The sequence below is a fragment of the Hamadaea sp. NPDC051192 genome (assembly GCF_040682475.1).
Classification (GTDB): Bacteria; Actinomycetota; Actinomycetes; order Mycobacteriales; family Micromonosporaceae; genus Hamadaea; species Hamadaea flava.
In genome coordinates, this window is record NZ_JBFBAZ010000026.1 from 1 (window position 1) to 56,763 (window position 56,763).

A 56,763-nucleotide genomic window follows, 5' to 3' on the forward strand; every position below is an offset into this window, starting at 1 on the left:
GGGTTCTCGGTCGAATCTTGACCCAAGATTCGACCCGGAACCCTGATCCAGCGCCCAACGCGGCGGGAAGTCGCGGAACGCAGCGGGAAGCGGCGGAGTCGGGTCAGTCGGGGACGCGGCGGTACGCCCCGTCGCTGGCGCTGGTCGTCATCGACGCGTATGCCCGCAGCGCCGCGCTGATCGGCCGGACCCGGTCGGCCGGCGTGTAGGGCCGATCGCGCTTGTCCTGGGCGACCCGCCGGGCGTCGAGGACGTCCTGCGGCACCTCCAGGACGAGGCTGCGCGCCGGGATGTCGATGCTGATGATGTCGCCAGGCTCGACGAGCGCGATGAGACCGCCGCCGGCCGCCTCGGGCGAGATGTGCCCGATGGACAGCCCGCTGGTGCCGCCGGAGAACCGGCCGTCGGTGATCAGCGCGCAGCTCTTGCCGAGGCCCCGCCCCTTGAGGAAGGAGGTCGGGTAGAGCATCTCCTGCATGCCCGGCCCGCCCTTGGGTCCCTCGTAGCGGATGACCACGACGTCGCCGGGGACGATCTGGCCGGCGAGGATGCCGGTGACCGCGTCGTCCTGCGACTCGAACACCTTCGCCGGTCCGCTGAAGCGCCAGACCTCCTCCGGCACGCCCGCCGTCTTGACCACGCAGCCGTCCTCGGCGAGGTTGCCGTGGAGCACGGCGAGCCCGCCGTCGGCGGTGTACGCGTGCTCGACCGAGCGGATGCAGCCGCCCGCCGCGTCGGTGTCCAGCGTCGCCCACCGGTTCTGCGTCGAGAACGGCTCCGTCGTACGCACACCGCCCGGAGCGGCGTGGAACAGCTCTACCGCCACGTCGCTGGTGGACCCGCTGCGGATGTCCCACTCGGCCAGCCACGACGTCAGGTCCGGGGAGTGCACGGAGTGGACGTCGCGGTGCAGCATCCCGCCGCGGTCGAGTTCACCGAGGATCGCGGGGATGCCGCCGGCCCGGTGGACGTCTTCCATGTGGTACTTCGGCGAGTTCGGCGCGACCTTGGCCAGGCAGGGCACCCGGCGGGAGACGGCGTCGATGTCGGCGACGCCGAAGTCCAGCTCGGCCTCGCGGGCGGCGGCCAGCAGGTGCAGCACGGTGTTGGTCGAGCCGCCCATCGCGACGTCGAGCGCGACCGCGTTCTCGAACGCCTCGCGGGTGGCGATCGCCCGGGGCAGCACCGAGGCGTCGTCGCCGTCGTAGTAGCGCTTGCACAGGTCGACGATCAGGCTGCCGGCCCGCTCGAACAGCTCCTTGCGGGCGGCATGGGTGGCCAGCGTGGACCCGTTGCCCGGCAGGGCCAGACCGATCGCCTCGGTGAGGCAGTTCATCGAGTTCGCGGTGAACATGCCGGAGCAGGAACCGCAGGTCGGGCAGGCCGACCGCTCGATGCGGTCCAGGTCCGCCTGGCTGACGGAGTCGTTGGAGGCCGCGACCATCGCGTCGATCAGGTCGAGCTTCTCGTGGACGACGCCCTCGATCGCGACCGTCTTGCCGGCCTCCATCGGGCCGCCGGAGACGAAGACCGTCGGGATGTTGAGCCGCAGCGCGGCCAGCAGCATGCCCGGCGTGATCTTGTCGCAGTTGGAGATGCAGACCAGGGCGTCGGCGCAGTGCGCCTGCACCATGTACTCCACGGCGTCGGCGATCAGCTCGCGGCTCGGCAGCGAGTAGAGCATGCCCGCGTGGCCCATCGCGATGCCGTCGTCGACCGCGATCGTGTTGAATTCGCGCCCCACTCCGCCGGCCGCCGCCACCGCGTCGGCGACGAGGCCGCCGAGGTCCTTGAGGTGGACGTGACCCGGTACGAACTGGGTGTAGCTGTTGGCGATGGCGACGATCGGCTTGCCGAAATCGTCGTCGGTCATGCCGGTGGCGCGCCACAGCGCCCGTGCGCCCGCCATAGTCCGGCCGTGCGTGGAGGTCCTCGACCGCAGCTCAACCATGCTGAAAAGTCTGCCACCGAGATCCCGGAACGGCTCGCCGGGCACCCGGACCGGTCCATCTGTCGGGAACCCGTCGGGTGAACTCCGAATTGTTAACTCCGAATCGCACAGCGGGTGCGGAAAGGATCTTTTCGGTACGGCAGAGTGGAATCGTGCTCCTCCCCTCGGGACTGCCGGCAGCCGCTCCGCTGGAGCGGCCACTGGTTCTCGCAGCCTCGGTGAGCGCGATCGTCGCGCTGCCGGGCGCCTGGTCCCTGTGGCGGGCGGCCCGTGCCAGCGGCCGGTCCTCCCGCGGCCCCCGGCTGCTTGCCGGCGGGGTCGTGGTGGTCCTGGCCGGGCCGCTCCTCGCAACCTTCGCCGCGGTGGCCTTCCTGGCCGACGGCTGGCAGGACGATCGGCACGAACGCATGATGCTGGGCGCGCTGATCGCGCTCGGGGCCATCGTCGGCGCCCCGATCCTGGGCTGGGGGCTGCTCCGGCTGCCCGGCATCGGCGACACCCCGGGCGTACGCACGAGGCACCTGCTCGACGGGTTGACCATCGGAGCCGCGCTGTTCATCTGCGGCTGGGTGTTCGTCGTGAACCCGAACTCGGCCCTGTTCCCGCTGCCGAGCCGGGGCGGCTGCGTAGCGATCGCCGTGGCCGCCGTGTTCACTCCGCTGACCGCCGGGCTGGCCCTGACCCTGTCCAGCCGGGTGCAGCCGCCACGGCGGCCGATCGCGCGGGCGGCCATCGGGGGTGCGCTCGCCGTCGTCGCCGAGACCGCGCTCGGCACCGGCATCTGCTACGGATTGAGCTGGATGATCCTCGTCGGCGGCGGGCTGCTGCCGCTCGGCGTCGGGCTGATGGCCTTCCGTCCCCGCTGGCGGGACGTCCGCGCCGAACTGGAGCTGCCCGCCCCGACGTCCGGCCTGCTCACCGCGTTGACCCCGGTCTTCGCCATCCTGGTGGCGACCACCTACCAGGCGTCGCGCAACGAGGGCACCCTCGACCTGCCGACCATCATCGCCGGTATGGTCGTCGGCCTGCTCCTGGTCGCCCGGCAGCAGCTGGGCTACCTCGACGTGAAGCGGTACGCCACCCGCCTGGCCGACAGCGAGCGCCACTTCCGGGAGCTGGCCCACACCGATCCGCTGACCGGGCTGAGCAACCGCCGGGGCCTGCTGCGGACCCTGTTCGAGGACGCGGTCGGCGGCCCGCCCTGCACGCTGCTCGCGATCGACCTGGACGGCTTCAAGAACGTCAACGACATGCGGGGCCACGACGTCGGCGACGACGTCCTGGTGGAAGTCGGCCAGCGACTGCGGCTCAACCTGCGCCCCGGCGACGTGGCGGCCCGGCTCGGCGGCGACGAGTTCGCGGTGCTCATGTGGGCCCGCCCGACCGAGGCGATGCTCGTCGCCGAACGGCTGCTCGGCGTCCTCTGCCGCCCCTATCAGGCCCGCCAGGGCATGGTCTACCTCTCGGCCAGCATCGGCCTCGCCGGCTGCAAGGAGGCCGACAACGTGCCGATGCTCATGCGCAACGCCGATCTCGCGCTGCGGTTCGCCAAGCAGCGCGGCAAGAACCGGGTCGAGGAGTACTCGCAGGAGTACGACGAATGGCTGCGGCGGCGTACGACGGTCGAGCACGAGCTGCGCGGCGCGATCGAGCGCGACGAACTGCGCGTGGTGTTCCAGCCGGTGGTGTCCCTGCCGTCGATGCGCCCGATCGGGGCCGAGGCGCTCACGCGGTGGCACCATCCCGAACTCGGCACGATCAACCCCGACGAGTTCATCCCGATCGCCGAGGACTCCGGCCTCATCGTCCAGCTCGGCACCTGGGTGCTCAACGAGGCCTGCCGCCAGCTCGCCCGATGGCTCGCCGACGGCCACGACGTCTGGGTGTCGGTCAACGTCTCGCCGCGCGAGCTGCACCCCGCGGAGTATGTGACCCGCGTCGCCGACGTCCTGCGGTCGCATCGCGTACCGGCGTCGCGGCTCGTGTTCGAGGTCACCGAACAGGCCGTCGCCACCGACCTGGAGGAGCTGAAGGCCCGGCTCGCGGCCCTGCGCGACATGGGCGCGCGGATCGCCCTCGACGACTTCGGCTCCGGCTACTCGTCGCTCGGGCAACTGCGCCACCTGCCCGTCGACATCCTCAAGATCGACCACAGCCTGGTCTGGGACACCGGGGTCCGCGAGTCGCAGCCCGCCCCGATGGTGGACGTGGTGGTACGCATGGGGCACCGGCTCGGGCTGGAAGTCATCGCCGAGGGGATCACCGACAAGGCGCAGCGGGCGACGGTGGAGCGGGCCGGCTGCCGATTCGGCCAGGGCAGCCTCTTCGGCTGGGGAGTGCCGGCGGAGCACATGGAAGCGCTGCTCGCCTCTTCCCAGCCGGCCCACCTGCCGCCCGTGATCCCGCCCGCGCTGCCGGCGCAGACGACACCGCTGTCCCAGAAGCTGGGAGAAGTTGACTCAGCGGCTGAGATGCGTAAGAGTTGACGCCATGTCGACCCGGCACGTCGCCCGAGTACTTACCTGAGCGCACTCTCAGCAAGATCGAGAGTGCGCTAGCCCCGTGCATACAGCACGAGGGCTTTTTTGTTGCTTGAGTTACGGCCGTTGGGGTTACCGAGAGGCAGAAGAATGACCAGACCCACACCGGAGGCGCTCGCTCAGCGGGCTGCCGCCCATCGCACGGCGGCCACCCCGCCGCCGCCCGCACCCGTTCAGGTGACCGGCGCGCAGAGCCTGGTCAAGTCGCTCGAGGCGCTCGGAGTAGAGGTGATGTTCGGGATTCCGGGCGGCGCCATCCTCCCGGCGTACGACCCGATCTTCGACTCCTCCGTCCGGCACATCCTCGTCCGCCACGAGCAGGGCGCGGGACACGCGGCGACCGGCTACGCGCAGGCCACCGGCAAGGTGGGCGTCTGCATCGCGACGTCCGGCCCCGGCGCGACCAACCTCGTCACGCCGATCGCCGACGCGTACATGGACTCGGTGCCGATCGTGGCGATCACCGGGCAGGTGGCGCGGCCCTCGATCGGGTCGGACGCCTTCCAGGAGGCCGACATCCAGGGCATCACCCTGCCGATCACCAAGCACAACTTCCTCGTGCAGGAAGGCGAGGACATCCCCCGGATCCTGGCCGAGGCCTTCCACCTGGCCGCGACCGGCCGGCCGGGCCCGGTGCTGGTCGACATCCCCAAGGACGTGCTCACCAACCAGACCACCTTCAGCTGGCCGCCGACCCTGGACCTGCCGGGCTACCGGCCCACGCTGCACCCGCACGGCAAGCAGATCCGGGAGGCCGCGCGGCTGATCTCGCAGGCCAAGCGCCCGGTTCTCTACGTCGGCGGCGGCGTGCTGAAGGCGCAGGCGACCGAGGCGCTGAAGGAGCTGGCCGAGCTGACCGGGGCGCCGGTGGTGACCACCTTGATGGCGCGCGGCGCGTTCCCCGACTCGCACCCGCAGCACCTGGGCATGCCCGGCATGCACGGCACCGTCGCCGCGGTGTACGCCCTCCAGCGCTCGGACCTGCTGATCGCCCTGGGCGCGCGGTTCGACGACCGGGTGACCGGCAAGCTGGAGACGTTCGCGCCGGACGCGCACATCATCCACGCCGACATCGACCCCGCCGAGATCGGCAAGAACCGCACGGTGGACGTGCCGATCGTCGGTGACGCCAAGCACGTCATCGAGGAGCTGCTGACCGCCCTCGCCGGGCAGGACGAGACGAGCCGCCGACGGCTGGCCGAATGGTGGAGCCAGCTCGACCAGATGCGGACCACCTACCCGCTGGGCTACGACGAGCCCTCCGACGGCACCCTCGCCCCGCAGTACGTCATCGAGCGCATCGGCGCGATCGCCGGACCCGACGCGATCTACGTCGCCGGCGTGGGCCAGCATCAGATGTGGGCCAGCCAGTTCATCAAGTACGAGAAGCCGGGGACCTGGCTGAACTCGGGCGGCCTCGGGACCATGGGGTACGCCGTCCCCGCCGCCATGGGCGCGAAGGTCGGCCGGCCCGGGACGGTGGTCTGGGCGATCGACGGCGACGGCTGCTTCCAGATGACCAACCAGGAGCTGGCGACCTGTGCCCTCGAAGGCATCCCGGTCAAGATCGCCGTGATCAACAACGGCAACCTGGGCATGGTCCGGCAGTGGCAGACGCTGTTCTACGGCGAGCGTTACTCCAACACCGACCTGGGTACGCACAAGCACCGCATCCCCGACTTCGTGAAGCTCGCCGAGGCGCTGGGCTGCATCGGGCTGCGCTGCGAGAGCGCGGCCGACGTCGACAAGACGATCGAGGCCGCGATGGCGATCGACGACGCCCCCGTCGTGGTGGAGTTCGTGGTCGGCAAGGATGCGATGGTGTGGCCGATGGTGGCCGCGGGCACCAGCAACGACGAGATCATGTTCGCCCGGGGCGTGCGCCCCATCTTCGACGAGGACGACCTGTGATGGCCACGAAGCACACGCTGTCGGTTCTGGTGGAGAACAAGCCGGGCGTGCTCGCCCGGGTCTCGGGGCTGTTCTCCCGGCGCGGGTTCAACATCGACTCGCTCGCGGTGGGGGAGACCGAGCACCCGGAGATCTCCCGGATCACCATCGTCGTGGACGCGGAGACCCAGCCGCTGGAGCAGGTCACCAAGCAGCTCAACAAGCTGATCAACGTCCTGAAGATCGTGGAGCTGGAGCCGGCCGCCTCGGTGCAGCGCGAGCTGCTGCTGGTGAAGGTCCGGGCCGATCGGCCGATCCGGTCGCAGGTGCTGGAGACGGTGCAGCTGTTCCGGGCACGCGTCGTGGACGTGGCCGCGGACGCCCTCACCATCGAGGCGACCGGGACCTCCGAGAAGCTCGACGCGCTGCTGCGCGACCTGGAGCCGTTCGGCATCAAGGAGATGGTGCAGTCGGGCCGGGTCGCCATCGGCCGCGGGTCGCGCTCCATCACCGCCGCGCCCGCGCTCCGATCCGCCGCCTGATCCGTTCTACATATTGAGACATCCCGTCCCACCGTACGGGCCAGTGACGGCCCGGCGGCAGGATGAGCAAGGTTTGCCCAGGAAGGAAGAGTTCAAGTGACCGAGGTTTTCTACGACGACGACGCCGACCTCTCGGTGATCGCCGGCCGCAAGGTCGCGGTGATCGGCTACGGCAGCCAGGGACACGCGCACGCGTTGTCGCTGCGTGACTCGGGCGTCGACGTCCGGGTGGGCCTGCCCGAGGGCTCGAAGAGCCGGGCCAAGGCCGAGGAGCAGGGTCTGCGGGTCGTCACCCCGTTCGAGGCGGCGGCCGAGGCCGACGTCATCATGATCCTCGCGCCGGACACCGCCCAGCGGAAGATCTACGCCGAGGCCATCGAGCCGAACCTGACCGCCGGCAAGGCGCTCTTCTTCGGGCACGGCCTCAACATCCGGTACGGCCTGATCAAGCCGCCCGCCGACGTCGACGTGGCGATGGTCGCGCCGAAGGGCCCGGGTCACCTGGTCCGGCGTCAGTACGTCGACGGCAAGGGCGTGCCGTGTCTGGTCGCCGTCGAGCAGGACCCCACCGGCGGCGCGCTCGCTCTGGCCCTGTCGTACGCCAAGGGCATCGGCGGCACCCGCGCCGGCGTCATCCAGACCACCTTCACCGAGGAGACGGAGACCGACCTCTTCGGCGAGCAGGCGGTCCTCTGCGGCGGCACGGCCGCGCTGGTGCAGACCGGCTTCGAGGTGCTGACCGAGGCGGGCTACTCGCCCGAGATCGCGTACTTCGAGTGCCTGCACGAGCTGAAGCTCATCGTGGACCTCATGTACGAGGGCGGCATCGCCCGGATGCGCTACAGCGTCTCGGACACCGCCGAGTACGGCGACGTGACCCGCGGCCCGCGCGTCATCAACTCCGCCGTCAAGGACGAGATGCGCAAGATCCTGGGTGAGATCCAGTCGGGCGAGTTCGCCCGCGAGTGGATCGCCGAGGACGACGCCGGCCGCCCGAACTTCACCAAGCTGCAGCAGCAGGGTGCGGACCACCCGATCGAGGAGGTCGGCAAGAAGCTGCGCGGAATGATGAGCTGGGTCGACCGGCCGATCACCGAGACTGCCTGAGTTTTTCCGCCAACAGCTGGAACCTTCAGGTAAGGACGGGCCACGCCGGGGCGATCCTCCGGAGCGTGGCCCGTTTTTTGTGCCCCGTTTTGACGTATTGCGTAACGCAGAGTTCATCCACTTGGCGCTCCCCGAAATCCCATGGGTGGGTGCTTTATCGTCCGTTCAGGTATCGTCCGGCCATGCGGTTGGAGTATTCGTACCGAACGGAGCGGTTCGGCGCCGTCCGAATCAGCCCGTTGCAGCGAGTCGTCGAGATCGATGGCTCCGCGGCCGACAACGAGGTCGAGCGGGTCCAAGGGGACGGCTCGACCCGGGTGGTCGGCCGGGACACGCTCCGGGGGATCGAGCGCGACATGGTCATCGTCGTCCCCTGCATGAACGAGCCGCGCCGGGTGATCGAGGGAGTTCTGGCGGGCATCCCGCACGACTGCCTCATCGTCCTCGTCTCGAACAGTGACCGGACCCCCGTGGACCGGTACGACATCGAGCTGCGCTCGCTGGAGGAGTACTGCCGGTTGGCCAACCGGCCGGCTCTGGCGGTGCATCAGCGCGATCCGGGGGTGGGCGCCGCGATGAAGGCGGCGGGCATGCCCGAGATCGTCGACGAGTCCGAAGGCGGCGTACGCCGAGGCAAGGGTGAGGCGATGATCCTCGCCATGGCGCTGGCCGCCATGAGCGGGCGTCGCTACATCGGTTACGTGGACGCCGACAACTACGTCCCCGGGTCGGTCCACGAGTACTGCAAGGTCTACGCGGCCGGTCTCGCGTTGGCCGACAGTCCTTACTCGATGGTCCGCATCGCGTGGGACTCCAAGCCGAAGGTCCGCGACGGGCGGCTGTTCTTCAGCAAGCGCGGGCGGACGTCGGAGGTCACCAACGACTTCCTCAATCGGCTGCTCGCCGAGTACTCCGGATTCGGCACCGACGCGATCGTCACCGGCAACGCCGGTGAGCACGCGCTCAGCCTGGAGCTCGGCCTGCGGATGCGGATGGCCGGCGGGTTCGCCGTCGAGCCGTTCCAATTCGTCGAACTGTTCGAACAGTTCGGCGGGGTGCTGCCGGACGCGTCACCGGTCCCGCCCGAGGTGGGCGTACCGATGTTGCAGATCGGCACGTGCAATCCGCATTTCCACGACAACAAGGGCGACGAGCACGTCCAGTCGATGCGCTTCCAGGCGCTCAACGTGCTCTACCACTCCCCGGTCTGCCCGCCCTCCCTGCGTACGGAGATCTTGGATTTCCTGATCCTGCAGGGGGCGCTGGAGCCCGGTCAGGAGCCGCCGCGGGAACGCGTCTACCCGCCGGTCGGCACCCTCGCCCTGGATCGCCTCTACGACGTGCTCGCCGGTGAGGCGACGTCGTTCCGTCAGTTCGGTCACAAGGTGACGGCTGTGACGCCGCGCACGGTCGTCCCGATCGAGCGGGGTGTCGTGCACGACACGGTTCGGGAGACATCGGTGCTCGCATAGGCCGTTGCCCGCCCGGGACGCGCCCGATAGCGTCCCGGACGGGGTGACGTGATGACCGTCACGCCGTGCCAGCCCAGCGCCGGATGCCCCATAAGCCGTACGATTCGCCTGGTAGAGCCCGAGCGCGGCGTTGCGTTCCGGCGGTCCTCCCCACCACGGAGCGACCGTCTGCGGCGTGCCACCAGCACACGTCATGTCGCGGGCCGGTTCTCTCTTTTCTGCCCTGGCCCGTCCGGCCTGGATCACAAGAATCCCGTGAGGCAACAGTGACTCCCGTCGTTCTCATCGCCGAAGAGCTCGCTCCTGCGGCCCTCGACGTCCTCGCCCACGACTTCGACGTCCGGCACGTCGACGGCACCGACCGCCCGGCCCTGCTCGCCGCGCTCGCCGAAGCCGACGCCGTGATCGTCCGAAGCGCCACCAAGATCGACGCCGAGGCGATCGCCGCCGGTTCCCGGCTCAAGGTCGTGGCCCGTGCCGGTGTCGGCCTGGACAATGTCGACTCCGCCGCCGCCACCGCCCGAGGCGTCATGGTGGTCAACGCGCCGACCTCCAACATCGTCTCCGCCGCCGAGCAGGCCGTCGCGCTGCTGCTCGCGGTCGCCCGGCACACCGCCGTCGCGAGCGCCTCGCTCAAGAAGGGCGAGTGGAAGCGCTCGAAGTTCACCGGCGTCGAGATCCAGGGCAAGACGGTCGGCGTCGTCGGCCTCGGCCGGATCGGCGTGCTCTTCGCGCAGCGGATGGCCGCGTTCGGCACCCGGCTCATCGCGTACGACCCCTACGTCCAGCCGGCCCGCGCCGCTCAGCTCGGCGTCCGCCTGGTCGGCCTGGAGGAGCTGCTTCGCGAGTCCGACTTCATCTCGGTCCACCTGCCGAAGACCCCGGAGACGCTCGGCCTCATCGGCGTCAACGAGCTCAAGATGGTCAAGCCCGGCGTACGCATCGTCAACGCCGCCCGCGGTGGGCTGATCGACGAGGCCGCCCTGGCCGACGCGGTCGCCGACGGCCGGGTCGCGGGCGTGGGCCTGGACGTCTTCGCCAAGGAGCCGTGCACCGACTCGCCGCTGTTCGCCTTCGACAACGTCGTGGCCGTCCCGCACCTGGGCGCGTCCACCGCCGAGGCGCAGGACAAGGCGGGCCTGGCCGTCGCCAAGAGCGTGAAGCTCGCGCTCCAGGGCGAGTTCGTGCCGGACGCCGTCAACGTCCAGGCCGGCGGGGTCGTGGCCGAGGCGGTCCGCCCGCTGCTGCCGCTCGCCGAGAAGCTCGGCAAGGTCTTCACCGCCGTCGCCGGCGGAGTCGCCGCCAGCGTGACGGTCGACGTCCGCGGCGAGATCATCGCCAACGACGTGTCGGTCCTCAAGCTCGCCGCGACCAAGGGCCTCTTCGGCGCCGTCGTGGAAGAGCAGGTCACCTACGTCAACGCGCCGCTGCTCGCGGCGGACCGCGGCGTCGAGGTCGAGCTGGTCACCTCGGCCGAGGTCGTGGGCCACAAGAATCTCGTGACGGTACGCGGAGCGAAGCCGAACGGTCGCGTCGTCACCGTCTCGGGCACGGTCGTCTCGAACGGCTTCCGCGACCAGGTGAAGCTGACCGCGGTCGACGACTTCGACCTGGAGCTGGACGCCGAGGGCGTGCTCCTCTTCTTCCGGTACGCCGACCGCCCCGGCATCGTCGGCACGATCGGCACCTTCCTCGGCCAGGCCGGGGTCAACATCGCCTCGATGCAGGTCTCCCGGCGGGCGGCCGGCGGTGAGGCGCTGATGACCCTGACGGTCGACAGTGGAATCGGTGCCGAGCTGCTCCAGCAGGCGGCCGCGTCGATCGGCGCGACTGCAGCGGCGGCGGTTGACCTCACCGAAGAGTGACCGGATGCTTGCTTTGCGTTGCGACGCCCGTTAACCTGCTGAAGTCCCCAGTGGACTTCGGGTCCGTCTTCGGGTGACGCGACCCGCATGTGCTCAAAACCGATGGCCGGGACGATTGCCGCGTCCCGGCCATCGGCGCACCCACCCCCAGCCGCCCACCCCCAGCCGCCCACCCACCCACCTACCCGCCTTCTCCTCGTTGATCATGGAGTTAACCGTGGTGTCGGCGGTGTGGCGAGGGTGTCAACCCCATGATCAACGGGTTGGCCGGAGTAGGCGGGGACGGTGCCAGCGCCACGAAGGGGGACATCCAGAACGCGTGGCGGCGCGCTCGGGCGCCCCAGGCGGCCGCCGCCTGCTGGACCGCCGGGTCCGGGTGTGGATACCCGCGGTGCGCGAGCCGGCGGACCTCCTCCCGCGTCGTACGCGGAACGTCCCGCCAGCGCGGCGTCATCTGCCCTCCACCGATGCTCTCTTGTACGCGTGCGCCGTCTGGAGCAGATCCACCAGGGGGGCCTGAAGCCAGCTGGCCCGGAGGAAGACGCAGCCCCCGTTACGGGCGGCGGCGCGCCGCATCCGGCGGCTGACCAGGCTGGTTTCCGGATCGGCGAGGTGCAGGGCCAGCCCCAGGTGATGGGTGTCCGAGTCGGGGATCGGCCAGATCGCGGCGATCTCCGGCCAACGGAGTGTGATCCGGGCCTTCGGCAGTTCGACGCCGTCCGGCGTCAGCCGGAGCGCCACCCCGGGCAGCCGGGGCATGAACGGGTTGGAGTACGCCTCCACCGCGACGAAGAAGGGCAGGGCGGCGACGACGAGCGCGTTGGCCAACACGACGAGGCCGCGGCCGTCGAGGTAGGTGTACACGACGCAATAGACCAGCACGATCAGCGGGAACGTGTTGTCCAGATGCCACCAGCGCGTACGCACGTCGCGGCGATCCGGAGGGGCGTGGCCGGCGGCGCTCAGCGCGTGCAACGCCTCGACTGCACGGGGTAGGGCGGATTGGCGTTTCACCGTGATGACGAGGCCGCCGAAGACCAGCGCGACCCCGGGCACCGCCAGATAGGCGGGGGCCTCCAACCACCACAGGAAGACGAGGCAGGCCATCGCGCCGGCCGCGACGATGGAACCGCGACGCTCCAACGTCCGGTACGCGCGTACAGCTTCGTCGGGGGTGAGCGACGACTGCATCTCGCAATTGTGAGGGCTGCTCGCCACCTGCGGGGGGCGTACCAGAAAGTGGGACGCGAGTACCGCTTCGTAGGACGGTGGCCGTACAGTCGAGCGTACCCAACGGAGTGGAGACGTCGTGCGCATCGCAGTCGTGGCTGGTGACGGCATCGGGACCGAGGTGGTCGCCGAGGGACTCAAGGTGCTGCGCACCTTGCTGCCTTCCGTCGAGACCACCGAATACGACCTCGGCGCGGCACGATACCACCGGACCGGCGAGGTGCTTCCCGCCAGCGTCCAGGAGGAACTGGCCCAGCACGACGCGATCCTGCTCGGCGCGGTCGGTGACCCCAGCGTACCGCCGGGCGTCCTGGAGCGCGGGCTGCTGCTGAAGCTCCGATTCGACTTCGACCAGTACGTCAACCTGCGCCCGAGCCGGCTGTGGCCGGGCACCGTCGGTCCGCTGGCCGGGGTGAAGCCGGGCGAGATCGACTTCGTCGTGGTCCGGGAGGGCACCGAGGGCCTCTACACCGGCGCGGGCGGCACCATGCACCGCGGGACGCCGGCCGAGGTGGCCACCGAGGAGAGCCTCAACACCCGCCACGGTGTCGAGCGCGTCATCCGCGACGCGTTCGAGCGGGCGACCCGGCGCGAGCGCCACAAGGTCACCATGGTGCACAAGACGAACGTGCTGAGCCACGCCGGCGGCCTCTGGGCGCGGACGTTCGACGCGGTCAAGGCGGAGTACCCGGACATCGCGACGGAGTACCAGCACGTCGACGCGGCTTCGATGTTCATGGTGACGAACCCGCAGCGCTATGACGTGATCGTGACGGACAACCTGTTCGGCGACATCCTGACCGACATCGCCGCTGCGGTGACGGGTGGCATCGGCTTGGCGGCCAGCGGCTGCATCAACCCGCTTTCGGCGTACCCGTCGATGTTCGAGCCGGTGCACGGATCCGCACCGGACATCGCGGGCAAGGGCGTCGCGGACCCGGTGGCCGCGATTCTGTCGGTGGGCCTGTGCCTGGACCACCTCGGCCACCCCGAGGCGGCCCAGAAGATCAATGACGCGGTGGCGGCGGAGCTCACGCAGCGTAACGGTGCCGCGGTCGTGACCGCCGAGGTCGGCGACCGGGTCGCCCAGCTCGTAGCCGGCGGCGCCGTAGTAGGCGCGCAGTAGCACCACGGCCCGGCCGTGGCCGGGCGCGAGCTTTCTCCCGTTGTCCGGCACAGCCCGGGTCTGCAGTTGAACGACCGTTAGAGGTAAGTTTCAGCCAGACCACGGTGACGCCCGCAGCGCGGCCTCGTCACCCCAGTGGCATCAGATGGAGGGCACGCCGCCATGGGAGACCAGTTCGAGATCCACCCCAACCCCCACCCGGTCGCGCGGGCGGAGCGCGAGGCGCTCCTGGCCAACCCCGGTTTCGGCCGGGTATTCACGGACCACATGGTGACCATCAAGTACGCGGAGGGCAAGGGCTGGTACGACGCGCGCGTCGAGGCGCGCGGACCCCTTCCGCTCGATCCCGCGACGGCGGTGCTCCATTACGCGCAGGAGATCTTCGAGGGGCTGAAGGCCTACCAGCTCGCCGACGGCGGGGTGAGCCTGTTCCGGGCGGACGCCAACGCCGCGCGCTTCGTCGACTCGGCCCAGCGGATGGCGATGGCGCCGTTGCCGCCGGAGCTGTTCCTCGGCGCGATCCGCGAACTCGTCACGATCGACCGCGACTGGATCCCGGGCGCCGAGGAGGCCAGCCTCTACCTGCGGCCGTTCCAGATCGCCAGCGAGGTGTTCCTCGGCGTGCGGCCGGCCAAGGAGTACATCTTCTGCGTGATCGCCTCGCCGGTCGGCGCGTACTTCACCGGTGGCGTCAAGCCGGTCTCGCTGTGGGTCTCCAGTGAGTACACGCGCGCCGCGCCCGGCGGCACCGGCGCGGCCAAGTGCGGCGGCAACTACGCCGCCTCGCTCGCGCCGATGCTGGAGGCTGCCGAGAAGGGCTGCGACCAGGTCGTCTTCCTGGACGCGGTGGAGCGCAAGTATGTCGACGAGCTGGGCGGCATGAACGTCTTCCTGGTCCTCGACGACGGCACGCTCGTGACGCCGCCGCTGACCGGCACCATCCTGCCGGGCATCACGCGTGACTCGCTCATGACGCTGGCGCGGGCCGACGGCCGCGCCATCGAGGAGCGGCCGATCAGCATGGACGAGTGGCGCGAGGGCGCGCTCAGCGGCCGGGTGGTCGAGTCGTTCGCCTGCGGCACGGCCGCGGTGGTCACGCCGATCGGGACCATCCGGTCCGAGGCGGGGGACTTCACCATCGCCGACGGCGGCACCGGCCCGGTCACCGACTCGCTGCGCAAGCGCATCCTGGACATCCAGTGGGGCCGGGCTGCGGACCCCTATGGCTGGACGTCTCGCCTCCTCTGAGTCTCACCCGCATTTCAGGGATACGCCGAAAGCACGCGTATCCCTGATCTGTTTTCGCCAGGCGCCCAGGACGCGCGGTGCGCGGTAGGTGCGCGCGGTTGGTGCGCTCGCTAGGTGCGCTCGGTGGGTGCGCTCGGTAGGTGCGCTCGGTGGGTGACAGGGAGTCGGCCGTCAGCGACGCGGTGGCCGCGACGAGGTCGGCCGCGCGCCCGCCGGGCGGGAGCCGACCGGGCGTGACCCGGCCGGACGGGTTCCGGCCCAGCTCATCGAACGGGTGACCCCGGTAAGGGTGTCGACGTCGGCGCCGTGGCGTCCTAGGTTTGCTGGAGTGCTGTGGTGTGCCATGTCAAACTCCTTCGATACCCCGACCAACGACAGCAGACGTGGCCGGACACTGGCACACCCCCAGCAATCGGACATTGTGCAGGGTATCGCGGACGTTCAGGCGGCACGACGTAGAACTTCCATGGATGCGTCCGTTGTAGACCGTGCGGATCTCCGCAACGTCATGGGATACACCGTCGCGGCGGGGGCGGGCGGCGCGGGCGTGATCGTCCGGCTGTGCCGGGAGTCCAGCAGCGACGCGTCCAGCGCCACCATCGCCGCGAGCAGCGCCTGCTGCGCCTGGTCGCTGGTCGGCAGGCGCCAGCCGACGTCGTCCGGCGACACCTCCCAGCGGACGGGACCGCTGCGCAACCGGGTCGGCGGCAGGGGGACCCAGGAGTCCGTGGCGTGGCACAGGACGTCCTCGCGGCTCGACAGCTCCGGGCACAGCCGTGCCGCCTCCCCCTCGGTACGCACGAAGAACATCCACCGGTCCTGCGGAGTGACCGCGACGGGTCCCCGCAGTGCGCCGGTGACCGACGGCCGGCCGGGCCCGGTGACCGGACCGCAGACCGCCCGCGCGCCCAGCAGCGCCGGAACCTCGATGACCTCGATCCCATGGCCGGTGGCCAGGAGCAGCGAGTACGGCGCGTCCTGCCACCATTCCTCGACCTGCGCCGGATCGGTGGTGGCGTCGGAGTCCCAATGGGCCAGCGCCGGGTGGCACGAACTGGTGACGCACCCCGGCCGTCCACATTCGAATCGAGACGGCGCCTCGTCGCCCGCGGGTTCGAGCCAAGCCCCCGGAGTGACGGTCCAGTCCTCCTCAGCGAAGCGCATCGCGGCTCGCCGAAGTCGGAAGTGGGACACCCATCTGTCGATGGCCCAGTGCATCTCGTCGTACCCCCAATCCGTTGACCTGCTGCGCTTCCACCTGGTGTTTCCGAAGTTGCCGCATTGCCGAACATCACTGTGCGGTACGGCGTCACCGGTACGGCGTACATCTCGTTGGACCAGGCAACAGCTTGTGCAACTTGCATCGAAAATTACGAGCGAGAGCGGTAACCTCAGCGCACATGGTGTGCGACTAGCCCCGGGGAGGTCGAGCACGTGGACGAGCTGCCGATAGGAAGACGGGTCGCCTACTGGCGCAACCGCCGGAAGATGTCCCAGCAGGTCTTCGCCGACCGCCTAGGCAAGTCCAAGAGCTGGGTCGACAAAGTCGAGCGCGGCGTACGCCGGCTGGACAAGTTCTCCGTGGTCTACGAGATCGCCGATGTGCTTCAAGTCGACGTGCAACTGTTGCTGGGCAAGGAACCTGAGCGCAAACCGGAGTCGGTCAACTGCGTCGACGCCGTCGAGGTCGCCGAGATCCGTGCCGCGTTGGAGCGTTACGACGCGTTCAGCGCGTTCTTCAGCCCGGCCGGCGAACCGCCACCCGTCCCGGAGATGCACAAGGCGGTCAACCACGCCTGGCTGACCTTCCAGCACGCGCGATACGGCGTACTGGCACGGAGTCTGCCGAAGTTGCTGCGGGACGCCCAGGCCGCCGACACGGCGTACGCGGCGACCGATCAAGCGACCGACGTCGCGAAACTGCTCGGGCAGGTCTACCAGATCTCCTCGTCGGTGCTGCGCAAGCTCGGCGAACTGGAGCTGGCCTGGCTGGCCGCCGACCGGTCGATCGCGGTGGCGCAGCGTGCCGGAGATCCGTTGCTGGCCGGCACCGCGACCTATCGCGTGGGCTCGGCGCTGCTCGCCCTCGGCCGGGCGCGCCCGGCGTTGGAGATCAACGTCAACGTGGCGAACCGGCTCGCCCCCGGGACCGGCGACTCGTCACCCGAACAGCTTTCCGTCTACGGCATGCTGCTCCTCCAGGGCGCCATGGCAGCGGCCCGGATCGGCGACAGCGCGACGATGCGCGACCTGCTCGACGGCGCGGCCGACGCGGGCGCAGCGGTCGGCGAGGACCAGAACCATTACTGGAGCTGCTTCGGGCCGACGAACGTGCTGCTGCACCGGGCCGCGGCCAGCGTCGAGATCGGCGAGGGCGGCCTCGCGGTCAACGTGCACGAGCAGAGCATCCCGGCGTCGTCGTTCACGACGCTGATGCCGGAACGCCGGGCGCATCACTTCCTCGACATGGCCCGCGGGTTCGCCCAGGTCGGCGACGTCGACCGGGCGGGGGAGATGCTGCTGGAAGGCGATCGGCTCGCGGCAGCCGAGATCCGCTGCCGCCCCATCGCGCACGAGGTACTCTCGGACGTCCTCCGGCGAACCAAGGGCACCCCGTCGGCGCCCATCGCGGAACTGGCCGAGCACATGGGAGTCGGCGTTTGACCGTCCTATATGTAGTGACGTGCGGCTCGCCCGCCGCGCGGGAGGTGGCGCGCCTCGTCACGAGCGCGCAGGAGATCGGCTGGCAGGTCTGCGTCGTCGCGACCCCCGACGGCCGCAAGTTCATCGACGTCCCGGCGCTCGCCGAGCAGACCGGGTACGCCGTCCGCAGCACCTTCAAGAACCCCGGCGAACCGGATCTGCTCCCGGCCGCCGACGCGATGATCGTCGCGCCCGCGACCGCCAACACGATCGCCAAGTGGGCCGCCGGCATCGCCGACACGCTCGCGCTCGGTCTGCTCTGCGAGGGACTCGGCCGTGGCCTGCCGATCGTCGCCGTCCCCTTCACGAACTCCGGGATGGCCGGCCACCCGGCGTTCGTCGAGTCACTCGAACGGCTACGGGGCTGGGGAGTGACCGTCCTCTGGGGGCAGGACATCCTGCCGACGTTCCGGCCCGGCGAGGGCGAGGCGCATTTCGAGGCGATGCCGTGGGACCTCGCGCTGAGCGAGATCCGCAAACGCCTCGATGTGGCCTAGTCTGCCTCGAACTCTCTCGGATACTGTGGGGTCGCTGAGCGTTAACGCTCCGTCGGCGACTCCAAGGGGGACGATCGGGTGGCGGTCAGGGTCGGGATCAACGGCATGGGCCGCATCGGGCGAACCTTCTGGCGGGTGAGCCTGTCCCGGCCCGAGCTGGACGTGGTCGCGATCAACGACATCGCCCCCGCCGCCAACCTGGCCTACCTCATGAAATACGACTCGGTGCGCGGCCGGCTCCCGGCCGACATCACGAGTACGCCCGACGCGATCACGGTCGACGGCATGCCCGTCGCGGCGTACCAGGAGGCGGAGCCCGGCCGGGTGCCGTGGGGTGATCTCGGCGTCGACGTCGTCCTGGAGGCGACCGGCCAGTTCTTCTCGGCCGACCTCGCGGCCGCCCATCTGCGCGCGGGCGCGAAGCGGGTGCTGATCTCGACGGCCACAGTGGACGCAGACGCGACCGTCCTGATGGGAGTGAACGAGGAGGCGCTCGACCGCGATCGCCACCGGATCGTGTCGCCCGCCTGCTGCACCAGCAGCGCCGTCGTCCCGATCCTCGCCGTCCTGCGCAGTCTCGGCGAGTTGAAGGAAGGCACGCTCACCACCGTCCACGCGTACGACGCGACGAAGAGCGCGCTGCTGGACTCGCCGCACTGGAACCCGCGGATGGGGCGGGCGGCGGCGGCCAACCTGATCCCGGTGCCGCTCAAGCCGGGCAGCCTGCACGCGATGGGCGTGGCCGTCCCGGAGATCGCCGGCCGCCTCGACGGGCTGCACGTGCGGGTGCCCGCGATCATCGGCTGCCTCGCCGACCTCGTCGTACGCATGCCGCACGCGCCCGCGGCGGAAGCCGTCAACGCCGCGCTCGCCGCGGCTGCGGCCGGGCACTTCAAGGGCGTGCTCGGCTACACCGAGGAGCCGGTGGTCTCCTCCGACATCGTCGGGGCGGCCGAGTCGAGCATCGTCGACGGGCAGTTCACCACCGTCGTCGGCGACACGGTGAAGGTCGTGGCCTGGTACGACAACGAGTGGGGTTTCGCCCACCGCCTGGCCGACGTCACCGGCCTGCTCGGGTAGCGTCTCCCGAATGAGCCCCGACAACGGGTCGCTGAGCGACGCCGCCGACCGCGAGATCGCGGTTCCGGGTCGAATCTTGGGCCAAGATTCGACCCAGAACCCTGATCCGCCCGGCAAGGCGACGGCCGGCAAGGCGACGGCCGGAGCGGCGACGGCCGGAGCGGTGAGGGCCGGCAAGGCGACGGCCGAGAAGCCGACGGCCGAGAAGCCGACGGTCGGCGAGGTGATCGCCACGCTGGACGAGTGGTACCCGCCGGCGACCGCCGCGAGCTGGGACCGGGTCGGTCTGGTGCTCGGTGAGCCGACGGCCCGCGTCGAGCGGGTGCTCTGCGTCGTCGACGTCGTGCCGGAGACCGCCCAGCAGGCGCTCGACCTGGGCGCACAGCTGATCGTGTCGCATCATCCGCTGCTGTTCCGGGGCGTCTCCTCGGTCGCGCCGACCACGTACGCCGGTCGCATCGTGCACGACTTGATCCGCGGCGGCGTCGCGTTGCACGTCGCGCACACCAACGCCGACGTCGCTCCCGACGGGGTGAACGAGGCACTGGCCGACCTGTTCGGGCTGACCGACCGGGAGCTGATGACGCCCGAGGGCATCGGCCGCGTGGGCACCCTGCCGACGCCGCTCCCGCTGCGGGAGCTGACGAAGAAGGCGGCCGAGGTGCTGCCGGTGACAGTTTGGGGCGTACGCGCCGCCGGCGACCCCGATCGGATGATCAGCCGCCTCGCCGTCAGCTCGGGATCAGGCGCGGAGCACCTCGCCGACGTGGCCGTCACGGGTGCGGACGCTGTCGTCACCTCCGACGTGAAGCATCACTACGCGAGCGAACACATCGCCGCAGGCGGCCCGGCGATCATCGAGGCGGCCCACTGGGCGACCGAATGGCCGTGGCTGCCGCGAGTGGCGGAGTTGCTGCGGAATCGCTTCGGTATTGAGACGATCGTCTCCCAGATCCGGACCGACCCGTGGAACCTGTACGCCCCCGGCGGAGAATTTGATCAGGGAGCGGGTTGATCATGGTGATTGCTGCGTCGACACGCCGTCGAGACCACAGTTAACTCCATGATCAACGGGGTAGAGCCCGGAGTATGAGCAGGTAGGGGAGAGGGAACGTATGAAGGCCGATCCGGAAGACCAGCGGCGCCTGCTCGACCTGCAGGCGATCGACACGACGCTGGCCCAGCTCGCGCACCGGCGCAAGACCCTGCCGGAGCTGGCCGAGCTGGATCGGCTGGCCCGGGAGATCTCGTCCCAGTCCGACGAGCGCGTCCGCGCCCAGGTGGATGTCGACGACCTTGATCGGGACATCGCCAAGCAGGAGCGCGAGGTCGACACCGTACGCCAGCGGCTGACCAAGGATCAGCAGCGCCTCGACGACGGCCGGCTGCCGGCGCGGGAGCTGACCGCGATCGAGCACGAGATCACCGCGTTGAAGCGTCGCCAGTCGGATCTCGAGGATGTCGAGATCGAGCTGATGGAGCGCCGGGATCAGGCGCAGGGCACGCTGGACGGGATCGAGCAGCGGCTCGCCCAGGCGCGGGTGGACCGGGAGGCGACCGAGACGAAGCGGGACGAGGCGCTGGCCGAGATCACCAAGGAGGCGGAGTGGAAGGCGGGCGCCCGCAAGCCGCTCGCCGCCGACCTCCCGGCTGAGCTGGTCACGCTGTACGACAAGATCCGCGAGGTGTCCGGCGGGCTCGGCGCGGCGCTCGTCCAGCACGGTCGCTGCGGCGGTTGCCGGATCGAGCTGGCCGGGGCGGACCGCGTACGGGTCAAGTCGGCCCCGGCGGATGAAGTGGTCCGGTGCGAGGAGTGCCGCCGGATCATGGTGCGGACCAGCGAGAGCGGGCTGTGAAGGTCGTCGTCGAGGCCGACGGCGGGTCGCGGGGCAATCCCGGCCCGGCGGGCTTCGGCGCGGTCGTCCGGGACGCCGGGACCGGAGCGGTGCTCGCGGAACGGTCCGAGTCGCTGGGGATCGCGACCAACAACGCGGCCGAGTACGCCGGCCTCATCGCCGGGTTGACGGCCGCGGCCGAGGTGGGCGCGACCGAGGTCGACGTCCGGATGGACAGCAAGCTCGTCATCGAGCAGATGGCCGGCCGCTGGCAGATCAAGCACCCGGGGCTGCGCCCGCTCGCGGCCAAGGCAGCCGATCTCGTCCGCGGCTTCGCCTCCGTGCGCTACCAGTGGATTCCGCGCGAACGCAACCAGCACGCCGACCGGCTCGCCAACGAGGCGATGGACGCGGCGACCCAGGCCGAGCTGACCGAGGCGGCCACCGAGCAGAGCTGGGAGCCCCGCGAGGACCCGCCCACCCGGCTCATCCTCGTCCGGCACGGCGAGACTCCGCTCACCGCCGAGAAGCGCTACAGCGGCCGCGGTGACGTCCCGCTCGCGCCGGTGGGCGAGGCCCAGGCCCGGGCGGCCGCCGAGCGACTCAAGTCCCTCGGCCCGCTCTCGGCCGTGGTCTCCTCTCCCCTCCAGAGGTGTACGCAGACCGCCGGATACATCGCGGAGATGGCTGACGCGGAGTTGGCGGTCGAGGTCGTGCCGGACCTGATCGAGGTCGACTTCGGACAGTGGGAGGCGCTGACGTTCGCCGAGGCCCGGGAACGGGATCCGGCGGCGATGCAGGCGTGGCTGAAGTCCACCGCGGTCGCACCGCCCGGCGGGGAGTCCTTCCAACGGGTCGCGCAGCGGGTGCGCCGGGCGATCGCCCAGATCCGCCAGCAGCACGCCGGGCATACGGTGGCCGTCGTCTCGCACGTGTCACCCATCAAGCTGATCCTCCGGGACGCCCTCGCCGCCGGGGACGCCTTCCTCTATCGGCTCTATCTGGACCCGGCCGGGATCAGCGTCGTGGACCTCTATCCCGATGGTGGCGTCGCGGTGCGTTCGGTGAACGAGACCGGTCACCTGCCGTCCAGGTAGGCGTGATTCACTTCCCTGCGTGACCGGGGAGACCACTGCGCCGCTTCGCCTTCGGGCCGTCCACGCCGCGCTGCTGATCGGGGCGTACGCCGTGGTCACGCTGGAGGCGCTGAGCGCCTTCGACGCGCTGAACCGCTGGTCGGCCGCCCTCGTGTGGGTGCTCTTCCTCGCCGGTTTCCTGGGCTGGTGGGCCCGCCGGGGCCGCCCCCTGCCGCGTCCGGCCCGGCGATGGGCGTCGGCCCGCGCCTGGTGGGCGGCCGCCTCGAAAGTGGAGCGTCTGCTCGTCGCGGTGATCGGGGCGCTGCTGCTGATCGAGTTGGTCATGGCGATCCTGGCCGAGCCGAACAACTTCGACTCCCAGACCTATCACCTGTCCCGGATCGAGCATTGGGTCGCCGACGGCAACCTGCAGGCGTACCCGACGGCGATCCAGCGGCAGATCAGCCTCGCTCCCGGCGGCGAATACCTGCTGGCCCACCTGCGTCTGCTGACCGGCGGGGACGCCCTCTACAACCTCGTGCAGTGGGCCGCCGGCGTGTTGTGCGTCTTCGCCGCCTCGCGGATCGTCGCCCAGTTCCGCGGGAGCCGGCGTGCCCAGCTGCTGACCGCTTTCGTGGTCGCGACTACGCCGATGGTGACCCTCCAGGCCAGCAGTACGCAGGTCGACCTGATCGTCGCGGGCTGGGTCGCCTCGGTCGCCACGCTCGTGCTCGACGACGCGAACCGGAAGGCCACGCTGCGTACGGCGCTGTGGATCGGGCTGGGCTTCGGGCTGGCCGCCGTCACGAAGGCGACCGGGCTCCTGGGCACCGCGCCGATGCTGGTCCTCTGGGGACTCGCGCAGCTCCGCCTCGGCCGCGTACGCGGAATCGGCCGCGTCGCCGGAACGTCGGTCGCGGTCCTCGCGGTCGCGGCCGTCCTCTGTGCGCCCTTCTACCACCGGAACTATCAGGAGTTCGGCAGCCCGCTCGGCTCGTCGCGGCTGACCGACTCGGTCCCGATGCAGCGGCACGACCCGGCGGCGATCCTGGTCAACGGGCTGCGCATCGGCCAGACCGCGCTCGACACCCCGCTCGCGCCGCTGAGCCACGCGGTCGCGGCCGGGGTCGAGGGGATCTCGCGGGCGGTCGGCGTGGACCCGCAGGACCGCGACATCACCTTCGGCGTCACGTACTTCCCGGTCGTCGCCTGGTATCCCGACGAGGACCGGGTCTCGCTACCCATCCAGGGCGTACTGGTTCTGCTCGGGGTGCTCTTCTGCGCGATCCGCCCGCGCCGTTTCACCGAATCCGCCGGGCTGCTCCGTGCGTACATTCTGATGGTCGCGATGGCCGGGCTGCTCTATGTCGCGACCGTCAAGTGGCAGCCGTGGGGCAATCGCCTGATCGTGTTCGTGCTGGTCCTGGCCGCACCGCTCGCGGGCCTGTGGCTCGACAAGGCGATGGCGCGACGCTGGCCGTTCCGGTTGATCGTGGTGACCATCGTGGCGGCCGCGTTGTCGGCCACCCTGGCCGTGGGGTACGGCTTCCCACGCCGCCTGGTGGGCGAGGGTTCGCTCTTCACGACCAGCTCGGTCGATACCCGATTCCTGCGCCGTCCGCAGTGGACAGGTGACTTCCTGTGGGCTCGCGACCAGATCGAGGCTTCCGGCGCCCAGCGCATCGGGCTCGTCCAGCAGAACGACAACTGGGAATACCCCTGGTGGGTCCTGCTGCCCGGCCGTGAGTTCGTCGCGATGCAATCGGTGATCCCGAAGCGACCGCCGGCTCGTGCCGACGAGGTCGACGCCATCGTCTGCACCGGTGACCTGAAGGTCTGCCGGAAGCTCGTCCCCAAGGACTGGACGCTGACCACACACGGTTACGTGGCGTACGCGCACAGGTGAGACCGCTCGGCGCAGCGGTGTGACCGTTCGGCGCTCAGCGATGCACTCGCGACTGTCGCGGCCTCCCAAGATCTGGTCTCCTTCGCGCGACCCGCGATTGTCAAAGGAGGCGCTCAATGGGAGAACCCGCCCCGCCCGCTCCCGATCCGGCCGGCGATCGCAGCCCGTGGAACTGGCTGCTGATCATCCCGATCGTGGTCCCGCTCATCCCCGCACTGTTCAACGCGATCGAGCCGAAGCTCTTCGGCTTCCCGCTGTTCTACTGGCTCCAACTCGCCTTCATCGTGCTCGGCGTGACCACCACGACCGTCGTCTACCAGATGACCAAGCGGCGTGGCGCCGCCTCAGGAGGTGACCGCTGATGTGGAAGAACGTCCACGTGGTGGAGCTGGTCGTCTTCGCCGTCCTGTTCGTCGCCGTGTCCGCGATGGGCTTCGTCGCCGCCCGCTGGCGCCGCCCGGCCACCATGGAGCACCTCGACGAATGGGGTCTCGGCGGCCGGAACTTCGGCTCCTGGATCACCTGGTTCCTCATCGGCGGTGACCTGTACACGGCGTACACCTTCGTCGCCGTCCCGGCGCTCGTCTTCGGGGCGGGCGCGCTCGGCTTCTACGCCGTCCCGTACACCATCATCCTGTACCCGATCTTCTTCCTGATCCTGATCCGGCTCTGGTCGGTGTCGCACAAGCACCGCCTGGTCACCCCGGCCGACTTCGTCCGGGTCCGGTTCGGCTCGCCGACGCTGGCGCTGCTCGTGGCGATCACCGGCATCGTCGCCACCATGCCGTACATCGCGCTCCAGCTCGTCGGCATCGAGGCGGTGCTCAAGACGATCGGCCTCACCGGCGACTCCACGGTCGCCCGCCACCTGCCGATCATCATCGCGTTCGCCATCCTGGCGGCGTACACCTATCAGTCGGGCCTGCGGGCGCCGGCGCTGATCGCCTTCGTCAAGGACTCGCTGATCTACGTCGTGATCCTCGCGGCGATCATCATCCTGCCGACCAAGCTGGGTGGCTGGGACGGCATCTTCTCGGCGGCCGACGCGAAGTTCCAGGCTTCGGCCAACCCAGCCGACGGCGTCCTGCTGAATGCCAACAACCAGTTGCAGTACATCAGCCTCGCGCTGGGCTCGGCACTGGCGCTGTTCCTCTACCCGCACTCCGTGACCGGGGTGCTGGCCTCGAAGAACCGCAACGTGATCAAGCGGAACATGTCGGCGCTGCCGGCGTACTCGCTGTTGCTCGGGCTGCTGGCGCTGCTCGGGTTCGCGGCCATCGCCGCCAAGGTGACGCCGCTGCCCGGCACGAAGGCGCCCGATACGAACACCGTGGTGCCGCTGCTGTTCCAGGGCCAGTTCCCGGCGTGGTTCGCGGGCGTCGCGTTCGCCGCGATCGGCATCGGCGCGCTGGTCCCGGCGGCCATCATGTCGATCGCCGCGGCGAACCTGTTCACCCGCAACATCTACCGGGAGTACCTGAACAAGGAGGCCACGCCGGCCCAGGAGGCGAAGGTCAGCAAGATCACCTCACTGGTGGTCAAGGTGGGCGCCCTGCTCTGCATCATCCTGCTGGACCCGCAGTTCTCCATCGACCTTCAGCTCATCGGCGGCGTGATCATCCTGCAGACGCTGCCGTCCGTCGCGATCGGACTGTTCACCCGCTGGTTCCACAAGGGAGCTTTGATCGCGGGATGGGTTGCCGGAATGGCGTTCGGCATGTGGATGTTGTACAACGTCAGCAACGCGACCCGCGACCACTTCGCCGGATCGAACTTCCCGTTGTCGAAGCTCGGCTTCGACACGAAGATGACGATCTACGCGGGGCTCGTCGCGGTGGTGGCGAACCTCGTCGTCGCGGCGCTCGGCACGCTGGTCCTGCGGGCGGCCAAGGTCGCCGATGGCACGGACGGCACGGCCCGGCCGGACTACTTCGTCGACGAGGACGAGCCCCAGGGCGCGGCCACGCCGACCGAGGCGGCCGTCGCCTGACCCGCTAGGGCCGAAGACTCGACCTGGGGAGGTCGATCAGGGGCCGGTGCTCTTCGGAGCCCGGCCCCTTCCGTACCCCCGCCGCTCTTCGCGCCCCTCTTCCCGCGCCCGCTCAGCGCTGGATCACGGATCCGGGTCGAATCATGACGCAAGATTCGACCCGGATCCCTGATCTGGGGGGATCGCCGCCGCGGCCGGGGGAGCGGAGACGGGCGTCAGGGCCCGGTCGAGCGCCAGCTCTGGGTGGTGCAGATCGAACGCCGGCCGCTCCGACCGGATACGCGGGATGCGGTCGAAGTTGCGCAGGGGCGGCGGGGTGGGCGTCGCCCACTCCAGCGAGTTGCCGTGGCCCCACGGATCCTCGGCGGTCACGACCGGCCCGAACCGGTACGACTTCCAGACGTTCCACAGGAACGGCAGCATCGAGAAGCCCAGGATGAAGGAGCCGATCGTCGAGATCGTGTTCAGCGTGGTGAACCCGTCGCTGGGCAGGTAGTCGGCGTACCGGCGGGGCATGCCCTCGTTGCCGAGCCAGTGCTGCACGAGGAAGGTGGTGTGGAAGCCGATGAAGGTGAGCCAGAAGTGGAACTTGCCGAGCCGCTCGTCGAGCATCCGGCCGAACATCTTGGGGAACCAGAAGTAGACGCCGGCGAAGACGGCGAAGACGATCGTGCCGAACAGCACGTAGTGGAAGTGCGCGACGACGAAGTACGAGTCGGACACCTGGAAGTCCAGCGGCGGGCTGGCCAGCAGCACCCCCGACAGGCCGCCGAGCAGGAAGGTCACCAGGAAGCCGATCGAGAACAGCATCGGCGTCTCGAAGGTGACCTTGCCGCGCCACATCGACCCGATCCAGTTGAAGAACTTCATGCCGGTCGGCACCGCGATCATGAAGCTGAGGACCGAGAAGAACGGCAGCAGAACCTGGCCGGTGACGAACATGTGGTGGGCCCACACGCTCATCGACAGCGCGGCGATGGACAGCGTCGCCAGCACCATTCCCTTGTAGCCGAACAGCGGCTTGCGGCTGAAGACCGGGATGACCTCGGTGATGATGCCGAAGAACGGCAGCGCGACGATGTAGACCTCGGGGTGGCCGAAGAACCAGAACAGGTGCTGCCACAGGAGCGCGCCGTTGGTCGACGGGTCGTAGACGTGCGCGCCGAGCACCCGGTCGGCCATCACCGCCAGCAGCGCCGCCGCCAGGATCGGGAAGACGAGCAGCACCATCAGCGACGTCACCAGGATGTTCCAGGTGAAGATCGGCATCCGGAACATCGTCATGCCGGGCGCGCGCAAGGTCAGGATCGTGGTCATCATGTTGACCGCGCCGAGGATCGTGCCGAGGCCGGAGATCACCAGGCCGACGAACCACGCGTTGGCGCCGGGCCCGGGGCTGTTGACCTCGCCGGCGAGCGGCTGGTACGCGAACCAGCCGAAGTCGGCCGCACCGCCGGGCATGGCGAACCCGGAGACCACCATCGTCCCGCCGAACAGATACAACCAGTACGCGAGCGCGTTGAGCCGTGGGAAGGCGACGTCCGGCGCGCCGATCTGCAACGGCACGACGTAGTTCGCGAAGGCGAACAGGATGGGCGTCGCGAACAGCAGCAGCATGATGGTGCCATGCTCGGTGAACAGCTGGTTGTACTGCTCGGCGGACAGGAATTGCAGGCCTGGCCGGGCCAGCTCGGTTCGCATGATCAGTGCCATCAGTCCGCCGGCCAGGAAGAAGCCGAACGACGTGACGAGATACATGATCCCGATCTGCTTGGCGTCGGTGGTCCGCAGGATGCGGCCGAACGCGGAACCCTTGGCCGGTAGGCGAACGGGTCCCGGATATGTGTCGATGATTGCCGGCTGTATGGAGGTGCCCGGCGTGTTCACGGGAGTCACGCGCGTCACGCTACTCTTTGATAAAGATCATTACAGGGAGTTTGTCCGGATCTGACGCGTGTACCTGATCGGGGTTCAGGGTATGCGGGCTGATGTGACCAGAGCCGATGACGAGGTGCTGATCGAGGCGCTGAAGGTGGCGGCGAGCGTCCTCAAGAGCGCGCAGATCCCGTTCGCGCTGGCCGGGGGGTACGCCGTCTACGCGCACGGCGGTGCGTCCAGCGACCATGACGTCGACTTCCTGATCAAGGCCGAGGACGTCGACCGGTCCCTGGAGGCGATGGCCGCCGCCGGCCTGAAGACGCACCGTCCCCCCGAAGACTGGCTGGTGAAGGCGTACCACGAGGGCACCTTGGTGGACCTCATCCATCGCCCGGTGGATCGAGAGGTCGACGACGACACCCTCGCCGACGCCGCTGTCATGAAGGTCGCCGCGCTCAGCATGCCGGTGTTGTCGCCGACCACGCTGATGGTGCACAAGCTGCTGACCTTCAACGAGCACCACTGCGACTACTCCAAGGGGCTGCCGCTGGCCCGGTCGCTGCGCGAGCGGATCGACTGGAGTCGCGTACGCCGTGAGACCAAAGAGTCTCCGTACGCGGCGGCCTTCATCCGCCTGGCGGAGCTGCTGGAGATCGCGCCGCCGCAGCTGGAGACGGGAGATGCCTGAGATGAAGGACGAATATCTACTGGCCCAGGTGCAGCGCCTGCTGGCCGAGGACGGCGGCGAGCTGGGCATCGACGCCGTCCGGCATGACGATCTGCTCGTGCTGCGGGGCGAGGTCGAAAGCGAGCTCCGCTGCCGCGAGGTCGAGCTGCGGATCGCCGAGGCCTTCCCGGAGTTGACCATCCGCAACGAGTTGTCCGTTCCGCGCGTACACAAGCCGCAGGAACCTGAGGAACTGACCGGCCGGCCGCCCGCCGGGGCGGGCGCGGCCAGTGAGGATCGGCACTGATGGGACGCGTACGAGTCGGAGCAGTCGGAGACGTGCACCTCGACCGGGACGTGGTGGGGCGGTTCCGGCCGGCCCTGGACGACGTCGCGGATCATGCCGACATCCTGCTGCTCGCGGGCGACCTGACCCGCCACGGTACGCCCGAGGAGGCCGAGTGCGTGGCGGAGGAGTTCGGCGGGCTGGACGTGCCGGTGGTGGCGGTCCTGGGCAACCACGACTACCACGGTGACCGGGTCATCGAGGTGACCGGCATTCTGCAGGCCGCCGGGCTGACGGTCCTGGAGGGGGAGGGGACCGTCGTCGACACTCAGAACGGTCAGCTGGGAGTCGCCGGGGCCAAGGGTTTCGGCGGCGGCTTCGCCGGCCGGTGCGCGACGGCCTTCGGGGAACCGGAGATGAAGGACTTCGTGCGGCATACGGAGTTCAGCGCGAGCCTGCTCACCAAGGCCCTGGAGTCGCTCGAATGCGACGTACGCGTCGCTCTCACGCATTATTCGCCGGTGCCGGACACCTTGCAGGGCGAGCCGCTGGAGATCTACCCGTTCCTCGGCTCCTACCTGCTGGCCGAGGCGATCGACGCAGTGCCGACCCAGCTGGCGATCCACGGCCACGCCCACGCAGGCGTCGAACGGGGCGTCACCCCGGGCGGCGTACGCGTGCGGAACGTCGCGCATCCGGTGATCCGGCAGGCGTACAGCGTGTTCGCGATCGACCAGACCTGCTAGGAACGCACGACATAGGAACGCACGACAGAACGCGGCCCGCGGTGTGCACCTCCGCGGGCCGCGTGCATCGATCGCCAGATCAGACGAGGGCGAGCCGACCGGCCGACTCCACCGCCTGCTGGTACACCTGCGCGTACCCGCGGGCCATCGCCTTGGCGCTGAACATCTCGGACACCCGGCGACGGCAGGCCGCCGGATCGATCCGGGTCACATCGTGCAACGCCTGCGGCAGCTCGTCGGGCTCCTCGCAGATGATTCCGGTGACACCGTGCTCCACCACTTCGGGAACCGACCCGGAGCGCAGGGCGACGACCGGTGTGCCGCAGACCATGGACTCGATCATCACCATGCCGAACGGCTCTTGCCAGGTGATGGGGAACAGCAGGCAACGGGCGTTGACCATCAGCTCCCGCTTCTGAGCGGCGTCGGCGACGCCCATGGCGACGTCGTCCGGGCCGAGCATCGGCTCGATGACCTCCTCGAAGTACTCCTTCTCGACGGCCTCCATCTTCTTGCCCGCCATGATGAGCGGCAGGCCGGCCCGGTGCGCGGCCTCGATCGCGAGGTGCGCGCCCTTGGTCGGGTGATAGCGGCCGAGGAAGAGCGCGTAGTCCTGTTTGCGCTCGGCGTACGGCCAGTCGTTCGGACGTAGTCCGTTGTAGACGGTGCCGACCCAGTTCAGCTCGGGCGCGAGCCGCCGTTGCTGACCGCTGATGGAGATCAGCCCCACGTCGGTGCCCAGGGCCCGGTAGAACCGGCGGTTCTGCTCGTGCGCCGGACCGTGCACCGTGGTCAGCGCCGGTACGCCGAGATCGGCGTAGATCGCCCCGTTGAGCGGGCCCGAGAAGGTGTGGTCGTGCACCACGTCGACCGCCCGTCGGGCGATCAGTTTCTGGACGGCCCGGCGGGTCATCAGAGCGATCTCCACCTCGACGGCCGAGTCCCCGAGCCGGTCGCCGAGCGTGCTCGGCCAGACGGGGACCAGTTCCCCGAGTGTGCCGTTCCGCCCCGCGCCGACCAGTGTCACCTTGTGTCCGGCGGCCATCAGGCCGTCCGTCAGATCGGCCACGACCGCCTCGATCCCGCCGTATCCGGCGGGCGGTAGATCGAAGTAAGGCGGCGCGACCATCACTATGCTGAGCGATTCCACGAACGCGTCCATACCCAGGTAAAACGCCGGTATGCAAATTGCCCCGTTTGCGAATTGGACCCACGTCTGTCACGGCGTGTCAGTCGGGACACGCCGGACCGCGGTCACCCGATTGGGGTGGTGCCGCGTCACCCTGGGGTCACCCGCTCGGGCGGTTTGCGTCAGCCGCCGGTGGGTATTGGCCGTTTTTCCCTAGAGCGGTGCTTTTCTGCAACGAGTTCGGTAACCGTCATAGACGCCGGCGCTGGATCAGATCCCTGGTCCAGCGCTCTGACAACTCACGGGGATGGGCAGGTTTGGCGATGGAAGTGGCTGGCATGCGATCGGGGATCGTCGTCGTGACGACCGAGTGGATCGCCGGATACGAGGTCGAGACGATCATGGGCGCCGTCGTCGGGGTCTCCCCGCACTCGATCAGCCCATACCTGGAAGGCATGCGATCACTCGCGGACGGGCAGGGTGTGTCCAACACCGAACGCATGGACCTCATGCGGCGCTGCCGGGAGGAGGCGATCGAGATGATGGCGTACAACGCGCGGAAGATCGGGGCGAACGCCGTCATCGCCATGCGGATGGACCACCGTCTGGTGACCGAGGTCTGGAACGAGATCTGCGCGTACGGGACTGCGGTTCGTGCGGTTCCGGCGGTTCCGGCTCCCGCTTCTCGGCGCAAGAGGGTAAGTTCGGTCGAGACTATGCGCCTCTAGAAGAAACGGATGTGCGCCGATTGCGGCGATGCGTATGGATGACCAGGATTTCGCGGTAGAACGAAAGTCTGAACCGGACGCCACCGCAGTGCTCGTCCGGGGAGACGTCGACCTGACCACCGTCGCCCAACTGACCGAAGAACTGCAGTCCGCGATCGCCGACCGGCGTGACGTCGTCATCGACCTCGCGGGCGTCACGTTCATCGACTCCACCGGCGTACGCGCGCTCGTCGAGGCGTACCGGTCGGCCCGGCAGGCGAGCTTGCAGCTGTCCGTCCGCGGCGCCCGGCACTGGGTGGCCCGAGTACTGGAGGTCACCGGGGTCGCGACGATGCTCTCCGCGCAGAGCAGCTGACCCGCTCGCCCCGACAGCTCGATGCGAGAGATCGTCACGGCAGGGCGACCGTCCACTCGGGAGGTAGCCCGGTGATGTGCGCGCCGCTGGTCGAAGCGCCGACTCGCAGGTCGTAATCACCGAGCCGCAACCTGCGCAGGCTGATCCGGCCCCACGACGGCGGCAACGCCGGGGCCAGCCGCAGGCGCCGGTTCGGCACGTCCGGCTCCAGGCCGAGGAACGAGCGCACCAGCAGCAGGGGAGCGGCGCTCGCCCAGGCCTGCGGCGAGCACGAGGTCGGGTACGGGATCGGCGGGCTGAACGCGTCGGCGGAGAACCCGCAGAACAGCTCCGGCAACCGGCCGCCGAACGCCTGCCCCGCCCGGATCAGGCCGTCGGCGAGCCGGTGGGCGAGCGGGACGGCACCCGGGATGTGGGCGTACCGCATCAGGCCCGCGACCGCGATCGCCGTGTCGTGCGGCCAGATCGATCCGTTGTGATAACTCATCGGGTTGTACGCCCCCATGCGATCCGACAGCGTCCGCAGCCCGAAGCCCGAGTCCAGCCCGGCGAGCCCGGCCACGATGCGTTCGGCGTGCTCGTCGGGGACGATGCCGCTCCACAGGCAGTGCGCCGGGTTGCTGGTGATCGAGTCGACCGGGCGCTTGAGCCCGTCCAGCGCGATCGCGTAGAAACCCTCCTCCGGTAGCCAGAACCGTTCGGCGAACAGTTGCTGCAACTTCTCCGCCTTGGCCCGGCAGGCCGACGCGGTGGCCCGTTCGCCGACCGCCTCGGCCAGCTCCGCCCGCGCCAGCCACGCCGCGTACGCGTACCCCTGCGCCTCCGCGAGCGCGATCGGCGGCTCGGCGAGCCGGCCGGTGGCGTCGTTGATGCCGTCCCAGCTGTCCTTCCAGCCCTGGTTGTCCAGGCCACGATCGGTGGCGCGCTGGTATTCCAGGAAGCCGTCGCCGTCCCGGTCGCCATGCCGCTCCATCCAGGACAGTGCGGCGTCGGCCGCCGGGAGCAGCGCGCGGACGGTGCTCTCCGCCGCACCCCACCGCCAGACCTCGCCGAGCAGCGCGACGAACAGCGGTGTCGCGTCGACCGTCCCGTAGTAGTTCATGCCGCCGAGCGTCTCGACGTTCTGCGGGCCGAGCCGCATCTCGTGCAGGATGCGCCCGGGTTGCTCCTCGGTGCGCAGGTCGTGCTGGGTGCCCTGCAACGCCGCGAGCGTCTGGAGCGTGCCGACCGCCAGGGTGGGGTCCAGCGGCAGCGTCATCCAGCTGGTCAGCAGGCTGTCGCGGCCGAAGAGCGTCATGAACCAGGGTGCGCCGGCGGCGACGTAGATCCGCTGCGGCTCGTCCTGGTCGATCATGCGCAGCGCCTCCAGGTCGTGCACGGTGCGCTGGAGGATGCGAGCGAGCCCCGGGTGCTCGACGCGCAGCTCGGTGACCCGATCCCGCCAGCCCGGCTCGCCCTTCTCGGCGGGCAGGTCGCGAAACCGCGGCTCGATCCGGCAGTTCGCCACCACCGGCTGCGCGATCAGCTCCACCGTCCAGCTCTCGCGCGGGGGGATGACCACCTGCCACACCAGGCCCGCGGCGCTCACCGTCGGCTCGCCGGCCGCGTGGACCAACAGACCGCGCGACCCGTCCTCCCGGCTGAAGAACAGCTCCATGCCAGATCTACTGGTACGCGGAGAGGGCGCGCCGGGGCGGCCCTCCTTGACGGCGAACAGATCGGCGAAATCCGTGTCCACCAGCAGTTCCACCGAGACGGCGGTGGCTTCCCGGGCGACGTTGCTGAGGGTGATCACCTCCCGCATGCCCCGGCCGAGCCAGCGGTGCCGATCCACCAGCATGGTGCTGTCGTGCTTACCCGGGACGGCGGGCCGCCGGCCGATGAAGCGGGCGGTGAAGGCGTCGCTGTCGACCACCGACAACGGCTGCGGAGCCTGCCCGTCGAGCCGCAACTGCCAGCGCGACAGGACGCGCGCGTCACGAAAGTAGAGCCCTTGCAGGCCGTTGCCGACGATGTCGCCGGTGGCCTCGCTGATGCAGAATGTCGTCCCCTCGACGAGAGTCACCACCCCGCGTACGCCGCTGAGCGCGGGTGGTTGGGATGCTTCGAACGGGTCAGGGGCAGCCAGGCCTTCGGTCACAGATCCGGGCGTACCCGGGCGTGTCGGGGTTTATGCCCCAGCGGCCGGGGTACGCCGCCGAGCATGCCGATCTCGACCCGATCGGGGCCGCGCGCACTGCGCGTCGCCTTGGTCTCGGAGCACGCGAGCCCGCTCGCCCAGCTCGGCGGGGTGGACGCCGGTGGGCAGAACGTCCATGTGGCCGCGCTGGCGACCGCCCTGGCCCGCCGGGGCCATGAGGTCGAGGTCTTCACCCGCCGGGATGATCCGGGGCCGCCAGAGACGGTGGAGTCCGGCGGCTTCCGGGTGGTGCACGTTCCGGCCGGCCCGCCGCAGGCCGTTCCCCGGGACAACCTGCTGCCCTTCATGTCCGATTTCGGCGCTTGGCTGGCGGCCCGTTGGACCGTCGCGCCGCCGGACGTCGTGCACTCGCACTACTGGATGAGCGGGGTGGCCGCGCTCCGGGCCGGGGCGGGAGTCCTGGACGGCGAGCGCCTGCCGCTGGTCACCACCTTCCACGCGCTCGGCACCGTGAAGCGGCGGGTGCAGGGGGTCGCCGACACCAGCCCGGCCGAACGGACGGAGCTGGAGCCGCTGGTCGCGCACAGCGCCGACCGGGTCATCGCCCAATCCGCCGACGAGGTCGGGGAGCTGCTGAAACTCGGCATCGCCCGAGGACAGATCGCCGTCGTCCCGTCCGGCGTCGATCTCGACCGCTTCCGGCCCGGCCCGGACGGACCCCGGTTGCGGTCGCCGGAGGAGACGCCCCGAATCCTGGCCGTCGGGCGGATGATCCCCCGGAAGGGCTTCCTCGACCTGATCAAGGCCATCCGCCGGGTTCCGGGGGCGCACCTGGTGATCGCGGGTGGGCCGGCGAAGGTTCGGCTGGCGGCGGACCCGGTCGCCCAACGGCTCGTCGAGGCGGCCGAGGAACTCGGTGTGGCCGATCGGGTGGAACTGCTCGGCGGGGTGCCGAACGAGCGGATGCCGGAGCTGTATCGCTCGGCCGACCTGCTCGCCTGCACGCCGGCGTACGAGACGTTCGGGATGACTCCGCTGGAGGCGATGGCCTGTGGCACACCGGTTGTGGCGTACGCCGTCGGCGGGCTGGCCGACTCGGTGGCGCACGGTGTGTCCGGCCTGCTTGTCACCCCCGGCGACGTGGACGGCCTGGCGAAGGCCATCCGCGAACTGCTGACCGTCGAACCCCGGCGGTACGCGTACGCGGTGGCCGGGATGAGTCAGGCCCAGGCCCGCTACCCGTGGCCGCGGGTAGCCGAACAGGTGGAGGCCGTATACCGATCGGTTATCGCCCGACAACTGGTCAGTTTGCGCTGACGGCTGGAGGGACTAGACTGAGGCCGCGTCAAAACGCCTGACGCGACAGCGGCCCGGTGAGCCGTGACGCTGTGCGGCACTCAAGCAGTCGGGTGCCACCGTTTCTGGACACCGAAGGCGCCAACGGAAGGCCAAGGGCTTTTCGCGTGGGGCCGGCGCAGGTGACAGCAGTCATGTCCATGACCCAGGAGAAGGTCAGGTTCCAGCACAGCACGCACAACTCCGAGTCGACGGCGGCATCAGGCGACTTCGAGGCGAAGACCTCGGACGCCCTCGCTCGGATGCAGAAGCTCGATGCTGACGACCCCGAGCGGGCGCGACTTCGCGAGTCGGTCATCGAGGCGTGCGTTCCCCTCGCGCGGCGCATCGCGCTGCGCTTCGGCAATCGCGGTGAAGAGATGGACGACCTGACTCAGGTCGCCCTGGTTGCTGCGATCAAGGCCGTCGATCGGTACGACACCGAGCGCGGCGAGTCGTTCCTGCACTACGTGGTGCCCACCATGGTGGGTGAGCTCAAGCGGCACTTCCGCGACCGGGGTTGGATGATTCGGGTCCGCCGCCAGCTCCAGGAGCTGCACATGGAGATCAGCCGCACGATTCCGACGCTGAGTCAGTCTCTGCGCCGGGTGCCGACCGTGGCCGATCTCGCCGAGCACCTGAAACTGAGCACCGATCAGGTGAGCGCCGGTCTCGAGTGCGCGCGGGCCTACCGGGCCTACTCGCTCAACGCGCCGGTGCGGGGAGCAGACGTCGACGTCGAACTCGGCGATCTCGTCGGAGGAGTCGACAACGAGCTGGAACTCGTCCCCGAGCGCCAGGCTCTCTGGCAGGCGGTGTCCGCACTGCCGGCCCGGGAGCAGAAGATCCTGGTGCTGCGGTACTTCGGAAACATGACCCAGGCGGAGATCGCCAAGATCGTCGGCGTCTCTCAGATGCATGTCTCGCGGTTGCTCACCCAGTCGCTCAACCGGCTGAAGAACGTCCTGCTCGAAGACGCCTGATCCGTCAGGTTCTACGAGTAGGACAGAGCAACGAGGCATGCCTCGTCGGTTCGAGCCGGAGTCGGCACAGTCAACGCCGACTCCGGCTCGCCGGCGCGTACGCCCCGGCCGAGCTTGTTGCTCAGGTTCTTCAGCGGATCACGGGCCCGCCGATCGAGGACGCCGTCGGTGTAGAACACCAGGGTGTCGCCCGGTTCCAGCTGGGCGGCGCCGCTGCTGAACATCGCGTCCGGCAGCAGACCCAGCGCCGGCCCCTCGGGCGACTTCAACGGCGTCGCCGTGGCGGTGCGGGCGCGTACCAGGATCGGGGGCAGGTGGCCGGCCTGAGCCCAGGTCGCGACCTTCGTCTCGTGGTCCACCCGGGCCAGCGCCAGGCTGGCCAGCGGCGGATCGGGCAGCCGATGCAGCTCGGTGTTGAGGACCGCCAGGATCGCCTCGGGTGCGAGTCCGGCGATGCCCAGCGCGACGACCGGCGGCATGAGCCGGGCCACCGCCGAGGCGGCGGTCAGGCCCGAACCGAACATGTCGCCGACCACCAGCAGCAGATCGCCGTTCGGCAGCAGCTGGGCGTCACAGAAGTCCCCGCGCAGGGGAGCCGTGCGATCGGTGGCGAAGTGCCGCCCGACCACGCGCAACGGGCCGCTGCTGTGGTCGAAGGAGCGGGCCGGATACAGCAGGTCCATCAGGGCTCTGGTGAGTTCGTGCTCGGCCGCCAGGCGTACCCGTTGAGCTGAAGCCTGCGCTTGCGATCGCCGCAGTTGCTCGTCGAGCTGGAGTTGCACGGAGATGTCCTGGACCAGGAGCCGCACGGTGCCGCGCGGGTCGGTCTCCTCGGGCCGCGGGCCCTCGCCCGCGGCGAACGCGCGGAGCCGGACCAGCTCCTCGCCGCCGCGGCGCAGATCGATGTCCACAGTGGCTTGACCACCGTGCGCCGCGCGGCGCAGGGCCTCGGTGAGGATCGGCCGCGACTCGGGCTCGGCCAGTTCGACCAGGGCGGTACGCGACAAGGGCCCCTTGCGCGGCGACACGCCGAGCAGCCGGTACATGCCCGGCGACCACCACATGCGTTTGCCGATCGGATCCCACTCGCACCAGCCGAAGTGGCCGAGCTGCTCCATCTGGGTGACCTGTTCCTCCAGCCGGACGAACTCGTCGACGCGCCGCCACGACGCGATGACCGCCCCGGCGATCGGCGCGGCCCGGCGGCCCTTCACGACTCGTTGCCAGGTCCCGGCGACCCGGGCGTCCTCCGGCTCGGGTTCCCGTTCCCAGGGCGTGCCGTCGGCCAGCGTCCGCACGTAGGCGTCGAAGATGCCGTTCGTCAGCAGATGCGGGTACGCGTCGAGCAGCCGCCGGCCGAGCGCGTCGGGCTCGTCGGCCTGGGCGAGCGGGCTCATCGCCGCGACGTGGAAGTCGATGACCACCCCGGCGGCGTCCCGGATCGGCGTGAGCAGCTGGGTCATGCCCGAGGCGGCCTCGATGACGCGCTGGATCCAGCCGAGGTCGCCGGTGAGCGAGGCGGCGGTGCCCGCGATCGCCTGCGCCCAGACCCGGCCGACCGCGCGGCCCGACTCCTGGGCGAGGCGGTCGAGATAGCTGCGGTCGAGCGCGGTGAACTCACGCGGCTGCGTCCACGAGATCAGCAGTACGCCGGTGACGCGCGATTCGATGGCGATCGGGTAGCCCACCATCGCCGGGCCCGGCCCGACCAGGGCGAGGTCGGTCTCCGCCTGACCGTCGAAGAGCACGGGATGCGCGTGCCGCACGACCTCGCTCATCGGCGTGGCGATCAACGAGGGAATCCGCCGGGCCTCGCTGATCTGCTGGGACGTCCAGCCTTCCGCACCGATCAGGCGCAGGGAGCCGTTCGGTTCGGCGGCGAAAACGGCCACGCCGCTGGGCGGTGGATCGCCCGCGTTCGCCATGACCGCCGAGGTCAACCCGGTGATGTCGTCGGCCGCGGTGAACGCGGAGACCGCCCGGCGCAGCCGCCGTTTCGCCTCGTCGGGCCAGGCCGGCGGCTTGGTCGGGGCCAGCCCGGCCATGACGGTGAGCGGGCGCGGCTCCGGTGTGATGGACAGTGCTTCGGTGCGCCGCGGGGCGGCCGGCGCGACCGGCGGGGTCTCCGGCTCGGCCGTCACCGCCACGGCGGCCGGTCGATCGGGCGGGGCGATGCCGTTGACGACGTCGGCGGCGACGTCGACCAGGGGGGTGTTGCTGCGCTGCGAGCGTTGCGAGAGCTGGGCGTACGCCGTCTCCGGGTCGACACCCTGACGTTCGGCGAGGATGCCCTTCGCCTGCTCGATCAAGGCTCGCGTACGCATGGCCCGGCGCAGCCCGGCGACCTCCTGTTCGAGGCGCTGGACGCGGACCGGCCAGTCTTCGGCCGTGCTCTCCACCACTGGGCGATCATATGGCGCGCTGCCGCGGATCGCCTGTCGTCGGGTCGCCGGGCGGCCAGGTGAGCAAATCGGGCGAAACCGCCTCTTATCATGGTGAAAGTGGTTAGCTAACCCCTATGATGCGAGGACAGTGGCGCCGGCTGGTGGCCGCGAGCGGATTGGCGCTCGTGCTGGCCGCGACGGCATGTGGCAATTCGAATGACAACAACAACGGCGGCAGCTCCACCACCGGCGGCGGCGAGAGCACCGAGAACGGCTTCAAGGTCGGCATTCTTCTGCCGGAGTCCAAGACGACCCGGTACGAGACGTTCGACAAGCCGTACATGGAGGCGAAGATCAAGGAACTCTGCCCCAAGTGCGAGATCCTTTATCAGAACGCCGACCAGGACAGCTCCAAGCAGCAGTCGCAGGCCGAGGCCATGCTGACGCAGGGAGCCAAGGTACTCATCCTCGACCCGGTCGACGCCTCCGCGGCGGCGACCATCGTCAACAGCGCCAAGGGTCAGAACGTGCCGGTGGTCTCGTACGACCGGCTCGCCAAGGGCCCGATCGCGTACTACGTCTCGTTCGACAACAAGAAGGTCGGGCAGTTCCAGGGGCAGGCCCTGCTGGACGCGCTGAAAGCGGGTGGTGACCCGAAGCGCGCCGACATCGTGATGATCAACGGCTCGCCGACCGACCCGAACGCCGCCGACTTCAAGGCCGGCGCGCACTCGGTCCTCGACGGCCAGGTCACCATCGGCAAGGAGTTCGACACCCCGGACTGGTCGCCGGACAAGGCCCAGCAGGAGATGGAACAGGCCATCACCGCCTTGGGCAAGGACAAGATCATCGGCGTGTACGCCGCCAACGACGGAACCGCCGGCGGTGCGATCGCGGCGATGAAGGGCGGCGGCTTCACCACGCCGTTCCCGCCCGTCACCGGACAGGACGCTGAGCTGGCCGCGATCCAGCGGATCGTCGCCGGTGAGCAGTACATGACCATCTACAAGGCGATCAAGCCGGAGGCCGAGATCGCGGCCTCGATGGCCATCGCCGCCGCCACCGGGCAGGCGTACTCCGGCGAGCCCACCACCACGGTCAACAACGGCACCGTCGACGTCACCTCGGTGCTGCTGACCCCGGTCGTCGTCAAGAAGGACACGATCATGGACACGGTGGTCAAGGACGGCTTCTACAAGGTCGACCAGATCTGCACCTCGCAGTTCGCCTCGGCCTGCCAGGCGGCTGGTATCAAGTGACCGCCACGGACTCTCCGGTGCTCGCGCTGACGGGCATCTCGAAGCGATTCGGCGCGGTGCAAGCTCTCACCGACGTCAGCCTGGAGGTGTACCCGGGCGAGGTCGTCGCGCTCGTGGGTGACAACGGCGCCGGGAAGTCCACACTCATCAAGGTGATCGCCGGTGTCGGCCCCGCTGACACCGGCGAGATCCGGTGGGGGGACAAGCCGGTCCACATCACCAAGCCGGCCGACGCGACCGGGCTCGGGATCGCGACCGTCTACCAGGACCTCGCGCTCTGCGACAACCTCGACGTCGTCGCGAACCTCTTCCTCGGCCGGGAACTGACCAGGACCAGGGTCCTCGACGAGATCGGCATGGAGAAACGCTCCCGCGAGCTGCTGGGCAGCCTCTCGGTGCGGTTGCCGAGCGTACGCGTGCCGGTGGCCGGCCTGTCCGGTGGTCAGCGGCAGTCCGTGGCGATCGCCCGGTCCCTGCTCGGCGAGCCGAAGGTCGTGCTGCTGGACGAGCCGACCGCGGCCCTCGGCGTCGCACAGACCGCCGAAGTCCTCGATCTCGTCGAACGCCTCCGGGAACGGGGCCTCGGCGTGATCCTGATCAGCCACAACCTGGCCGACGTCAAGGCGGTCGCCGACCGGGTGGTGGTGCTGCGGCTGGGCCGCAACGCCGGGGTCTTCGACCCCGACGAGACCAGTCAGGAGGAGATCGTGCAGGCGATCACGGGAGCCCTCGACAACGCGGTCACCCGCCGCCGGGCCCGCAGCGAAGGCGGCTCGCCGGACTCGGGGACCGGCGACGCCACCGGGCCGGTCGACGATCGCGACCTCGGGGATCTCGGGGGTGAGGGATGACCAACCCGACCATTCCGCCGCCCGCGGCCGGTCCGCTGGCCGACTCCGACACCCACTCCCCGTGGGAGCTGATCAAGCGCCGCATACGCGGTGGCGAGCTGGGCGCCTGGCCGGTGCTCATCGGGCTGATCATCATCTGGGTGGTCTTCCAGGCGCTCAACGATCGCTTCCTGACCGCGCAGAACCTGTCCAACTTGGCCTTGCAGATCACCGCCGTCGGCATGATCAGCGTCGGCATCGTGCTCGTGCTCCTGCTCGGCGAGATCGACCTGTCGGTCGGCTCGGTCGCCGGCGTCTGCGCCGCCGCGTTGGCCGTCCTGTCCGTACGCCGAGGCTGGTCCGACATCTCCGCCATCATCGTGGCGCTGCTGCTCGGTGCGCTGATCGGGTTCTTGCAGGGCACCATCTTCGCCAAGCTGGGCGTACCGGCGTTCGTGGTGACCCTGGCGGGCAACCTCGGCTGGCTCGGCCTCCAGCTCTACCTGCTGGGCTCCGAAGGCACCATCAACGTGCCGACCGGCACCATCACCGACCTGATGAACACCAAGCTCAGCCAGGCGGCGGGCTGGATCGTCGGGGTGATCGTCGTCGCCCTGTACGCCCTCGCGGCGTTCACCGCCCGGGCGCGGCGAGCCTCCGCCGGCCTCCCCGCGGCGTCGCTGCGCAGCGACCTCGTACGCGTCATCGGCCTGGCCGCGATCGTGGTCGTGACGGTGGCCGTGCTGAACTCGTGGCAAGGCGTACCGCTCGGCCTGCTGATCCTCGTCGGTCTGGTGGCGGTGCTGGACCTCGTGCTCCGCAAGACCCGGTACGGCCGCAGCATCTTCGCCGTCGGCGGCAACATCGAAGCGGCCCGCCGGGCGGGCATCAACGTGGCGGCGGTCCAGATCTCCGTCTTCACGCTGTGCTCGACCTTCGCCGCGCTCGGCGGCATCCTGCTCGTCTCCCGAGGCTTCTCGGCCACCCAGACGACCGGTGCCAGCGACGTCCTGCTGCTGGCCATCGCCGGCGCGGTCATCGGCGGCGTCAGCCTCTTCGGCGGCCGGGGCAGCCCCTGGGGCGCCCTGCTCGGCGCGGTCGTGCTCGGCTCGATCAGCTCCGGCATGCTGCTGATCGACGTCGACTCCTCCGTCCGGTACATGATCACGGCGGCGGTGCTGTTGGCGGCGGTCATCCTCGACTCGGTGTCCCGCCGGGGCCGCCGGGCGAGCGGTCGCGGCTGACCCTTCCTCATTCGGCGGGGCGTCGGGAATCCGGCGCCCCGCCGCTGTGCATCGCTTTGCCTGCGGCGTGCTCCAAAGGCGCACCGAAGAGGAGGGGCGGCTGGGCTGCGTGCGTCGCCGCCATGATCAACGGAGTAAATGTGGGGCCATGACCCCGCGAAACTTCCGTTGATCATGCGGACCATGATCAGGGTCATTTCTGTGTTGCCATAGCGACATGGAAGTGACCCTGATCAAGCGGCATCGGCAGTAACCAATGCGCGAATCGTCGCCAGCTCTCATCTTCGGTGCGAATTAAACAGCGCGCACCGCAAAGCCGCAGCCAGTGTGAAAGCGAACGCGGGGTCAGTCGAAGAGGGAGGGCTGCAGAATCCCCTCCAGCACCAAGATCCGCCGCTTCAGCTCGATCCCCGGCCCGTACCCGCCGAGCCCGTCGGACGCCAGCACCCGGTGGCACGGCACGACGACGGGGATGGGGTTGCTGCCCATGATCTGCCCGACGAGGCGGGCACTTCCGTCCGGCAGCCCGGAGCGGTCGGCGAGTTCGCCGTAGGTGATGGTGGTGCCGAACGGCACGGTCTCATACAGCGTCCGCAGTACGCGTTCCTGCGGCCCGGAGGTCAGCGACCAGTCGACGGTGAGGTCGAACGACTGCCGTTCCCCGTGTGCCCATTCGGAGATCTGCAGCGCCGCCTCGGCGACGAAGGGATCATGCGGCGAGGCGGGGCGTACGCCGCCGTGGCGGGCCAGCGAGCGGGCAGTGGCCCCGCTCCCGTCGAAGGAGACGCAGGCCAAGCCGTCGCCGGTGACCGCCACGGTCAGGGGGACCAACGGTGTCGGAACGGTGAGCCAGGCGAACTCCATCCCCCGAAGCTAGCGCGCCCCACCGACAGAACCACATGCGGTCAGTCGTCGCCGGACCAGGCCCGGTCCTCGGCTTCCTTGCGAGCCTCGCGCTCGCGGATGACGTCCAGGGCGCGCGCTGCCGTCGCCTCGTCCGGGAACGGGCCGAGCAGGTACTGCTCCGCCTCCTGCCGGCCGTGCTCGGGCCGCCGGTGTTTCAGGCAGTAGAACCACGGTTCGGAGCTCTCCATGCCCTTCATGCTCGCATGCGTGGCAAAGACCCGCCGGGAAGACGGAATCTCGGGGAGGATCAGGGCATGACCGACTACACCGACGACGAACGGAAGACGCTGCGGGACGCCGGGTTCGGCGCGATGATGCTCGTCTCCCAGGCCGATCCGGGTTTCTTCGCGATGTTCTCCGAGAGCATGGCCGGGGCGAAGGCGATGGCGGCGGCTCCGGCCGAGCTGCGGGATCTGTTCAAGGGCGGGGGACTGCCCTCGATGCCGAAGGGCGGTGCGGCCGAGGTCGAGTCGACCGTCCTGGGCCAGCTGCAGCAGGCGGTGCAGATCCTGCAGGCCAAGTCGCCGCAGGACGTGCAGGCGTACAAGGATGTCGTGATCGCCGCGTGCGACCAGGTCGCGGAGGCCAAGGGCGGCGTGCAGGACACCGAGACGGCCATGATCGCCAAGGTGAAGGCGGCTGTCGGCGCATAGCGTCGGAGCCCTAGGCTCGCCGCATGAGCAACCGGGGTATTCACGACTGGGAGCCGTTGCGGCGAGCCACCTGGCTCGAACTCTTCTGCGACCTCGTGTTCGTGGTCGCCGTCGCCCGGTTGGGCCAGCTGCTGCATCACGATCACTCGCTCGGCGGCGTGGTCGCGTACGTGGGGCTTTTCGTCGCCGTCTGGTGGCTGTGGATCAGCTTCTCCTACTTCGCCGACCTCTTCGACGACGACGGCCCGGGTCAGCGCGTGGCCCAGCTGATCGCCGCGCTCGGCGCCGCGGTGCTCGCGGTCACGATCCAGCCCGGGTTCGACTCCGCGCGGTTCGCCGCCATCTTCGCGCTGCTCCTGCTCTTCCTGACCGGCTTGTACGCGATCATGGGGCGGTCGATTCCGCGAGCTGCCGAGCTGTGCCGCTGGTATGTCGTGGGCTCCGCCTCGGGCGCCGTCCTCTGGGGCGCCTCGCTGCTCGTCAGCGGACCGGCGCGGTACGCCCTATGGGTGGTGGCGCTGGTGGTCAACTCGACCGTCTCCGGCCCGCTGGCGTACGCCCGGATGAAGAACCCGCCCGTCCAGGTCTCCCACATGCCGGAGCGGTTCGGCTTGTTCACCCTGGTCGTCCTGGGTGAGGCGGTGTGGAGCACGGTCGCCGGGATCACCGAGGGCGCCTGGAGTCCCGGCGCGGTGGCCGTCGCCGTGAGCGGCTTCGTCATCGCCTGCGGCATCTGGTGGGTCTACTTCGGAGGGTTCGACGAGGCGGCCATCGACCGGGCGCTGGCCAACGGCCGCAACGCGCAGGTGCAATCCTTCCTCTACGGGTACGGCCATCTGCTCATCTACGTGGCGATCGCGGCGACCGGGATCGGCGTGGAGCTCGCGGCCGAGATGGCGGCGCACCATCACCACGGCACCCTGCCGTTGTTCGCCGTGGCCCAGGTCGTCATCATCGCCGGATTCATCCTGATCTCCACGGGCGTCGGCCTCGACCTGGGCGTCGGCCGCCGGATCCACGGTGTCCTGCTCGGCCTCAAGACGCTGGTCGCCGCGACGGCGCTGGGCTTCGGCCTGTTCACGGAGTCGCCGGTGCTCACCGTCACCGCCTCGGCCGTGGCCTGGACGGCGTTGCTCGTCGCGGAGGCGATCGTGATCCATCGACTGGGTCACCCTAAGATCATCACTGGGGCAGATGTCCCGGCGACCTGGGGAGGCTCGGATGCGGCGATGGATGCCGATGGCGATGGCGGCGTTGATGGTGACGACGTCGGTTCTGACGGCCGGCTGCGGATCAACGAAGGATCCTGAGTTCACCGGCGGCCAGCCCGGCCTGGTCGGCAGCGGCGCGGGAGTCTCCGACGTCCAGCCGTCCAGCTCGGCCGGCGCGCTGTCCACCCCGGCCGCGAGCGCGTCCGCCGTCCCGCCGACCACCGGCGCGGTCGTCAGCGGGGCGACGACGGCGCCGATCCCGGCGGGGCAGCCGCAGCTCGTGCGGCTGGGCGTACCGGTGGCGAAGTGGCAGGCCGAGTTCGACCGGATCGTCGCCGCGAAGTACCGGCTGGTGCATTTCGACGGCTACGAGGTCGGCTCGCAGACCTTCGTCAACGCCCTGTTCCGGCCGAGCGACGGAGTCGCCTGGCAGTCCCGGAGCAACCTGACGGCGGCCGCGTACCAGACCGCGTTCGACCAGTTCAAGACGCAGGGCTATCGGCTGGCCGACGTCAGCAGCTACCTCGTCGCCGGTCAACTCCGGTACGCCGCGATGTGGCGCAAGGCGTCCGGTCCGGCGTGGGTGGCGTACCACGGCTATTCGCAGAGCGCGCACCAGACCAAGATCGACGCGCTGACCAAGGAGGGTTACCACCCGGTGGCCGTCTCCGTGGTGGCGCCGAACAACACTCCGCAATGGACGGCGTTGTACGTCAAGGAGAACGTCGGCTCGTGGCTGGCCAAGTCGTGGTTGACCCTGGCCGAGTACCAGACCCAGTGGGATGCCGCGATGGCCAAGGGCATGCGGGTGAGCTACCTGAGCGCGACCCAGTACGCCGGAAGCGTCCGGATCTCGGTCATCTTCGAGCCGGGCACCGGCGCCTATGAGGCGCGGTTCGGGCTGACCGCCGCGGAGGCGGCGACGAAGACGGGCTCGAACCAGTCGGCCGGCCGGCTCACGCGAGCGGTCGCCGGGTACGCCGCCGGCAGCTCGGCGCGGTTCGCCCTCGCCTGGTCCTAGGCGCGTTCGCCCCCGGGGTACGCGGCCAGCAGCGTGTCGATCTCGGCCATCGCCGTCGCGGTGGCCGAGTAGTGCACCGCGTGCATCCCGATCGCGGCGGCTCCGGCCACGCACCGCTCCACATCGTCGAGGTAGACGACCTCGTCAGGGCGTACGCCCAGCCGGTCGCAGGCCAGCTGATAGATGCGCGGATCGGGTTTGGCGATCCCGCACTCGTGTGAGTAGACGATGTCGTCGGTCATCTCGGGATAGCGGTACGACGCCGCCTCCCGTTCGCGGGCGCCGACGAAGCTGTTGCTGATGAGGCCGGTCAGATACCGCTGGTGCAGGCCTTCGAAGTAAGCCGTCAGCTCGACGTTCGGCGTACCGAGGTAGACCGTCCAGATGTCTGCCATGAATCCCTCGGCCTCGGCGACGGACGTCCCGGCACCCTCCGCGATCCCTGCCACGACCTCGGCTTCGGTGATCAGCCCGATCGCGCCGCGCGCCCAGATGTCTCCCAGGCGGCCGTTCATCTCGTCCGGTTCGAGTCCCCAGCGTGCGGCCCACTTCTGGTCCACCGGGTCGAACCCCTCCGGCGCACTCAGCTCGAGGATGCCACCGATGTCGAACACGACAGCACGAATCGCCATTTCCCCGTCCCTACAGTCGATCCACGAAGTCCTTGGCTTCCTTCAGGCCCAGTCCGGTCTTCTCGCGTACCAGTTTGATCGCGGGAATGACCAGGCCACGGGCCTTCAGCTGGGCCGCCTCCGCAGCCACGTCGTCAATCGGCGGCCGGCCCGCGGGCGGTGACTGGGCGACGACGGGTGCGCGGCCCACTGCCATGGCCTCGACGGCGTCCTTGGCCTCCTTGAGACCGACGCCGGTGAGTTCGCGGTAGAGCTTGATCGCCTGGATCTTCTTGCCCTCGGCGAGCAGGGCGGCGACCTCGTCGCCGTCCGCCGACGGGCGGGGCGTGCCCGGTACGCGGGCCGCCATCTGTGCGGACACCAGGTCGTCGGGGCGGCGGGACTTGGTCGTCCGGCCGAGGATGAACGCGACGATCGCCACTCCGATGAGGAGGGCGATCGCCGGCGGGTTGAGATCCACGTGGCTGACCCTACTCGGCCGCAGCCGGCGGCGAGCTAGTCAGAACTTCGTAGTCAGGAGGGTCGGCATGCCGGCCGGTACGCCGATCGCCGGGGCGTCGGCGAGCGTGGGCTCGTCGTCGGGCTCGGCGGCCAGCAGGGCGCGGAGTGCGGCAGCACGGTCGGCGTTCGCGGCGTCGGCGAGCTGGCGAAGCTGGTCGGCCTCGGCGGCGGTCAGCCCGTAGAGCGTCGCGATCCGCTCCGGTTGGAGACGGGTGGCTCGGGCGAAGTCCTTGTCGATGGTCAGGCGGGCGATTGCGTCGGCGAACTGGGACATCGTGGCTCCTTCCTCGTCTTCGCTCCGCGCGCGTGATCTCAAGGTAGGCCCCAGGGGACGATCCTGACCTCAGGCTTAGTACGGAAGTCTGAACATCCGGTCGGCTAGGTACCGTCCTCCGTACATCGGGGGACCACCGGAGTGGCTCTTGGCGGATCAGCCGCCCAACATGTCGCACACGGGGTGCGATGCGCGAACCGCATCTCGATGTCTAGTGACATTCCGTCGGGCCGTCACATCTAGTGGCGGCTCCCGTACCCCTGACGATGGTGGGAACACGACGGATGAGCTCTCGCACTTCGCGCCTGCGGGCGAAGATCGCCTTTCTGCTGGCGTCGCTCGCGGCCCTCTGGGCCTTCGCGGCGTTCGTGACGGTCCGGGACGGGTTGACCCTCCTCTGGATCCGTACGCTGGACTCCGAGGTCGGCCGCCCGACGAACGCGCTGGTTCAATCGGTTCAGGAGGAACGCCGCCGGTCGGCGGTCTACCTGGCGCTGGAGGAGAAGGGCGACACGGCGGCGAGCGCGACGGCCCGGAGCGCCCTCGACACCGCGCGGCAGCACACCGACGAGGCGGTGTCCGTGTTCCGGAACTCCGTACGCGGAACGGCCGCCCGCTGGGCCCAGTCGGACACCACCGCCGCCCGGCTCAGTGAACTCGACGCCCGGCTCAACGCGCTGCCGGCTGAGCGGTCCGATATGGACGCAGGTCGGGTGGAGCGGTCGGCGGTGACCGCCTTCTACACCGGCGTGGTGGGCAAGGGGTATGAGATCTTCGAGACGATCTCCGTCTTCTCCGACCGGGACATCAACAGCCGACTGGGGCATCTGCTGACCTTGTCGCGCGGTCGCGAGCTGCTGTCGCAGGAGGACGCCCTCATCTCCGGCGTCATCGCGGCCGGTCGGTTCAGCCCGGCCGAGGCGGCCGAGTTCGGCCGGATCGTCGGCGCCCAGCGGTACACCCGCTCGGTCGGCGTCGCCGGGCTCCCCGATGACACGGCGATCTACCAGCCGGTGCTCGAAGGCCAGGAGCTGGGCCGATTCCAGGCCCTGGAAGACCAGATCGTCCTACAAGGACCCGGTGCCGCGCCCGTCACCGCGGCCGCCTGGCGGGCCGCGCTCGACCCCGCACTGGCCTCCCTCGCCCAGCTCGACATCGACCTCGCCGACGCCACGATCGACCAGGCCACCGGGCCCGGCGTGATGATCGTCGTCCGGCTGATCCTCGCCGCCGGGCTCGGGCTCATCGCGGTCGTCGCCTCGATCATCCTGTCCATCACCACGGCGCGGGCGATCGTGCACCAACTCCGGCTGCTGCGTGACGCCGCCGACGACCTGGCGACGGTACGCCTGCCGCGAGTGGTGGAACGACTGGCCGCCGGCGAAGAAGTCGACATCGAGGCCGAAGCGCCTCCGCTGGCCTTCGGCTCCGACGAGATCGGACAGGTGGGGCACGCGTTCACCAAGGCGCAGGAGACCGCCGTCCGGGTCGCCGTCGATCAGGCGGAACTGCGCCGGGGCGTACGCGACGTCTTCGTGAGCCTGGCCCGCCGGAACCAGGCGCTCATCCACAGCCAGTTGCGGTTGCTGGACGACATGGAGTGCCGCGTCACCGACCCGACCGATCTCGAAGAGCTGTTCCGCGTCGACCATCTGGCCACCCGAATGCGCCGCAACGCCGAGAACCTACTGGTGTTGTCGGGCGCCACGGCCGGGCGAGGCTGGCGGCGGCCGGTGCCGGTCGCCGACATCCTCCGCGCCGCCTGCGCCGAGGTCGAGGGCTACCACCGGGTCGTCATCCAGCCCGGCGACGCCGCCGAGTTGGCCGGCCGCGCCGTCGGCGACGTCATCCACCTGCTGGCCGAGCTGGTCGAGAACGCGTTGTCGTTCTCCCCGCCGGACACCACGGTGCATGTCAAGGGCGCGCGAGTCGGCACGGGCCACGTCCTGGAGGTCGAGGACCGAGGCCTCGGGATGAGTGAGGCCGTCTTGGACGAGTCCAACGAGCTGCTTCGCGACCCGCCGGAGTTCAAGCTGACGAGCACCGCGCGGCTCGGCCTGTTCGTCGTCGGCCGGCTGGCGCAGCGCCACGAGATCGAGGTGCAACTGCGGCGCTCGCCGTACGGCGGGGTCACGGCGATCGTGCTGATCCCCGAGAAGCTCGTCTCCGGCCGCCCGCCCGCGTCCGAGCTGACCCTCCTGGAAGCCGCCGTCGCGCTGCCCTCGGTGCCCGAGATGCGCCCCCGGGCGGCGGCCGCGCCGGTCGCGCTCGCGGTGCGCGCCGAGCCCCCGGTCCGGGTGGTCACCGCGCGTACGCCGTCGGGGCTGCCCGTGCGGCCCAAACCGAACCCGTCCGCGCCGGCGCAGGCGCGCGACATCCGGGACCTGATGAGTGCCTTCCAACGCGGTACGCAACGCGGCCGGGCGGAAGCCGTCGAAACACCCGCGGAAGGGGAGAACAATGACGCAGCGACCGACCGCTGAACTCGGCTGGCTGGTCGACGACCTGGTCAGTCGGCTGCCCGGCGCTGAGCTGGCCGTGGTGCTGTCCGCCGACGGACTGGTGATGGCGGCCGCCGCCGGCACGGCCCGGGAGGACGCCGAGCATCTCGCGGCCGTCTCGGCGAGCATGTTCGGGCTGGCCCGAGGTGCGAGCCGCCGGTTCGGCAAGGGCGTGGTCCGGCAGGCGGTGATGGAGATGGCCGCCGGCTTCCTCTTCGTCAGCTCCGGCGGCACCGGGGCCTGCCTGGCGGTCATCACCGACGACTCCGCCGACATGGGCCTCACGGCGTACGAGATGGCGATGCTCGTGACGCGGGTCGGCGACTACCTGACCGCGCCCGCCCGCACCCCGGCCGCGGTCGAGTGACCGGCCCGGACCCGGCGCAGCCGGAGGAGCAGGCCTGGCTGGACGACGACGCCGGCCCGGTCGTCCGCCCGTACGCCCTCGCCGCGGGCATCACCGCGGAGGCGGCTGAGGAGTTCGACCTCATCGCCGTGGTGCTCGCCAGCCGGGCCCCGTCGTCCGGCGACGCCGCCCTCGGCACGGCCTCGGCGCGTATTCTGCAACTCTGTCAGGAACCACTGTCTGTTGTAGACCTGTCGGCCCGGATGAGCCTGCCGGTCGGCGTGGTGCGGGCGCTCCTGGCCCAACTCGCGGCCCGAGATCTGATCCGGCGGAGCCATCCCGGCCCGGCCGCCACGCCCAGCGTCGAGACCTACAAGGCGGTCCTTCATGGATTACGAGCACTCTGACCTCGTGCTGCCGACGGCGTACAAGATCGTCGTCGCGGGCGGGTTCGGCGTCGGCAAGACCACGATGGTCGGCTCGGTCAGCGAGATCCAGCCGTTCTTCACCGAGGAGCTGCTCACCGACGCCAGCCTCGGGGTGGACGACGTCTCGGGCGTCGAGGCGAAGACCACCACGACGGTGGCGCTGGACTTCGGCCGTATCCGGATCAGCCAGGACATGATGCTCTACCTGTTCGGCACCCCCGGCCAGGACCGCTTCCTGTTCATCTGGGACGAACTCGTCGAAGGCGCGATCGGCGCGGTGGTCGTCGCCGACACCCGCCGGCTGGAGGACTCGTTCACCTCCATCGACTACTTCGAGCGCATGGGCGTGCCGTTCATCGTGGCGGTCAACTGCTTCGACGGCACCCGGGTGTACGCCACCGACGAGGTCAAGGCGGCGCTCAACCTCGATCCCGGCGTACCGGTGCGGCACTGCGACGCGCGAAAACGCGACTCGGTGAAGGAAGTCCTCGTCACGCTCCTGGAACACCTGCTGACCCTGCGGGCGGTGGCGGCCTGATCCGTTGGCCGCTGGATCACGGATGCCGGTCGAATCTTGCCGCAAGATTCGACCGGGAACCCTGATCCGGGGCTAGAAGCGGGCCGGGCGCTCGGCGAGGCGGCGCAACAGGGCCCGCTGCTCCTCGGTCTCCGGCGCCGGTACGCCGCGCGCCTCCGACACCAGTTCCATCGCCTGCTCGGCGGCGGCGCCCAAGGCGATGAGCGCGGCGGCCGCGACGATGCCGGAGCGGCCGATCCCGCCCCGGCAGTGCGCCACGATGAAGTCCCCGGAGCGCAGTCGCACCGCCAGTTTCGCGGCCAGTTCGGCGAGATCGTCGAGATCCGGCACGGAGAAGTCGGCGATCGGGAAGTCGATGTACGCCAGCCCGGCGTCGCGGGCGATCTCCGGCTCGGCGGCCAGCCCCAGCAGGTCGCGCTCGCCCTCGGTGAGCGCGCAGACCAGCGCGTCCACTCCCTTGCGGCGCAGCCCGTGCAGCGCGCGCACGAGGGCGTCGCCGCCGGTCGGACGGGACATCACCGCCAGCCGCCCCGAGACCGGCCAGTCCACCAGAAACGGTCCGGCCATGCGCGCATCCTATGGCCTCAGCCGGCGTGGCGAGTGCGGGATCCGCCCCACCGGAATCGGACCTGGAGGACCAGCACCGCGGCGAGGATGACCACCCCGCCCACGAGCTGCCCGGGAGTCAGCCGCTCGCCGTAGACGACGGCCGTGGTGGCGACCGTGACGGCGGGTTCGGCACACGACAGGATCGACGCCGTGGGCGCGCCGACGAGCCGGATGCCGGCCAGCAGCGTCGCGATCGGGACCACTGTGGAGAAGATCGCCAGCAGCACGACCCAGCCCCAGCCCGTCGCTTCGCGCGGCCCGGTCATCGAGCCGGTCGCGTACCCGGTCGCGGTCATCGTCACCCAGGCCGAGGTGCAGACGATCGCGGAGAGCAGGAAGACGTCCAGGTCCGCGGGGACACCGGCGGCCACGGTCAGATACAAGGCGTACGCCGCGGCGGAGCCCAGCGCCAGCGCGACCCCGATGCCGGCGGCCGAACCGATCGCGCCACCCGAACCGAGGATCAGCACCAGGCCGACGGCCGAGCACAGGAGGGCGGCGTACCGCCGGCGATCCGGGCGCTCCCGGCGCAGCAGCACGGCCAATCCGGTCACCAGCGCCGGGTACAGGTACAGCAGCAGACCGGTCAGCGACGCGTCGATCCAGGCGAGCGAGCTGAAGTAGAGCACCGCCTGGGAGGCGTACCCGATGCCGCCGAGGCCGACGCACATGAGGAGCGTGCGGCGGGCCGGGAAGGCGGGCCGCCGGAACGCCACGATGACCCACAGGATGACGGCGGCGACGGCGAAGCGCCCCGCGAGCATCGCCGGAACGCTGATCCCGGCGGCGTAGGACTGCTTGGCGAAGACCGCGGACAGCCCGAATCCGGCCGCCGAGACCAGGCACAGCAGGGCGCCCAGACCGGGTGCCGGCCGATGGCGAGGAGTCGAGGGGCGCACATCGGCCGGCTCCCGCTCGAGCCGCGCGTGAGGACGGTGAGCCGGCGTAGACGACTCAGCCGGCACCTCGGTGGCGGCCACGTTCGCGGTCATGACTGGAGACGGTAGGCCGCTTCGAGCTATCGAGGTAGCCTGTTTTTCCTCCGGAACCCGAAGGAAACGCCTTGATGACGCTGCACCAGCTCCGGTGCTTCCTCGCCGCGGTCGAGCACGGCTCGTTCACCGCCGCCGCCGGCGCGCTCGGGTACGCCCAGCCGTCCGTCTCGGAGCAGGTCCGGCTGCTGGAGCAGCACCTGGACGCGCCGTTGTTCCGCCGAGTCGGGCGGGGTCTCGTGCCGACCGAGGAGGCGCGGGCGCTCGTGCCGCACGCGGCGGCGGCGCTGGCCGCGGTCGAGGAGGCGGGCCGGGCGGTCGCCGACGTACGCCAGGTGCTCACCGGCACCGTCCGATTCGGAATATTCAAGACCTCCCGGTTCTACCTCGGTGCGGAGTTGGTCGGCGACGTCTTGCGCCGGCATCCGGGCGTACGCCTGGAGCTGGTCGGCCAGAACTCGGCGGAGCTGCGGGACCTGTTGCGCAAGGGAGCCCTGGAAGCCGGGCTGATCGCCCTGCCGGTCGAGGAGGAAGGGCTGGCCGTCAACCCCGTGATGCGCGACGAACTCGTCTACCTCAGCGCGCACCCGGAACGCCTGGTACGCCCGGTGACTCCGGCCGGCCTCGCGGCTGCGCCGCTCGTCCTGCCCGACGTCAGCTGGCGGGAGGCCGACTCGACGCGCCGGGCGCTGGCCCACAGCGTCCAGTCGGCCGGGCATTCGCTGCGCCCCCGGGTCGAGGTCGAGGACATCGAGACCGCGCTGGAGGTCGCCGCGACCGGACTGGCCGACACCGTGATCTGGCGGGGCGTCCTGCATCGGCTCGCCGACCGGCTGCCGCCCGGGCTCGGCTGGACCCCGCTGCGACCCCGGCTCTACGAGACCTTCGCCATCGTGCACCGGCCGGACGCGCAGCTGTCGGCGGCCAGCCGGGTCGTCATCGAGCTGGCCGCCGCCCGGATGCGGGCACTCGCCGCCGCCCTTTAACCCCGCAGCAAACGGGGGAGCGCTTTCTCGAAGGAGCCAACGTTGGCACATCGGGAATTCGTTGTCGGGGGCAGCAAAATTGCTGGCCAGGGGATAGCGCTAGGAAAAGGGCCGGAAACAAGGTCTTGACATCGACGGTAGTCGGGATGAAACCTCTCTCCAGAGAGCGCTCTCCTACCCCGTTCCGACTCCGTCCCCTGGAGATGTCATGAGACGTCTGCACGCCACAGCGGTGGCGGCCGCGGCAGCTCTGCTCGCGACCTGCTTCGCCGTCGTGCTCACCGGTTCGGCCAAGGCGGCCGACCCGCTGCTCTCCCAAGGCAAGCCCGTCACCGCCTCGTCCGCCGAGAACGCCGGCACTCCCGCGGCCAACGCCGTCGACGGGAACGCCGGAACCCGATGGTCGAGCGCCTTCAGCGATCCGCAGTGGATCCAGGTCGACCTGGGCGCCACCGCCACGGTCAGCCAGGTCGTCCTGCAGTGGGAGGCGGCGTACGCGACCGCGTTCCAGCTTCAGGTGTCGGCCGACGCCACCACCTGGACCACCGTCTACAGCACCTCCAGCGGCACGGGTGGCACCCAGACGCTGGCCGTCAGCGGCACCGGCCGCTACGTGCGGATGTACGGCACGGCGCGGGCGACCGCGTACGGGTATTCGCTGTGGGAGTTCCAGGTCTACGGCTCGACCGGCGCAACGAGCTGCGGCACGGCCAACGCCGCGCTCAACCGGCCCGCCACCGCCTCGTCCGCCGAGAACGCCGGCACGGCAGCTTCCGCCGCGGTCGACGGGAACACCGGAACCCGGTGGTCGAGCGCGTTCAGCGATCCGCAGTGGATCCAGGTCGACCTCGGCAGCGTGCAGACGATCTGCCAGGCGGTCCTGCAGTGGGAGGCGGCGTACGCGACCGCGTTCCAGCTTCAGGTGTCGACCGACGCCACCACCTGGACGAGCGTCTACAGCACCACGACCGGAACCGGCGGGACGCAGACGCTGGCCGTCAACGGCACCGGCCGCTACGTACGCCTCTACGGCACCGCCCGGGCCACCGGCTACGGGTACTCACTCTGGGAGTTCGTCATCCGTACCGGCACGACCACGAGCCCGACCCCCACCAGCCCGACTCCGACGCCGACCGGCCCGCAGCTGCCCGGCGGCGGTTCGCTCGGCCCGAATGTGAAGGTCTTCGACCCGAGCATGTCGGGTGCGACGATCCAGAGCCAGGTCGACACCGTCTTCGCCCAGATGGAGTCCAACCAGTTCGGCTCCCAGCGGTACGCCCTGCTGTTCAAGCCGGGCACGTACAGCGGATTCAACGCCCAGATCGGCTTCTACACCTCGATCGCCGGGCTCGGGCAGAACCCGGGCGACGTCCGCATCAACGGTGACGTCACCGTCGACGCGGGCTGGTTCGGCGGCAACGCCACGCAGAACTTCTGGCGGTCGGCCGAGAACTTCTCGATCTACCCGTCGGCCGGGTTCACCCGGTGGGCCGTGTCGCAGGCCGCCCCGTTCCGGCGGATCGACGTGCACGGCGACCTGAACCTGGCGCCCAACGGCTACGGCTGGGCCAGCGGCGGCTACATCGCCGACTCCCGGGTCAGCGGCCAGGTCGGCCCGTACTCGCAGCAGCAGTGGTACACCCGGGACAGCCAGATCGGCAGCTGGGGCAACGGCGTCTGGAACATGGTGTTCTCCGGAGTGCAGGGCGCGCCCGCGCAGGCCTTCCCGAACCCGCCCTACACGACCCTCGCGACGACTTCGGTAAGCCGGGAGAAGCCGTACCTCTACCTCGACGCGAGTGGGGCGTACCGGGTGTTCGTGCCGTCGCTGCGGACCAACGCGTCCGGCACCACCTGGGCGAACGGCTCGACGCCGGGCACCTCGATCCCGCTGACCCAGTTCTACGTTGCCCAGCCCACCGACTCGGCGGCCACCCTCAACCTGGCGCTGGCGCAGGGCCTCAACCTGCTCTTCACGCCCGGTGTCTACCACCTCAACCAGACCATCAACGTGACGCGGGCCGACACGGTCGTCCTCGGTCTCGGGTACGCCACCCTGATCCCCGACAACGGCGTGACCCCGATGACCGTGGCCGACGTGGACGGCGTGAAGATCGCCGGCCTGCTCTTCGACGCGGGCGCGGTCAACTCGCCCGTCCTCCTCCAGATCGGACCGACGGGGTCGAGCGCATCGCACACCGCCAACCCGATCTCGATCAACGACGTCTTCTTCCGGATCGGCGGCGCCGGCGCGGGGAAGGCCACCACCAGCCTCATCGTCAACAGCAACAACACCCTGATCGACCACATCTGGGCCTGGCGCGCCGACCACGGCACGGGCGTCGGCTGGACGGTGAACACCGCCGACACGGGCCTCATCGTCAACGGCAACAACGTCACCGCCCTCGGCCTGTTCGTCGAGCATTACCAGAAGTACGAGGTGATCTGGAACGGCAACGGCGGCAAGACGATCTTCTTCCAGAACGAGATGCCGTACGACCCGCCGAACCAGGCCGCTTGGCGAGCGGGCGGTTACGCGGCGTACAAGGTGGCCGACAGCGTCACCTCGCACGAGGGCTGGGGACTGGGCAGCTACTGCTACTTCAACGTGGACCCGACGATCGTCGCCGAGCACGGCTTCGAGGTGCCGGTCACCGCCAACGTGAAGTTCCACGACCTGCTCACCGTCTCACTCGGCGGTAACGGCACGATCGCGCACGTCATCAACTCCACGGGCGGACCCGCCCAGGGCACGGCCACCGTTCCGGTGAACATCGTCAGCTTCCCCTGACGGCGCCGCTCCCACGCGCCGCGCGGACCCGCCCAGTCCGCGCGGCGTACCCTCCTGAAAATGCGAAAAGCGAGCGGCGCGATGTTCGGGCTTGCCCTCGGCGACGCGCTGGGCAAGCCCACGGAGTTCCTGCGGTACGCGGAGATCACTGCCCGTTTCGGTCCAGGCGGTCCGGCCGAGCCGGCCGGCGATCCGGCCCTGGTGACGGACGATACGCAGATGACCCTCGCGGTGGCCGACGCGCTCCTGGCGGCGGCGGCCCTGGATGCGGCGACCCTGGAACCGTTGTGGCGCAAGAAGTTCATGGACTGGGCGGTGAGTCCGGAGAACAACCGCGCCCCCGGCATGACCT

Annotated in this window: 52 protein-coding genes (1 of these 52 only partly in view); 37 read left to right on the plus strand and 15 right to left on the minus strand. The window is 69.9% G+C overall.

All coding sequences use genetic code 11. The features are described 5' to 3' along the window. Positions 1–103: 103 nt before the first annotated feature. Entirely contained in the window at positions 104–1,951 is a 1,848-nt protein-coding gene (gene ilvD, locus AB0M47_RS13860) for a dihydroxy-acid dehydratase (protein ID WP_363412702.1), read from the minus strand. A gap of 152 nt (positions 1,952–2,103) precedes the next feature. Between ilvD and AB0M47_RS13865 the strand changes: the two genes are divergently transcribed. The 6 genes from AB0M47_RS13865 to serA all read left to right on the plus strand — a co-directional run bounded on the left by AB0M47_RS13865 (position 2,104) and on the right by serA (position 11,367). Continuing rightward, complete coding sequence (locus tag AB0M47_RS13865; RefSeq protein ID WP_363412704.1) at positions 2,104–4,437, plus strand: EAL domain-containing protein; 2,334 nt, start codon at positions 2,104–2,106, stop codon at positions 4,435–4,437. Between the two features lie 144 nt (positions 4,438–4,581). After that, complete coding sequence (locus tag AB0M47_RS13870) at positions 4,582–6,402, plus strand: acetolactate synthase large subunit (protein WP_253760930.1); 1,821 nt, start codon at positions 4,582–4,584, stop codon at positions 6,400–6,402. Continuing rightward, positions 6,402–6,923 carry an acetolactate synthase small subunit gene (gene ilvN / locus AB0M47_RS13875; protein ID WP_253760931.1) on the plus strand — a complete coding sequence of 174 codons (522 nt, stop codon included), beginning with the start codon at positions 6,402–6,404 and terminating at the stop codon, positions 6,921–6,923. Before AB0M47_RS13870 ends, ilvN begins: the two co-directional genes overlap by 1 nt. A gap of 96 nt (positions 6,924–7,019) precedes the next feature. Then, positions 7,020–8,030, plus strand: coding sequence for a ketol-acid reductoisomerase (gene ilvC, locus AB0M47_RS13880; RefSeq protein WP_253760932.1), 1,011 nt, complete (start codon positions 7,020–7,022; stop codon positions 8,028–8,030). A 182-nt stretch (positions 8,031–8,212) separates the two neighbouring features. Then, positions 8,213–9,502, plus strand: a complete 1,290-nt coding sequence (gene mpgS, locus AB0M47_RS13885) for a mannosyl-3-phosphoglycerate synthase (RefSeq protein WP_363412706.1) — start codon at positions 8,213–8,215, stop codon at positions 9,500–9,502. 266 nt (positions 9,503–9,768) lie between these two features. Next, positions 9,769–11,367 carry a phosphoglycerate dehydrogenase gene (serA, locus tag AB0M47_RS13890; protein ID WP_253760934.1) on the plus strand — a complete coding sequence of 533 codons (1,599 nt, stop codon included), beginning with the start codon at positions 9,769–9,771 and terminating at the stop codon, positions 11,365–11,367. A 211-nt stretch (positions 11,368–11,578) separates the two neighbouring features. On the opposite strand, the gene AB0M47_RS13895 is transcribed toward serA, so the two are convergent. Both AB0M47_RS13895 and AB0M47_RS13900 read right to left on the minus strand, forming a co-directional pair. Further along, positions 11,579–11,821 carry a hypothetical protein gene (locus tag AB0M47_RS13895; RefSeq protein ID WP_363412708.1) on the minus strand — a complete coding sequence of 81 codons (243 nt, stop codon included), beginning with the start codon at positions 11,819–11,821 and terminating at the stop codon, positions 11,579–11,581. Next, positions 11,818–12,558, minus strand: a complete 741-nt coding sequence (locus tag AB0M47_RS13900) for a hypothetical protein (RefSeq protein ID WP_363412710.1) — start codon at positions 12,556–12,558, stop codon at positions 11,818–11,820. The genes AB0M47_RS13895 and AB0M47_RS13900 overlap by 4 nt, the downstream gene beginning before the upstream one ends. A 118-nt stretch (positions 12,559–12,676) precedes the next feature. On the opposite strand from AB0M47_RS13900, the gene AB0M47_RS13905 reads away from it, so the two are divergent. Together AB0M47_RS13905 and AB0M47_RS13910 are read left to right on the plus strand one after the other, a co-directional pair. Next, positions 12,677–13,723, plus strand: coding sequence for a 3-isopropylmalate dehydrogenase (locus AB0M47_RS13905; RefSeq protein WP_363412712.1), 1,047 nt, complete (start codon positions 12,677–12,679; stop codon positions 13,721–13,723). Positions 13,724–13,885: 162 nt separating this feature from the next. Continuing rightward, on the plus strand, positions 13,886–14,971 hold the full coding sequence (locus tag AB0M47_RS13910; protein WP_363412714.1) for a branched-chain amino acid aminotransferase: 1,086 nt from the start codon (positions 13,886–13,888) through the stop codon (positions 14,969–14,971). A gap of 441 nt (positions 14,972–15,412) precedes the next feature. Here AB0M47_RS13910 and AB0M47_RS13915 read toward each other — a convergent pair whose 3' ends face one another. Then, complete coding sequence (locus AB0M47_RS13915) at positions 15,413–16,135, minus strand: bifunctional DNA primase/polymerase (protein ID WP_363412716.1); 723 nt, start codon at positions 16,133–16,135, stop codon at positions 15,413–15,415. 270 nt (positions 16,136–16,405) lie between these two features. Here AB0M47_RS13915 and AB0M47_RS13920 point away from each other — a divergent pair, with 270 nt between their 5' ends. The 9 genes from AB0M47_RS13920 (at position 16,406) to mctP (ending at position 26,058) form a co-directional block, all read left to right on the plus strand. After that, positions 16,406–17,635 (plus strand): helix-turn-helix domain-containing protein, encoded by a 1,230-nt coding sequence (locus AB0M47_RS13920; RefSeq protein WP_253760940.1) that lies wholly within the window; start codon positions 16,406–16,408, stop codon positions 17,633–17,635. Further along, the gene (locus AB0M47_RS13925; RefSeq protein WP_363412718.1) at positions 17,632–18,171 is read left to right on the plus strand and encodes a flavoprotein; all 540 of its coding nucleotides are present in this window, start codon (positions 17,632–17,634) and stop codon (positions 18,169–18,171) included. The genes AB0M47_RS13920 and AB0M47_RS13925 overlap by 4 nt, the downstream gene beginning before the upstream one ends. A gap of 78 nt (positions 18,172–18,249) precedes the next feature. Continuing rightward, a complete protein-coding gene (locus AB0M47_RS13930) occupies positions 18,250–19,251 on the plus strand; it encodes a glyceraldehyde 3-phosphate dehydrogenase NAD-binding domain-containing protein (RefSeq protein ID WP_363412720.1) in 1,002 nt (333 codons plus the stop codon). Between the two features lie 223 nt (positions 19,252–19,474). After that, complete coding sequence (locus AB0M47_RS13935) at positions 19,475–20,266, plus strand: Nif3-like dinuclear metal center hexameric protein (protein ID WP_363412823.1); 792 nt, start codon at positions 19,475–19,477, stop codon at positions 20,264–20,266. A gap of 100 nt (positions 20,267–20,366) precedes the next feature. After that, positions 20,367–21,107, plus strand: coding sequence for a C4-type zinc ribbon domain-containing protein (locus AB0M47_RS13940; RefSeq protein ID WP_363412722.1), 741 nt, complete (start codon positions 20,367–20,369; stop codon positions 21,105–21,107). Next, positions 21,104–22,183 (plus strand): histidine phosphatase family protein, encoded by a 1,080-nt coding sequence (locus tag AB0M47_RS13945; protein ID WP_363412724.1) that lies wholly within the window; start codon positions 21,104–21,106, stop codon positions 22,181–22,183. The genes AB0M47_RS13940 and AB0M47_RS13945 overlap by 4 nt, the downstream gene beginning before the upstream one ends. A gap of 19 nt (positions 22,184–22,202) precedes the next feature. Next, complete coding sequence (locus tag AB0M47_RS13950; protein ID WP_363412726.1) at positions 22,203–24,068, plus strand: DUF2142 domain-containing protein; 1,866 nt, start codon at positions 22,203–22,205, stop codon at positions 24,066–24,068. 116 nt (positions 24,069–24,184) lie between these two features. Next, the gene (locus tag AB0M47_RS13955) at positions 24,185–24,430 is read left to right on the plus strand and encodes a DUF3311 domain-containing protein (RefSeq protein ID WP_253760947.1); all 246 of its coding nucleotides are present in this window, start codon (positions 24,185–24,187) and stop codon (positions 24,428–24,430) included. Then, positions 24,430–26,058 carry a monocarboxylate uptake permease MctP gene (gene mctP, locus AB0M47_RS13960; RefSeq protein ID WP_363412728.1) on the plus strand — a complete coding sequence of 543 codons (1,629 nt, stop codon included), beginning with the start codon at positions 24,430–24,432 and terminating at the stop codon, positions 26,056–26,058. The genes AB0M47_RS13955 and mctP overlap by 1 nt, the downstream gene beginning before the upstream one ends. 141 nt (positions 26,059–26,199) lie before the next feature. Here the strand turns inward: mctP and ctaD are convergent, their stop codons facing one another. Further along, the gene (ctaD, locus tag AB0M47_RS13965; RefSeq protein ID WP_363412825.1) at positions 26,200–27,945 is read right to left on the minus strand and encodes a cytochrome c oxidase subunit I; all 1,746 of its coding nucleotides are present in this window, start codon (positions 27,943–27,945) and stop codon (positions 26,200–26,202) included. A gap of 103 nt (positions 27,946–28,048) precedes the next feature. Here ctaD and AB0M47_RS13970 point away from each other — a divergent pair, with 103 nt between their 5' ends. The 3 genes from AB0M47_RS13970 to AB0M47_RS13980 are packed head-to-tail and all read left to right on the plus strand — an operon-like array spanning position 28,049 to position 29,635. Then, entirely contained in the window at positions 28,049–28,624 is a 576-nt protein-coding gene (locus AB0M47_RS13970; RefSeq protein ID WP_363412730.1) for a nucleotidyltransferase, read from the plus strand. After that, positions 28,617–28,910, plus strand: coding sequence for a hypothetical protein (locus tag AB0M47_RS13975; RefSeq protein WP_363412732.1), 294 nt, complete (start codon positions 28,617–28,619; stop codon positions 28,908–28,910). The genes AB0M47_RS13970 and AB0M47_RS13975 overlap by 8 nt, the downstream gene beginning before the upstream one ends. Then, a complete protein-coding gene (locus AB0M47_RS13980) occupies positions 28,910–29,635 on the plus strand; it encodes a metallophosphoesterase (RefSeq protein WP_363412734.1) in 726 nt (241 codons plus the stop codon). Before AB0M47_RS13975 ends, AB0M47_RS13980 begins: the two co-directional genes overlap by 1 nt. Positions 29,636–29,714: 79 nt before the next feature. Here the strand turns inward: AB0M47_RS13980 and AB0M47_RS13985 are convergent, their stop codons facing one another. Then, positions 29,715–30,785 carry a glycosyltransferase family 4 protein gene (locus tag AB0M47_RS13985; RefSeq protein ID WP_363412736.1) on the minus strand — a complete coding sequence of 357 codons (1,071 nt, stop codon included), beginning with the start codon at positions 30,783–30,785 and terminating at the stop codon, positions 29,715–29,717. Positions 30,786–31,102: 317 nt separating this feature from the next. On the opposite strand from AB0M47_RS13985, the gene AB0M47_RS13990 reads away from it, so the two are divergent. Both AB0M47_RS13990 and AB0M47_RS13995 read left to right on the plus strand, forming a co-directional pair. Then, complete coding sequence (locus tag AB0M47_RS13990; protein ID WP_275978326.1) at positions 31,103–31,492, plus strand: heavy metal-binding domain-containing protein; 390 nt, start codon at positions 31,103–31,105, stop codon at positions 31,490–31,492. A gap of 28 nt (positions 31,493–31,520) precedes the next feature. Further along, a complete protein-coding gene (locus AB0M47_RS13995) occupies positions 31,521–31,847 on the plus strand; it encodes an STAS domain-containing protein (RefSeq protein ID WP_363412738.1) in 327 nt (108 codons plus the stop codon). A 34-nt stretch (positions 31,848–31,881) separates the two neighbouring features. On the opposite strand, the gene AB0M47_RS14000 is transcribed toward AB0M47_RS13995, so the two are convergent. Beyond that, a complete protein-coding gene (locus tag AB0M47_RS14000) occupies positions 31,882–33,987 on the minus strand; it encodes a glycogen debranching N-terminal domain-containing protein (RefSeq protein WP_363412740.1) in 2,106 nt (701 codons plus the stop codon). Between the two features lie 96 nt (positions 33,988–34,083). Between AB0M47_RS14000 and AB0M47_RS14005 the strand changes: the two genes are divergently transcribed. Together AB0M47_RS14005 and AB0M47_RS14010 are read left to right on the plus strand one after the other, a co-directional pair. Continuing rightward, entirely contained in the window at positions 34,084–35,304 is a 1,221-nt protein-coding gene (locus tag AB0M47_RS14005) for a glycosyltransferase (protein ID WP_363412827.1), read from the plus strand. A 173-nt stretch (positions 35,305–35,477) separates the two neighbouring features. Then, on the plus strand, positions 35,478–36,305 hold the full coding sequence (locus AB0M47_RS14010) for a SigB/SigF/SigG family RNA polymerase sigma factor (protein WP_363412742.1): 828 nt from the start codon (positions 35,478–35,480) through the stop codon (positions 36,303–36,305). A gap of 11 nt (positions 36,306–36,316) precedes the next feature. Here AB0M47_RS14010 and AB0M47_RS14015 read toward each other — a convergent pair whose 3' ends face one another. Continuing rightward, complete coding sequence (locus AB0M47_RS14015; protein WP_363412744.1) at positions 36,317–38,707, minus strand: SpoIIE family protein phosphatase; 2,391 nt, start codon at positions 38,705–38,707, stop codon at positions 36,317–36,319. A 116-nt stretch (positions 38,708–38,823) separates the two neighbouring features. Here AB0M47_RS14015 and AB0M47_RS14020 point away from each other — a divergent pair, with 116 nt between their 5' ends. From AB0M47_RS14020 to AB0M47_RS14030, 3 genes are read left to right on the plus strand one after another with little or no spacing between them, the layout of a single operon-like run. After that, complete coding sequence (locus tag AB0M47_RS14020; protein WP_363412746.1) at positions 38,824–39,948, plus strand: sugar ABC transporter substrate-binding protein; 1,125 nt, start codon at positions 38,824–38,826, stop codon at positions 39,946–39,948. Then, positions 39,945–40,799: an ATP-binding cassette domain-containing protein gene (locus AB0M47_RS14025; protein ID WP_363412748.1), complete on the plus strand. Its 855-nt coding sequence runs from the start codon at positions 39,945–39,947 to the stop codon at positions 40,797–40,799. The genes AB0M47_RS14020 and AB0M47_RS14025 overlap by 4 nt, the downstream gene beginning before the upstream one ends. Continuing rightward, on the plus strand, positions 40,796–42,022 hold the full coding sequence (locus AB0M47_RS14030; protein ID WP_363412750.1) for a sugar ABC transporter permease: 1,227 nt from the start codon (positions 40,796–40,798) through the stop codon (positions 42,020–42,022). The genes AB0M47_RS14025 and AB0M47_RS14030 overlap by 4 nt, the downstream gene beginning before the upstream one ends. Positions 42,023–42,367: 345 nt before the next feature. On the opposite strand, the gene AB0M47_RS14035 is transcribed toward AB0M47_RS14030, so the two are convergent. Together AB0M47_RS14035 and AB0M47_RS14040 are read right to left on the minus strand one after the other, a co-directional pair. Continuing rightward, on the minus strand, positions 42,368–42,886 hold the full coding sequence (locus AB0M47_RS14035; RefSeq protein WP_363412752.1) for a methylated-DNA--[protein]-cysteine S-methyltransferase: 519 nt from the start codon (positions 42,884–42,886) through the stop codon (positions 42,368–42,370). A gap of 41 nt (positions 42,887–42,927) precedes the next feature. Next, positions 42,928–43,116, minus strand: coding sequence for a hypothetical protein (locus AB0M47_RS14040; RefSeq protein ID WP_253760962.1), 189 nt, complete (start codon positions 43,114–43,116; stop codon positions 42,928–42,930). 66 nt (positions 43,117–43,182) lie between these two features. Between AB0M47_RS14040 and AB0M47_RS14045 the strand changes: the two genes are divergently transcribed. Genes AB0M47_RS14045 through AB0M47_RS14055 form a run of 3 tightly spaced genes read left to right on the plus strand, consistent with a single transcriptional unit; the run spans position 43,183 to position 45,813 of the window. Next, positions 43,183–43,581 (plus strand): hypothetical protein, encoded by a 399-nt coding sequence (locus tag AB0M47_RS14045; RefSeq protein ID WP_363412754.1) that lies wholly within the window; start codon positions 43,183–43,185, stop codon positions 43,579–43,581. Between the two features lie 23 nt (positions 43,582–43,604). Beyond that, positions 43,605–44,891 (plus strand): low temperature requirement protein A, encoded by a 1,287-nt coding sequence (locus tag AB0M47_RS14050; protein WP_363412756.1) that lies wholly within the window; start codon positions 43,605–43,607, stop codon positions 44,889–44,891. Continuing rightward, on the plus strand, positions 44,803–45,813 hold the full coding sequence (locus AB0M47_RS14055) for a hypothetical protein (RefSeq protein WP_363412758.1): 1,011 nt from the start codon (positions 44,803–44,805) through the stop codon (positions 45,811–45,813). Before AB0M47_RS14050 ends, AB0M47_RS14055 begins: the two co-directional genes overlap by 89 nt. Here AB0M47_RS14055 and AB0M47_RS14060 read toward each other — a convergent pair. From AB0M47_RS14060 to AB0M47_RS14070, 3 genes are read right to left on the minus strand one after another with little or no spacing between them, the layout of a single operon-like run. After that, positions 45,810–46,445: an HAD family phosphatase gene (locus AB0M47_RS14060; protein ID WP_363412760.1), complete on the minus strand. Its 636-nt coding sequence runs from the start codon at positions 46,443–46,445 to the stop codon at positions 45,810–45,812. The two genes, AB0M47_RS14055 and AB0M47_RS14060, sit on opposite strands and share 4 nt — an antisense overlap. A 10-nt stretch (positions 46,446–46,455) precedes the next feature. Further along, a complete protein-coding gene (locus tag AB0M47_RS14065; protein ID WP_363412762.1) occupies positions 46,456–46,905 on the minus strand; it encodes a ribosomal protein L7/L12 in 450 nt (149 codons plus the stop codon). 39 nt (positions 46,906–46,944) lie between these two features. Then, on the minus strand, positions 46,945–47,220 hold the full coding sequence (locus tag AB0M47_RS14070) for a hypothetical protein (RefSeq protein WP_363412764.1): 276 nt from the start codon (positions 47,218–47,220) through the stop codon (positions 46,945–46,947). A 284-nt stretch (positions 47,221–47,504) separates the two neighbouring features. On the opposite strand from AB0M47_RS14070, the gene AB0M47_RS14075 reads away from it, so the two are divergent. Genes AB0M47_RS14075 through AB0M47_RS14090 form a run of 4 tightly spaced genes read left to right on the plus strand, consistent with a single transcriptional unit; the run spans position 47,505 to position 51,033 of the window. Continuing rightward, a complete protein-coding gene (locus tag AB0M47_RS14075) occupies positions 47,505–49,703 on the plus strand; it encodes a nitrate- and nitrite sensing domain-containing protein (RefSeq protein WP_363412766.1) in 2,199 nt (732 codons plus the stop codon). After that, positions 49,681–50,088 (plus strand): roadblock/LC7 domain-containing protein, encoded by a 408-nt coding sequence (locus tag AB0M47_RS14080; RefSeq protein ID WP_363412768.1) that lies wholly within the window; start codon positions 49,681–49,683, stop codon positions 50,086–50,088. Before AB0M47_RS14075 ends, AB0M47_RS14080 begins: the two co-directional genes overlap by 23 nt. After that, positions 50,085–50,474 carry a DUF742 domain-containing protein gene (locus AB0M47_RS14085; protein ID WP_363412770.1) on the plus strand — a complete coding sequence of 130 codons (390 nt, stop codon included), beginning with the start codon at positions 50,085–50,087 and terminating at the stop codon, positions 50,472–50,474. Before AB0M47_RS14080 ends, AB0M47_RS14085 begins: the two co-directional genes overlap by 4 nt. After that, entirely contained in the window at positions 50,455–51,033 is a 579-nt protein-coding gene (locus AB0M47_RS14090; protein WP_253760971.1) for an ATP/GTP-binding protein, read from the plus strand. Before AB0M47_RS14085 ends, AB0M47_RS14090 begins: the two co-directional genes overlap by 20 nt. A gap of 72 nt (positions 51,034–51,105) precedes the next feature. Here the strand turns inward: AB0M47_RS14090 and AB0M47_RS14095 are convergent, their stop codons facing one another. Both AB0M47_RS14095 and AB0M47_RS14100 read right to left on the minus strand, forming a co-directional pair. Next, positions 51,106–51,600, minus strand: a complete 495-nt coding sequence (locus tag AB0M47_RS14095; RefSeq protein ID WP_363412772.1) for a tyrosine protein phosphatase — start codon at positions 51,598–51,600, stop codon at positions 51,106–51,108. Between the two features lie 17 nt (positions 51,601–51,617). Continuing rightward, entirely contained in the window at positions 51,618–52,634 is a 1,017-nt protein-coding gene (locus AB0M47_RS14100) for a DMT family transporter (RefSeq protein WP_363412774.1), read from the minus strand. A 74-nt stretch (positions 52,635–52,708) separates the two neighbouring features. On the opposite strand from AB0M47_RS14100, the gene AB0M47_RS14105 reads away from it, so the two are divergent. The 3 genes from AB0M47_RS14105 to AB0M47_RS14115 form a co-directional block, all read left to right on the plus strand. Beyond that, positions 52,709–53,620 carry a LysR family transcriptional regulator gene (locus AB0M47_RS14105; RefSeq protein ID WP_253760974.1) on the plus strand — a complete coding sequence of 304 codons (912 nt, stop codon included), beginning with the start codon at positions 52,709–52,711 and terminating at the stop codon, positions 53,618–53,620. Between the two features lie 208 nt (positions 53,621–53,828). Further along, a complete protein-coding gene (locus tag AB0M47_RS14110) occupies positions 53,829–56,411 on the plus strand; it encodes a discoidin domain-containing protein (protein WP_363412776.1) in 2,583 nt (860 codons plus the stop codon). Between the two features lie 60 nt (positions 56,412–56,471). Beyond that, positions 56,472–56,763: the 5' end (the start) of an ADP-ribosylglycohydrolase family protein gene (locus AB0M47_RS14115; protein WP_363412778.1), read on the plus strand. The gene runs 698 nt beyond the window's last position; the window shows 292 of its 990 coding nt (coding positions 1–292); the start codon lies at positions 56,472–56,474; its stop codon lies beyond the right edge, outside the window.

What these genes read in the sequence shown, in the direction of transcription:
- ilvN (WP_253760931.1), top strand. Translation starts at nt 6,402, where the DNA reads ATGGCCACGAAGCACACGCTGTCGGTTCTGGTGGAGAACAAGCCGGGC.
- AB0M47_RS14020 (WP_363412746.1), top strand. Translation starts at nt 38,824, where the DNA reads ATGATGCGAGGACAGTGGCGCCGGCTGGTGGCCGCGAGCGGATTGGCG.
- AB0M47_RS14100 (WP_363412774.1), bottom strand. Translation starts at nt 52,634, where the DNA reads ATGACCGCGAACGTGGCCGCCACCGAGGTGCCGGCTGAGTCGTCTACG.
- AB0M47_RS14055 (WP_363412758.1), top strand. Translation starts at nt 44,803, where the DNA reads ATGCGGCGATGGATGCCGATGGCGATGGCGGCGTTGATGGTGACGACG.
- AB0M47_RS13990 (WP_275978326.1), top strand. Translation starts at nt 31,103, where the DNA reads ATGCGATCGGGGATCGTCGTCGTGACGACCGAGTGGATCGCCGGATAC.
- AB0M47_RS14075 (WP_363412766.1), top strand. Translation starts at nt 47,505, where the DNA reads ATGAGCTCTCGCACTTCGCGCCTGCGGGCGAAGATCGCCTTTCTGCTG.
- AB0M47_RS13940 (WP_363412722.1), top strand. Translation starts at nt 20,367, where the DNA reads ATGAAGGCCGATCCGGAAGACCAGCGGCGCCTGCTCGACCTGCAGGCG.
- AB0M47_RS14070 (WP_363412764.1), bottom strand. Translation starts at nt 47,220, where the DNA reads ATGTCCCAGTTCGCCGACGCAATCGCCCGCCTGACCATCGACAAGGAC.
- AB0M47_RS14090 (WP_253760971.1), top strand. Translation starts at nt 50,455, where the DNA reads ATGGATTACGAGCACTCTGACCTCGTGCTGCCGACGGCGTACAAGATC.
- AB0M47_RS13910 (WP_363412714.1), top strand. Translation starts at nt 13,886, where the DNA reads ATGGGAGACCAGTTCGAGATCCACCCCAACCCCCACCCGGTCGCGCGG.
- ilvD (WP_363412702.1), bottom strand. Translation starts at nt 1,951, where the DNA reads ATGGTTGAGCTGCGGTCGAGGACCTCCACGCACGGCCGGACTATGGCG.
- AB0M47_RS13955 (WP_253760947.1), top strand. Translation starts at nt 24,185, where the DNA reads ATGGGAGAACCCGCCCCGCCCGCTCCCGATCCGGCCGGCGATCGCAGC.
- AB0M47_RS13870 (WP_253760930.1), top strand. Translation starts at nt 4,582, where the DNA reads ATGACCAGACCCACACCGGAGGCGCTCGCTCAGCGGGCTGCCGCCCAT.
- AB0M47_RS14050 (WP_363412756.1), top strand. Translation starts at nt 43,605, where the DNA reads ATGAGCAACCGGGGTATTCACGACTGGGAGCCGTTGCGGCGAGCCACC.
- AB0M47_RS13995 (WP_363412738.1), top strand. Translation starts at nt 31,521, where the DNA reads ATGCGTATGGATGACCAGGATTTCGCGGTAGAACGAAAGTCTGAACCG.
- mpgS (WP_363412706.1), top strand. Translation starts at nt 8,213, where the DNA reads ATGCGGTTGGAGTATTCGTACCGAACGGAGCGGTTCGGCGCCGTCCGA.
- AB0M47_RS14035 (WP_363412752.1), bottom strand. Translation starts at nt 42,886, where the DNA reads ATGGAGTTCGCCTGGCTCACCGTTCCGACACCGTTGGTCCCCCTGACC.
- AB0M47_RS13900 (WP_363412710.1), bottom strand. Translation starts at nt 12,558, where the DNA reads ATGCAGTCGTCGCTCACCCCCGACGAAGCTGTACGCGCGTACCGGACG.
- AB0M47_RS14060 (WP_363412760.1), bottom strand. Translation starts at nt 46,445, where the DNA reads ATGGCGATTCGTGCTGTCGTGTTCGACATCGGTGGCATCCTCGAGCTG.
- mctP (WP_363412728.1), top strand. Translation starts at nt 24,430, where the DNA reads ATGTGGAAGAACGTCCACGTGGTGGAGCTGGTCGTCTTCGCCGTCCTG.
- AB0M47_RS13980 (WP_363412734.1), top strand. Translation starts at nt 28,910, where the DNA reads ATGGGACGCGTACGAGTCGGAGCAGTCGGAGACGTGCACCTCGACCGG.
- AB0M47_RS13915 (WP_363412716.1), bottom strand. Translation starts at nt 16,135, where the DNA reads ATGCGCTTCGCTGAGGAGGACTGGACCGTCACTCCGGGGGCTTGGCTC.
- AB0M47_RS14030 (WP_363412750.1), top strand. Translation starts at nt 40,796, where the DNA reads ATGACCAACCCGACCATTCCGCCGCCCGCGGCCGGTCCGCTGGCCGAC.
- AB0M47_RS13975 (WP_363412732.1), top strand. Translation starts at nt 28,617, where the DNA reads ATGCCTGAGATGAAGGACGAATATCTACTGGCCCAGGTGCAGCGCCTG.
- AB0M47_RS14040 (WP_253760962.1), bottom strand. Translation starts at nt 43,116, where the DNA reads ATGGAGAGCTCCGAACCGTGGTTCTACTGCCTGAAACACCGGCGGCCC.
- AB0M47_RS14105 (WP_253760974.1), top strand. Translation starts at nt 52,709, where the DNA reads ATGACGCTGCACCAGCTCCGGTGCTTCCTCGCCGCGGTCGAGCACGGC.
- AB0M47_RS14110 (WP_363412776.1), top strand. Translation starts at nt 53,829, where the DNA reads ATGAGACGTCTGCACGCCACAGCGGTGGCGGCCGCGGCAGCTCTGCTC.
- AB0M47_RS14010 (WP_363412742.1), top strand. Translation starts at nt 35,478, where the DNA reads ATGTCCATGACCCAGGAGAAGGTCAGGTTCCAGCACAGCACGCACAAC.
- AB0M47_RS13895 (WP_363412708.1), bottom strand. Translation starts at nt 11,821, where the DNA reads ATGACGCCGCGCTGGCGGGACGTTCCGCGTACGACGCGGGAGGAGGTC.
- AB0M47_RS14095 (WP_363412772.1), bottom strand. Translation starts at nt 51,600, where the DNA reads ATGGCCGGACCGTTTCTGGTGGACTGGCCGGTCTCGGGGCGGCTGGCG.
- AB0M47_RS14080 (WP_363412768.1), top strand. Translation starts at nt 49,681, where the DNA reads ATGACGCAGCGACCGACCGCTGAACTCGGCTGGCTGGTCGACGACCTG.
- AB0M47_RS14045 (WP_363412754.1), top strand. Translation starts at nt 43,183, where the DNA reads ATGACCGACTACACCGACGACGAACGGAAGACGCTGCGGGACGCCGGG.